The organism is Mycolicibacterium xanthum, assembly GCF_019710635.1.
GTDB lineage: Bacteria > Actinomycetota > Actinomycetes > Mycobacteriales > Mycobacteriaceae > Mycobacterium > Mycobacterium xanthum.
Map to the genome: position 1 here is coordinate 1 of NZ_JAIFZS010000025.1, position 54,140 is coordinate 54,140.

Below are 54,140 nucleotides of genomic sequence, written 5' to 3' on the forward strand. Positions count from 1 at the left end.
GCCCGAGACCATGCCCAGGATGAGTTCGCCGGCATGGCGCAACGGTTCGTAGCGGGCGAAGCGCGGCGCGATCCGATCGATCATCGCCGAGTACTCGGTCTGCCACCGGTCAGGGTCTACGCTATGAACCGCGGTGACCGCGGCCAATTCAATTGTCTTCACAAACATCGAACGATGCCGCGGTCACCGCCCTGACCAGCGCAGACACGCCGAAACTCGTCAGCCCCGATCTACGGCTGCAGTACTAGCGGACCACCGCCGTCATCCCTTTAGCGACTTCCCGCGCAACGTAACAGCCACAGTCCGATCAGCACGGGACTTGCCGACACCCTCGACCAGCTCGACAAGCCTGCATAGGCGAGCGGCCCAACGCAGACGGCCCGCACTACTCTCCGGTGGCGGGCCGATCTCATTTCAGACCTCGGGGGATAGCGTGCTGGGCTACCCCCGTGCCCTACCGCCTCAAGGCGTGATGACCCCGAGCTATCCGTTTCTAGCCGTACAGCGACTGGAGCACTGCCGCTCCGTCCGCGTCTTCGACAAGAGGGGTGGCCTCGATCGCCATAAATTCGTACCACTCCGCCATCCAACGGAATATCGCCTTCGGATCGTCGCTTTCCGCGATAGCGAAGCCCTTGCCATTGGAGCCGTGCCAGCGGCCGATCATTTGAGCTCCAGCAGGAGGGGAGCCGCCGGTCTCGAGAAATCGCGCGACCGCTGCCCGGTAGGCGTCACCGTGGGGCAATGTCCATGACATCAGGAACTTCATAATCGACTCCCTAACTACGTTGTTCTGTTGAGCGACTAGTGGAAACCTCCGTTGACGCGGAACCTGCCCGACACTAGGGGCCACAAGGCCCTGGGAAATAGGGCCGAAGGTCCCAACCTAGACCCATCGTCGACTCCATGCAGTCCGCTGATCCGAAGAGCCGGGCGGTCTCCTTAACCTTGCCGCCGGTATCACCCCCGGGTCACCCTCTCAGTAGCCCGTATCGGTACCGACGCATCGGCTATCAATAATCGCCGCGTTCACGGAAGCACGATGATCCGTTGCCGTTTCGGCGGCCGCCAGGCCGTGCGCAGCTGCGCCCCAATGCGCCAACGACGCGGCCACCAACGGGCTGATCGCCACCGTGGCATCACGGCGGTCCCATGCATGACCGCCAGCGATCAACCGGGCGCTGCCGCGCCGGAACCCGCCGGATGGTCGGCTCCATCAACGTCGACATCATGGGCTGGCAGTACAGCGACCGCACCGTGAGCGGACCGTCCGCATCGAATCGACCGAGGAATTCAACGACGGCGACAGGCCTGGCTTTCCAGGCGCGCCTCGTCGCAGCGTCCGAACTCGCCGCGGTCGGTGACTCGGACGATGTTGGGATGCCGCTTCCCGGAGAACCCATGAATCGAACATTAGTGCGACCCACCGACACATCCGCCCCCGCCCGGAATGTGACCACAGAAACCAAAGTGATGAAAGGGATTTCAGAGGTCAGCAGATCGGTGCGCGAACAGCAAGGGCTAGGGTGAGCCCATGCGAGTCGGAGTGTTGGGCGCCAAAGGCAAGGTCGGCGCGACGATGGTGTCGGCGGTCGAGGCGGCGGAAGATCTGGAGTTCAGTGCCGGAGTGGACGCCGGCGATCCGCTGTCGTCGCTGGTGGACTCCGGTACCGAGGTGGTCATCGACTTCACCCATCCGAGCGTGGTGATGGACAACCTGAAGTTCCTGATCGACAACGGAATCCACGCGGTCGTCGGCACCACCGGGTTCACCGACGAACGCCTCGAACAGGTGCGGGAGTGGTTGGCGGGCAAGCCCGGCGTCGCGGTGCTCATCGCGCCGAACTTCGCGATCGGTGCGGTGCTGTCGATGCACTTTGCGCAGCAGGCGGCGAAGTACTTCGAATCCGTCGAGGTCATCGAGTTGCACCACCCGTTCAAGGTCGACACTCCGTCGGGCACCGCAGCGCGAACGGCCCGGTTGATCGCCGAGGCGCGAAAGGGGTTGCCGCCCAATCCCGATGCCACCAGCACCGGACTGGAGGGCGCCCGTGGTGCCGACGTCGACGGTATTCCGGTGCATTCGGTGCGGCTGGCCGGTCTGGTCGCGCACCAGGAGGTGCTGTTCGGCACCCAGGGGGAGACGCTGACGATCCGCCACGACAGCATCGACCGCACGTCGTTCGTGCCCGGCGTGCTGCTCGCGGTTCGCAAGATCGCCGAATTCCCCGGCCTGACGGTCGGGATCGATCCGCTGCTCGACCTGTCATGACCGACGGCGCGCGCGTACTGCGGATCCAATTGCTGATCGGCTTCATGTGTGTGGCGCTGCTCGTGTACTTCGCCTTGCTGCTCCGCCTGGCGTCGAAGCTGATCGGCTCCGGTGAGCTCGCCGCGATCGGGCTCGGCGCGGCCATCTTGATCCTGCCGGTGATCGGTGTCTGGGTGATGGTCGCCACGCTGCGGGCCGGGCTGGCCCACCAGCGGCTGGCCCGCATCGTGCGCGAGGACGGCCTGGAGCTCAATGTCGCCGACCTGCCGAGGATGCCGTCGGGGCGCATCGAGCGTGACGCCGCCGACGCCCTCTTCCACACGGTGCGCGAGGAACTCGAGGCCGACCCCAATGACTGGCGCCGGTGGTATCGACTGGCACGGGCGTACGACTACGCCGGCGACCGGGGTCGGGCCAGGGAGACGATGAAGAAGGCGGTCCAGATGCAGGAGGGTCGTCTGTGAGCAAGACCCTGCTGATTGTGCACCACACGCCGTCCCCGCACTGTCAGGAGATGTTCGAGGCGGTCGTAGCCGGTGCGACCGACCCGGACATCGAGGGCATCGAAGTCGTTCGGCGACAAGCACTCACGGTCTCACCATTCGAGATGCTGCAGGCTGACGGCTACCTGTTGGGGACTCCGGTCAACCTCGGCTACGTTTCCGGCGCTCTCAAGCACGCCTTTGACGTCAGCTACTACCAACTGCTGGACTCCACCCGAGGCAGACCATTCGGGCTGTGGCTGCACGGCAACGAGGGCACGGAAGGGGCGGAGCGGGCGGTGGACGGGATCACCGCGGGGCTGGGCTGGGTGAAGGCAGCCGAGCACGTTGTGGTGATGGGCAAGCCGACCAAGGCGGACCTCGAGGCGTGCTGGAACCTGGGCGCGACCGTCGCCGCGACGTTGATGGGGTGAAGCAGTCAGAGCGAACACGGAAGTCACGATGTTGACGCGTCGCCGCCTTGTCGCGCGAAGAACATCGACCGCAGCCGACCCCTTCACGGCCCGATGATCCGCGCCGCCGAGGTCGTGCGGGAGGCCATCGCGGCCAGCGGAACCGGCGAACCCTGGTGCGTGTTCGATGACCGCCTGCCCGATGCGGTTCGGGCCGGTAATCGCTTGATCCTGGTCGAGACCGACACCGACGAGCGTGGACGGCCCGCTGGTCTGGGCTGGCTCATCACCGTCTATGCGGTCGATGGTGGAGACGCCACGCCGGTCGCCGTGCACGTTGCGGAAACGAAGAACGCGGCTCGCCGGGGGCTCACCTCGTTGATCCGTCAGACCGGACGGCCGGTCGTGGAACGACCACTGACGTGGACGCGGGAGAAACCTGGACTGTACCGGTCGGGCAAGTACCTGGTCGGGCATCTCGACACCGGGGAGTGGTTCGGCGAAGGTCCCGGCGTCGATCAGGTGTACGACTCCAAGGCCGACGCCCAGGCCGCGTGCGACGCCGCACGGGGCAGGTAGTCATCGCAGGACTCCGGCCTCCAGGGATAGCCGCGATTCCGTGCGCATGGTACGAAGTGGCCATGCTGACAGCACCGATGCAGATCCCCGGGATCACCGGAGCCGTGATGGTCAACGTGAACGCCTGGACCGGCAAGCGTAAGCTGTTCGTCGACGGTGCCGAGGTCCCGACGACGCGGGGGAGCTTCGAGTTCACCGGGGCGTTCGGGCAACCGGTGTCCGGTCAGATCAAACGGCTCATGCCCTGGGAGGTCTATCCCAGGGTCGCGATCGGGGACGTCATCCACCGCACCGGCGAAGAGCCGCCGGTCTGGCTGAAGGTGGTCGCGGGGTTGCCCATCCTGCTGGCAGCCGGTGGGCTGCTCGGCCTGCTGATCGGGTTCCTCGGGGTGATCGCGAACTTCGAGGTGATCCGCACCGGGGCCGCCAGGGGTGCGGTCGTCGCGATCAGCATCGGTACATTGCTGGTGTGCGCCGTCGTTCTGCTGATCGTGGCGGGGTTGATCGGCGCCGCCATCCGAATGTGATCATCGCGTCGAACAGGGAGAAACATGCCGGGCCTTGCTGAAATCGCCGTTGCCAGCGCCCCGCTCGCCGGTGGCGCCCTGCTGGGAATGGCTGCCGGAAACTTCAAAGCCCCGGACATGCGCGCGGCCATCAGTAAGGACATGGATCTGCTGGACCGGATTCCCGCCGACCAGGAACATCGGCGCGCCGACCTGGAGCGGGTGATCGACGCACGGATCGACATGCTGATCAACGGCTTCGACAAGAACCAGCAGATCCGTGCGGTGGCCGCCGGTTACGAAGGCAACTGGCGCGACATCGTGGTGTTCCTCAGCGCGATTCTGTTCACCGTCGTGTGGTGGAACGTGGAACACTCCCGCGCCGACTGGCTGATACTGTTCCTCACTCTGCTCACGTTGACGGCCATCTCAGGGTTCTACGCGGTGCGCGGCATCATGCGCGGCGTCAAGACCTACCGGGAGTCCCGCCAAATCCAGCAGCATCCCCACGTTCAGTAGTGGTAGGTGTCTGACGGCGCCGGGATGTGAGCCGGATCGTCGACGTCGTCGAAGTCCGACGATTCGATGCCGTAGGCCCGCGCCAGATCGAGGATCTTGGTGGCCCGTGGGATGCGGGGAGGTCCGAGCCGTTGCGGATCTCCCCGCCGTCGCGTTCGTACTCGACGAAAAACTCCTTCGCCCAGCCGATCTCCTCAACCGAGGGGGAAAGCCCTTCGTTGATCGTGGGGCATTGGTCGGGCGTCAGGCAGATCTTGCCGGTCATGCCGAACTCGGCCGACACCGCGGTCGCCTCGCTCAACCGTAGAGCGCTGGAGCCCACCATCGGGCCGTCGATGGCGCTGGGCAGGTGCGCCGCCTTGGCGGCGATGGTGAACCGGGACCGCGCGTATGCCAGCGTCAGCGGATCGTCGCCGAAGCCGGTGTCCCTGCGGAAGTCGCCGATACCGAACGCCAGCCGGAAGGTGCCCTTCGCGGAGGCGATCTCGGTGATGCGTTCCAGCCCGCGTGCGGTTTCCACCAACGCGACGATCGGCACGTCGGGCAGCCGCTTGGCGGTCTCGGTGACGTGGTCGACGGACTCCACCATCGCCAGCATCACGCCGCCGACCGAGGTGCCCGCCAGCATCTGCAGGTCACCGGCCCACCATTCGGTGCCGAAGCCGTTGATGCGCACCCAGTCGTCGTGGCCCTCGGCCAGCCACCGGGTGACGTTGTCGCGCGCGGCGGCCTTGTCCTTGGGCGCGACGGCATCCTCGATGTCGAGCACCACGATGTCGGCCCGCGACGCGGCCGCGGCCGCGAAGCGGTCGTACTGTGCGCCGTTGACCAGCAGCCAACTGCGGGCGAGCACCGGGTCGATGCGCCTGCCGTGTTCGCCGAAGGCCGATTCACTGAAGGTGTGGTCATACGCGGCGTTCATGGTCGCTCATCGCCGCCGCGCTGAGCAATACGATCAGTGCAGGTGAGAGCCGAAGAAGGACTCCATGGCCGCCCAGTGCCGCCGCGCGGCCGGTTCGTCGTAGGGCGCGTTGTCGGGCACCGCGAAGCCGTGGGACGCCGAATACCACTCGATGGTGTGCTCGACGCCGGCCGCGGTCAGGGCCTTGTCCAGCGTCTCGCCTGCCTCGGTGGTGAAGGACGGGTCGTTCTGGGCGGCCCCGACGTACACCGGCGCCAGCATGGCGTCGGCCAACCGGTGCGGACTGCCCGGATCGTCGGCGGCCAGGCCGCCGCCGTGGAACGACATCGCCGCCGCGACGCGGTCGGGCACGCGGCCGGCCACGATCAGTGAGGTCCGGCCGCCCATGCAGTAGCCGGTGGTTCCGAACGTCGCGCCGCGCACCTCGGGCCGCGCCGCCAGGTAGTCGAAGAACGCGGAGGCGTCGGCGGCCATGAACTCGGGGGTGACTTTGGAGATCATGCCGAACAGGCGGTTGCGTTCGGCCTGGTCCTCGAACACGGTGGCCATCGTGAACGGTGCCCAGTCCCCGTCGCGGTAGTAGACGTCGGGGACCAGCACCGCGTAGCCGTAACCGGCCAGTTTGTCGGCCATCGCGGCGAAGGTCTCTCGGGCGCCGCCGGCGTCGGGATACATCACGATCCCGGGCCACGGGCCCTCGCCGTCGGGTGTGTGCAGGGTGACGGGACACGAGCCGTCTGCGGTCGTCACGGTGTCGGCGATCCTGGGCATGGCTTCTGTTCTACTCCGTCCGGTTGCCCGTAAGCTGGGCGCGTGCCGATCGCCACCCCTTACGAGGACCTGCTGCGACTCGTGCTCGAGACCGGAATCGCGAAATCCGACCGGACCGGCACCGGTACCCGCAGCCTGTTCGGGCATCAGATGCGCTACGACCTCGCCACCGGGTTCCCGCTGATCACCACCAAGAAGGTGCACACCAAGTCGATCGTCTACGAGCTGCTCTGGTTCCTGCGCGGGGATTCGAACGTGCGCTGGCTGCAGGACCGCGGCGTCACGATCTGGGACGAATGGGCTTCTCCGACTGGAGATCTGGGCCCGGTGTACGGGGTCCAGTGGAGATCGTGGCCGACGCCGTCGGGTGAGCACATCGACCAGATCAGCGCGGCGGTGCAGCTGCTGCGAACCGACCCGGACTCGCGGCGCAACATCGTCTCCGCGTGGAACGTCGGCGAGATCCCGCAGATGGCCCTGCCGCCGTGTCATGCGTTCTTCCAGTTCTACGTCGCCGACGGACGGCTGAGCTGCCAGCTGTACCAGCGCAGCGCCGACCTGTTCCTCGGGGTGCCGTTCAACATCGCCAGCTACGCGTTGCTGACCCACATGATGGCCGCACAGGCCGGCCTCGGGGTCGGGGAGTTCATCTGGACCGGCGGGGACTGTCACATCTACGACAACCACGTCGAGCAGGTCGCCGAGCAGCTCTCGCGCGAGCCGCGACCATACCCTGTTCTCGTTCTGGCCCAGCGGGATTCGATCTTCGACTACGCCTACGACGACGTCGTCATCGAGAACTACGACCCACACCCGGCGATCAAGGCCCCGGTGGCGGTGTAGGTGTCCATGAGGATTGCTTGCAGGTCCGAATCATGACTGCGGGCGTATCGCTGATCTGGGCCCAGTCCAGCTCCGGGGTGATCGGTCGAGACAACGCGATCCCGTGGCGGGTACCCGAGGATCTGGCCCGCTTCAAGGAGCTCACGATGGGCCGGACCGTGATCATGGGCCGGCGCACCTGGGAGTCGCTGCCCGGTTCGGTGCGGCCGTTGCCGGGCCGCAGGAATGTCGTGGTGACGCGGCAGGCCGGCTACCTGGCCGAGGGAGCGGAAGTGGTCACCGACATCGAGGACGCCCCACTCGAGGGCGCCTGGGTGATCGGCGGATCGCAGATTTACGGGTTGGCGTTGCCGCTGGCGAACCGGTGCGAGGTCACCGAGGTGGACATCGACCTGCACCGGCGGGACGACGACGCGCTGGCGCCGGTGCTCGACGACTCGTGGGTGGGTACCGTCGGGAATTGGCACGACAGCACATCGGGGTTGCGCTACCGGTTCTACAGCTACGTCAGGCCGTGAGGCTCACCGCTGCGCAGGCGCGGCGGGTGGCGGTCGCGGCGCAGGGCTTCGGCGAGCCGAAGCCGGCCGGGCCGGTCACGCGTGCCCATCTCAAGCGGCTCGTCGCGCGGCTGCAGGTGTTGCAGCTGGACTCGGTGTCGGTCGCGGTGCGTGCGCACTACGCCCCGGTGTTCAGCCGGCTCGGGCCCTACGACCGCGACATCCTGGATCGTGCGGCCTGGCGCCACTCGGCCCGGTCGCCGAGGCTGCTGGTCGAGTACTGGGCGCACGAAGCGGCGCTGATGTCGGTCGAGGACTGGCCGCTGCTGCGCTGGCGGATGCGCGAGTACTCCCACGGCCGGTGGGGCAGCGAGATCGTCCGGCGCAACGCCAAGCTGGCCGACGACGTGGTGGCCGCGGTGACGGCGCTGGGCCCGTCGACCGCCGGGCAGATCGAGGCCTATCTGGAGTCCGAACCGCGGGGCCGAAAAGGTCCCTGGTGGGATCGCAGCGACACCAAATGGGTGGCCGAGGCGCTGTGGTCGTCGGGGGTGCTGACCACCGCCACCCGGGTCGGGTTCGCACGCCACTACGACCTCACCGAACGGGTGCTGCCCGCCGACGTGGTGAACCGGGAGGTGGACGAGCCCGACGCGGTCCGCGAGCTCGCGCGACGGGCCGCCGCGGCGCTGGGCATCGCCACCGAGGCCGACATCCGCGACTACTTCCGGTTGGGTGCCCGCCAGATCAAGCCCGCGATCGCCGACCTGGTCGCCGCCGGTGAGCTCGAACGCGTCGACGTCGACGGCTGGTCGGCCCCGGCCTACCTGTGCGCCGGGCAGACGGTGCCGCGGCGGGACCGCGGGACGGCTCTGCTGTGCCCGTTCGACCCGCTGATCTTCTTCCGGCCGCGGGTCGAGCGGCTGTTCGGGTTCCACTACCGCATCGAGATCTACACCCCGGCACTCAAACGGAGGTTCGGCTACTACGTGTGGCCGATGCTGCTCGACGGCGAACTGGTGGGCCGGCTCGATCTGAAGGCGGACCGGACCCGGGACGCGCTGCAGGTGCTCGGTGCGTTCGCGGAAGACGGCCGGAACCCGGGCCGGGTGGCCGACGCGATGGCGGGCGAGCTGCGGTCGATGGCCTCGTGGCTGGGGCTGGGCGACGTCGTCGTCGGTGACCGCGGCAACGTGGTGGCACAACTAGGTCGTGCGCTGAGATAACGTGTGGTACGTGTAAGTACCGTAGGGGGGTACAACGGCGAAGGAGCTGCACCCGTGGATGTACTGCGCACCCCCGACGAGCGATTCACCGATCTGCCCGACTTTCCGTTCGAACCGCACTACGTGCAGGTCGGCGAGGTGCGCATGCACTACCTCGACGAAGGTCCGGCCGATGCCCCGGTGGTGTTGCTGCTGCACGGCGAGCCGTCGTGGAGCTACCTGTACCGGTGGATGATCCCGGTCCTCGTCGATGCGGGTTTGCGTGCGGTGGCGATCGATCTGGTCGGCTTCGGCCGCAGCGACAAGCCGACCCGCCGCGAGGACTACACCTACGCCGCGCACGTCGACTGGACCTGGGGCGCGATCGACGCGATCGGGCTGACCGACATCACCCTGGTGTGTCAGGACTGGGGCGGGCTGATCGGGTTACGTCTGGTCGGCGAGCATCCGGATCGCTTCGCGCGGGTGGTGGCGGCCAACACGATGCTGCCGACCGGCGACCACCACCCGGGCGAGGCGTTTCTGGCCTGGCAGAACTTCAGCCAGCAGACGCCGGACTTTCCGGTGGGGCAGATCGTGAACGCAGGCTGCGCCTCGACGTTGGCGCCCGAGGTGATCGCCGCCTACGACGCCCCGTTCCCCGACGATTCGTACAAGGCGGGGGTGCGTCAGTTCCCGCTGCTGGTGCCGATCAGCCCCGAAGACCCGGCCGCCCCGGCCAACCGGGCCGCCTGGGAGCTGCTGCGCCGGTTCGGCAAGCCGTTCCTGTGCGCCTTCTCCGACTCCGACCCGATCACCCGTGGCGGAGATGCCGTGCTGCGCAAGCTCATCCCCGGGGCGCAGGGGCAACCGGAGCTGACGATCGCCGACGGTGGGCACTTCCTCCAAGAGGACAAGGGCGCCGAACTGGCGCGCGTGGTGGTCGATTTCGTCGCCGCGAACTGACCGCTAGCCCAACGGAATATCGTTGTCGCCCTTGGATTCCTGATACTGGTTCGACAGCGCGTCGTAGCGCTCGCGGATCCGGTCGCGCTGTTGGAGCAGTTCGGTGCGCTGTGGCTCGGGCTCGGTGTCGATGAGGTCGGCGATCGCATAGGCGGTCCAGAACTCGTTGGTGCGGCGATAGCCGCCGGGTTCCAGGCCGAACAGCTCCTTGAGGATCTTCAGGTCGTGCGGGATGGCGAAGCTGTCGCGGGAGTCCTCGTGGCTGTAGAAGTAGTAGTAGTTGTCGAACCCGGACCAGGTGATCGCCGACATGCACAGCGTGCAGGGCTCGTGGGTGGTCAGGAAGACCAGATCCTTGGTCGGTGGCCGCGCGGGCATCTCGTAGAACTGGCGCAGTGTGTTGATCTCGCCGTGCCAGAGCGGGTTGTCGGTTTCGTCGTTGGTGCCGGCGATCACCACGGACAGATCCGACTTGCGCAGCAGCGCCGCGCCGAACACCTTGTTGCCGGCGGCCACGCCTCGCTCGGTGAGCGGCAGGATGTCGGTCTCGATGACGTCGAGCAGTCGCGCGGCGATCGTGGTGTCGGCCATGGGCCACCCTAACGTCCGTTGGCGCTGCGCTCACGGCGAGGAAGTTCGAGTGGACCTCGCCCTGAGCGCAGTTTCAACGCGGGGTGGGGCCGCCAGCGCAGCCTCAACGCGGGGGTTCGCCCGTCCCGCGCGCTATCCTCGCCGCGTGGCCGAGATCGCTCCGCTGCGTGTGCAGCTGATCGCCAAGACGGAATTCGCGCCGCCGCCGGACGTGCCGTGGAGCACCGACGCCGACGGCGGTCCCGCACTCGTCGAGTTCGCCGGGCGGGCCTGCTATCAGAGCTGGTCGAAGCCCAATCCGCGCACCGCCACCAACGCCTCGTATCTGCGGCACATCATCGACGTCGGCCATTTCTCCGTGCTCGAACACGCCTCGGTGTCGTTCTACATCACCGGCATCTCGCGGTCCTGCACGCACGAACTGGTCCGGCACCGGCACTTCTCCTACTCCCAGCTGTCGCAGCGGTACGTGCCCGAGGACGACGCGCAGGTGGTGGCGCCGCCGGGCATCGAGGACGACCCGGAGCTGACCGCGATCCTGGCCGCGGCCGCCGACGCCAGCCGGGCCGCCTACCTCGAGCTGCTGACCAGGCTGGAAGCCAAGCTGGTGGGCGACCAGCCCGAGGGACGGGCCGTGCTGCGGCGCAAGCAGGCCCGCCAGGCGGCCCGTGCCGTCCTGCCGAACGCCACCGAGACGCGCATCGTGGTGACCGGCAACTACCGGGCGTGGCGGCATTTCATCGCGATGCGGGCCAGCGAACACGCCGACGTGGAGATCCGCCGGCTGGCCATCGAGTGTTTGCGCCAGCTCGTCGATGTCGCCCCCCAGGTGTTCGCCGACTTCGAGATCACCGTGCTCGCCGACGGCACCGAGGTCGCGACCAGCCCGCTGGCCACCGAGGTCTGAGCCGGAAAGCCATTCGTGGCTGGAGTGGGTGAGCAGGTAATCTTGACGCCCGTGAGTGCCAGCGGATTCGACGCCCCTGCCCGGTTGGGCACCCTGTTGACCGCGATGGTTACCCCGTTCAAGCCGGACGGCGAGCTGGACACCGACACCGCCGCCCGGTTGGCGATCCACCTGGTCGACCAGGGTTGCGACGGCCTGGTGCTGTCCGGAACCACCGGCGAATCCCCGACCACCACCGACGACGAGAAGATCGCGCTGTTGCGGGTGGTGCTCGAGGCGGTGGGCGACCGGGCCCGCATCATCGCCGGGGCGGGCACCTACGACACGGCGCACAGCGTGCACCTGGCCAAGGCGTGCGCGGCCGAGGGCGCGCACGGCCTGCTCGTGGTCACCCCGTACTACTCGCGTCCACCGCAGTCCGGCCTGATCGCGCACTTCACCGCCGTCGCCGATGCCACCGAGCTGCCGGTCATCCTCTACGACATCCCGCCCCGGTCGATGGTGCCGATCGGCTGGGACACCCTCCGCACGCTGTCGGGACATCCCAACATCGTCGCGGTCAAGGACGCCAAGGGCGATCTGCACGGCGGTGCCCAGATCATCGCCGAGACCGGGCTGAGCTACTACTCCGGCGACGATTCGCTGAACCTGCCGTGGCTGGCGATGGGCGCGGTCGGATTCGTCAGCGTGTGGGGCCATCTGGCGGCCGGTCAGCTGCGGGACATGCTGACCGCGTTCGCGTCCGGCGACCTCGCCACGGCCAGGAAGATCGGCGTCTCGCTGGCACCGCTCAACGCCGCGCAGACCAGGCTCGGCGGGGTCACCCTGTCGAAGGAGGGCCTGCGGCTGCAGGGCTTCGACACGGGGGATCCGCGCCTGCCCCAGATGCCGGCCACCGCCGAGCAGATCGAGGGCCTGACCGACGACATGCGCACCGCCGGGGTGTTGCGCTAGTGGGCTGCTAGTGGACTCCGCACTGATCGCGCCGCAGCCGCTGGCAGCGGGTGGCCTCCGGGTCACCGCACTGGGCGGTATCAACGAGATCGGTCGCAACATGACCGTTTTCGAACATCTGGGCCGGCTGCTGATCGTGGACTGCGGGGTGCTCTTCCCGACCCATGACGAGCCCGGCGTCGACCTGATCCTGCCCGACCTGCGCCACATCGAGCACCGGCTCGACGACGTGGAGGCACTCGTCGTCACCCATGGTCACGAGGATCACATCGGCGCGATCCCGTTCCTGCTCAAACTGCGGCCGGACCTCCCCGTGGTCGGGTCGAAGTTCACGCTGGCACTGGTACGGGAGAAGTGCCGCGAACACCGGATCAAGCCGGTGCTGGTCGAGGTGGCGGAGCGGCAGAAGTCCACGCACGGGGTGTTCGAATGCCAGTACTTCGCGGTCAACCACTCGATACCGGGCTGCCTGGCGATCGCGATCCACACCGGCGCGGGAACCGTGCTGCACACCGGGGACATCAAACTCGACCAGCTGCCACCCGACGGCAGGCCGACCGACCTGCCCGGCATGTCGCGGCTCGGCGACGCCGGCGTCGACCTGTTCCTGTGCGACTCGACCAACTCGGAGATCCCCGGTGTGGGCCCTTCGGAGAGCGAGGTCGGTCCCGCGCTGCACCGGTTGATGCGCGGGGCGGAGGGGCGGGTCATCGTCGCGTGCTTCGCGTCCAACGTCGACCGTGTGCAGCAGATCATCGACGCCGCCGTGGCGCTCGGGCGCCGGGTGTCGTTCGTCGGCCGGTCGATGGTGCGCAACATGGGCATCGCCCGCGAACTCGGGTATCTGCGGGTCGCCGACGAGGACGTCCTGGAGATCGCCGCGGCGGAGATGATGCCCGCTGACCGGGTGGTGCTGATCACCACCGGGACCCAGGGCGAGCCGATGGCGGCACTCTCGCGAATGTCGCGCGGCGAGCATCGCAGCATCACGCTGACCGCGGGCGACCTGATCATCCTGTCGTCGTCGCTGATCCCGGGCAACGAGGAGGCCGTGTACGGGGTGATCGACGCGCTGGCCAAGATCGGTGCCCGCGTCGTCACCAATCAGCAGGTGCGCGTGCATGTCTCCGGCCACGCCTACTCCGGCGAGCTGCTGTTCCTCTACAACGGTGTGCGGCCCCGCAACGTGATGCCGGTGCACGGCACCTGGCGGATGCTGCGCGCCAACGCGGCACTGGCCGCGCGCTCCGGTGTTCCCGAGGAGAACATCGTGCTCGCCGAGAACGGTGTCAGCGTCGACCTGGTGGCCGGCCGGGTCAGCATCGCGGGGGCGGTGTCGGTCGGCAAGATGTTCGTCGACGGGCTGATCACCGGCGACGTCGGTGATGCAACGCTCGGCGAAAGGCTCATTCTCTCTTCGGGTTTCGTCGCCGTGACGGTGATCGTGCGGCGGGGGACGGGCAAGCGGGCCGCGCCTGCGCACCTGCATTCGCGCGGCTTCTCCGAGGATCCCAAGGCGCTGGAACCGGCGGCCCGCAACGTCGAGGCCGAGCTGGACCGGCTGGCGTCGCAGAACATCACCGATCCGACGCGCATCGCGCAGGCGGTGCGTCGCACGGTCGGTAAATGGGTGGGCGAGACCTACCGCCGGCAGCCGATGATCGTGCCGACCGTCATCGAGATCTGATTGTGTTCGCGGGCGCCGGTTTTCATCGTTCGGCCAGCGCCGTCCACTCGATGGGGGATGCCGACAGCGTGCGCCCGGTCGGCCGGATGTAGGTGTCCCGGAAGTAGCTCGGACCCGCCTGCTCGACCAGCCTCCAGCCCGATTCGGCGAGCAGATCGCCGACCGCCTCGCGCACCAGGCCCGACTTCCACACCTGTGCGCGCTGCCGGAACCGCCGGTAGAGCGCGTCGCTGCCGTAGCGATTCTCGCCGTCGATGAAGTCCTGTCTGATGTAGGTGAAGACGAGCCGGCTCCCGGGCGCCGCCGAGCTGGTCTGGGCCAGCGTGGCGCGGACCGCTTCCGGGCTCAGGTATTGGGTGACGCCCTCCCAGATGAAGAAGGTGCGGTCACCGCGCCGGTATCCGCGGTTCTCCAGGGCGGCCATCAGGTCGTCGGTTTCGAAGTCGACCGGTATCAGCTGAACCGAGGCGGGCGTGGCACCGAGCACCCGCCGCAGCAACGCCTCCTTGTGCTCGATCATGACCGGCTGGTCTAGCTCGTAGACCGGCAGCTCACTGTGCCTGGCGATGCGGCACGCCCGGGTGTCCAGCCCGGCGCCGAGCACCACGACCGCATCGACCTCGTTGAGGGGATCCGACAGCCGTTCGTCGATGTAGTGCTTACGGCAGGCGATGCCGGCCCACAGCCCCGGGCCGGATCTCTGCGAGGCGGCCGAGACGGCCCGGCGGATAACACCGATGCGGGTCACGGCCACCAGCGCGCGAAGTGTGGCGGGCAGAAAGGATCCGGCGAGGTCGTCGTCGACGAGGCGGCGGTGCGACGGCTCGTGGTGTTCGACGGCCGCGAGCACCATCGGCCCGAAGGCGGTCCGGGCGGCGGCGTTTCGTCGCATGCTCACCGGTTCAGCGCTTGTTCACATAGCCTGCGTCGACGGGCAGCGTGACCCCGGTGACGTACCGGGCGGCATCGGACACCAGCCAGAGCACCGCGTTGGCGATGTCCTCGGGCTCGAGTGTCTGCACCGGTAGCGCGTTGCCCATGTCGGGTCCACCCTCACTCTGCTGCGCCATGCCCTCCAGCCAGGACCGGGTGAAGTCGTTGTCGATCATCGGTGTGTTCACCCCGGCGGGATGGATCGAGTTGACCCGGATATTGAACTGGGCCAACAGGTTTGCATACGTCCGCATCAGGCCGACGACGCCGTGCTTGGCCGCCGCGTAACCGACCGACCCGGCGATCGGCGTGCCCACCCCGACCAGTCCCATCACCGAACTGGTCAGCACGATCGAACCGCCGTTGCCGTACTTGATCATCGGCTTCATCGCGACGTCGATCGTGTGATAGACGCCGGTCAGGTTGACGTCGATGACGTCCCGCCAGGCGTCGGCCGCGGCCATCGGCGCGATGCCCGCATTGGCGACCACGATGTCGAGGCGCTCGCCCAGCGCGTCGGTGCCCCGGCGCACCGCCGCCTTCACCGCGTCTCGGTCGCGTACGTCGGCTTCGACGGCCACGATCCGCGCGCCGGTCTCTTCGACCAGCTTGACCGTGGCGGCCAGGTCGTCCGGGGTCGCCAGCGGGTAGGGCACCGAGGCGATCTGATCGCACAGGTCCAGGGCGATGATGTCGGCGCCCTCGGAGGCGAGTTTGACCGCGTGGGCCCGACCCTGGCCGCGGGCGGCGCCGGTGATGAATGCGGCCTTGCCGCTGAGCTCGCCCATGACGCTACGAACGCAGCTTGCCCTTGGCCGGATCGCCCGCGGCGACCGGCTGCAGCATCTTGATGTCCGGCGCTCCGTCGAGAAGCTCGCCGACGGCGCCGAACAGCGCCGCGATCGCGGGGGCCTTGCTGTGCGCCGTCAGGGCGTCGGCGTCGGCCCACTGCTCGACGAAGACGAACGTGCCGTCGGCCTCGTGCAGCGAGTACAGCTCACACCCGGGCTCACCGTGCACCGCCTCGACGGCCTGCGTGCACGCCTCCCGGACGGTGTCGACCGATTCGGGCTTGGCGGTCATGGTGGCGACGACGACGATCGGATTGCTGCTGGGCACCGGTGGCGCTCCTTGATCTCGGCGATGAGCTGGACAGCTGTCCACCCTACTCATGCGGCCGTGGTGGGTGTCAGGCCGTGTCGACTCACCCCATGTCGACTCACCCGAGGTCCACCCACAGCACCAGCGCGAGCAGTGCCGCGGCCAACGCCGCGAGCCCGACCGCATCGACAACGGTGACCGGACGACGACCGGCCGCGCCGATCCGCAGTTCGCGGGCGATGAGGAACAGTGGGAAGGTCACGCTGATGGCGATCGCGAAGCCCCCGATGATGTACAGCCAGACGAACCGCACGCCGTGCTTGCGGGCCTCGGTGACCATCAGGATCCCCGCCGACAGGAACAGCAGCAGGATGTCCACGGTCATCGACCTGGACCCCGGGTTGGCCTTGGTGTCGTCGAGGAAATCGATCAGAAATCCCGCCGGACTGTCCAGGTAGGCGATGTTCTGGCTCCATGTCGCGACCAGGGCCACGACGGCGATCACCGCATAGACGCTGCACAACAGCCTGCCGGTGAACGAAACGCCGGTCGTCGGTGGTGCTGGGTTGTGGTCGGCCATGCGGGCACGGTAGATCGAATTCGCGCGATCGACACCAATCTGTGACCAGTGTGGCAGATGGTGCATATGAGTCCATTGCGACTAGGCTTGTCTCCATGGCGAGTAAGACCGCGTCCCGATCTGCTGCCCGTCCGACCAGGTCGAAGACCAGTTCGCGGGGTGGATCGCGGCCTGCGCGCCCAGCGGCTCCGCGGCGCAAGCCGTCGCGACAGGGGCCGTCCGTGATCTCGACCGCAGGCACGGCGGTGGGCCGCGGCGTGCGCGCCGGCTGGCTGATGCTGGCCAAGGGTGCGGGCAGCACCGCCCGCTCGGTCGGCCGGGCCCGGGATCTGGAACCCGGGCACCGTCGTGACGGCATCGCGCTGGCGCTGCTCGGCCTGGCGGTGGTGGTGGCGGCAAGCTCCTGGTTCGACGCCGCCCGTCCCGTCGGGGAGTGGATCGACACGCTGGTGCGGGTGATCATCGGGTCCGCGGTGGTGCTGGTCCCGGTGGCGCTGGCAGCCCTCGCCATCGCGCTGATGCGCTCCGAGCCCGACCCGGAGACCCGGCCGCGGCTGATTCTGGGCACCGCGATGATCGTGCTACCTGCGCTCGGGCTGTGGCACCTGTGGGCCGGGTCGCCGCAGGATCCGGTGGCCCGCCAGCATGCGGCGGGATTCGTCGGGTTCGCCATCGGGGGTCCGCTGTCCGACGGGCTCACGGCATGGATCGCCGCACCGCTGCTGTTCATCGGTGTGCTGTTCGGTGTGCTGCTGGTGACCGGCACCACGATTCGCGAGGTGCCCTCGACGGTGCTCACGATGTTCTCCACCCGCTGGCGCGGTGGCTACGACGAGTATGGCGACGACTACGACGACGAGTACGACGACCGCGCCGGCGACGCGGCGCCGGAGGACTTCTCCGACGGCTATTACGACGACGCGGCCTTCGGTGGGGACGAGGCGTCGGCGTGGCCGACCGCAGACCAGCCCACCGAGGAATTGCCGGCGCGCTCCGGTACGCCGATGGACAACTATCCGCTGACCGACGATGCGCCCACCGTGCCCGAAGCCGGGCGAAGCCGAAAGGGCAAGAAGGGCAAGGGACTGTCCCTGGACCGGGTGGTCGAGGGCCCCTACGCGCTGCCGTCGCTGGAGCTGTTGATCGCGGGCGATCCGCCCAAGCGGCGCAGTGCGGCCAACGAGCAGATGGTCGATTCGATCACCTCGGTGCTGCAGCAGTTCAAGGTCGACGCCGCCGTCACCGGGTGTACGCGCGGGCCGACGGTCACCCGCTACGAGGTCGAGCTCGGCCCGGGTGTGAAGGTCGAGAAGATCACCGCGTTGCACCGCAACATCGCCTACGCCGTGGCGACCGAGAGCGTGCGGATGCTCGCCCCGATCCCCGGCAAGTCGGCGGTCGGTATCGAGGTACCCAACACCGACCGCGAGATGGTGCGACTGGCCGACGTGCTGACCGACCCGGCGACCCGCTCCGACCATCACCCGCTGGTCATCGGGCTCGGCAAAGACATTGAGGGCGAGATGATCTCGGCCAACCTGGCGAAGATGCCGCACCTGCTGGTGGCCGGGTCGACCGGGTCGGGCAAGTCCAGCTTCGTCAACTCGATGCTGGTCTCGCTGCTGGCGCGGGCCACCCCCGAGGAGGTCAGGATGATCCTGATCGACCCGAAGATGGTGGAATTGACCCCCTACGAGGGCATTCCGCACCTCGTCACCCCGATCATCACCGAGCCGAAGAAGGCCGCCGCGGCGCTGGCATGGCTGGTCGAGGAGATGGAGCAGCGCTACCAGGACATGCAGGCCTCCCGGGTGCGCCACATCGACGTCTTCAACGAGAAGGTGAGATCCGGGGAGATCACCGCGCCGCTGGGCAGCAACCGGGAGTACAAGCCCTACCCCTACATCGTGGCCATCGTCGACGAGCTGGCCGACCTGATGATGACCGCCCCGCGGGATGTCGAGGACGCCATCGTGCGGATCACCCAGAAGGCCCGCGCGGCAGGCATTCACCTGGTGCTGGCCACCCAGCGGCCGTCGGTGGACGTCGTCACCGGTCTGATCAAGACGAATGTGCCGTCCCGGCTGGCATTCGCCACGTCGTCGCTGACCGACAGTCGTGTCATCCTCGACCAGCAGGGCGCCGAGAAGCTGATCGGCATGGGCGACGGGCTGTTCCTGCCGATGGGTGCCAACAAGCCGATCCGGTTGCAGGGTGCGTTCATCACCGACGAGGAGATCCATGCAGTGGTCTCGGCCACCAAGGAGCAGGCCGAGCCGGAGTTCGTCGAGGGCGTCACCACCGCCAAGGCCGGCGGCGACCGCAAGGACGTCGATCCCGACATCGGCGACGACATGGATGTCTTCCTGCAGGCCGTCGAGCTGGTGGTGTCCAGCCAGTTCGGGTCGACGTCGATGCTGCAGCGCAAGCTGCGGGTCGGCTTCGCCAAGGCCGGCCGGCTGATGGACCTGATGGAGACCCGCGGGATCGTCGGGCCCTCGGAGGGATCCAAGGCGCGTGAGGTTCTGGTCAAACCCGACGAGCTGGCCGGCACGCTGGCCCTGATCCGCGGCGGCAGCGACGCCTCGGGCGGGGACGCGGAGGACACTTACTTCTAGCTTTCCCCCCGCCGAAATGGCATTCCGGCAGTAAAAGGTCGAGTGGCGGCCTGCTGGAATGCCATTTCGGCGAGGCTGCGAGGTCTTCGGCGATGTCAGAGGGTGAGCAGCATCCGGGTGTTGCCCAGGATGTTGGGCTTGACGTAGGACAGGTCGAGGAACTCCGCCACGCCGGTGTCGTAGGACCGGCACATCTCCTCGTAGACCTCGGCGGTGACCGGGGTGCCGTCGATCTCGACGAAACCGTGCCTGCCGAAGAACTCGACCTCGAAGGTGAGCACGAAGATCCGCCGCAGGTGCAGGTCGGCGGCGACGTCCAGGAGGCGCCTGACGAGAGCGTGGCCGACACCGTGCCCGCGGACCTTGGGGTGCACCGCCACGGTGCGGACCTCGCCCAGGTCCGACCACATCACGTGCAGCGCGCCGCACCCGATCAGCTCACCAGCCAGTTCGGCCACCCAGAACTCCTGGACGGCCTCGTAGAGGTTGACGAGGTTCTTCTCCAGCAGGATCTTGCCGGAGTAGATGTCGACGAGCGCCTTGATGGCCGGCACGTCGGAGGTGCGGGCACGCCGCACGACGGGTTGCCCGGCGGACTCACCGGCGTCTGCGCTCACACACCGAAGAGTATCGGTTTGGCCAACAAGTATTCTGTGGCGGTGCCGGGCCAGCCAGATACCGATCCGGTGGTTCCGCGTGCCAGTGTGGCGAACCTGGCCAATGCGCTGACCATCGTGCGGCTGGCGCTGGTCCCCGTCTTCCTGGTGGTGCTCTTCGTCGGTGACGGGCATGAAACGTTCTGGCGGGTAATCGCATTCATCGTGTTCGTGGCGGCGGTCATCACCGACCGTTTCGACGGCGCCCTGGCCCGCAGCTACGGCATGGTCACCGAATTCGGCACCCTGGCCGACCCGATCGCTGACAAGGCGCTGATCGGCGCCGCGCTGATCGGGCTGTCGGTGCTGGGCGACCTGCCCTGGTGGGTGACCGTGGTGATTCTGCTGCGCGAGGTCGGCGTCACCGTGTTGCGCTTCGCGGTGCTACGGCGGGGGGTCATCCCGGCCAGTCGCGGCGGCAAGCTCAAAACCCTGGTCCAGGCGGTGGCGATCGGTCTTTTCATCCTCCCGCTGAGCGGTGGGTGGCTGGTCGGGGCCTGGGTGGTGATGGCGGCGGCGGTGGTGCTGACGGTGCTCACCGGCGTCGACTACTTCGTCTCGGCGGTCAGGGATTGGCGTGGACGACCCACTGGTCACTGACGACGCCCGGGCGCTGGTCGCCGATCTCACGGTGCGCAGGCAGACGGTCGCGACCGCGGAGTCGCTGACGGCCGGCCTGCTGGCCGCGACACTGGCCGGGGTGCCGGGCGCCAGCGTGGTGCTGCGCGGCGGGCTGGTGACCTACACGGTCGAGTCCAAGATCGAGTTGGCCGGCGTGGCGCCGGAGCTGCTGGCCGACGTGGGGCCGGTGGCAGGGCCCACGGCGCGCGCGCTGGCCGTCGGCGCCCAGCAGCGCTGCGGTGCGACCTGGGGTGTGGGGCTGACCGGCGTGGCGGGTCCGGAACCCCACGGCGGACATCGGGTCGGCACGGTGTTCCTCGGGGTGGCCGGGCCGGTGGACACCGAGGTCGACGCACTACTGCTGGACGGCTCACGCTGGGACATCCGTCAGGCGGCGGTCCACGCGGCGCTACTGGTGCTGCGCCACCTCGTCGAGCAGCAGTGAGCGACCGGATTTTGGTGCCCCGATCGGGGAACCATCCGGGTGACACCGCGCGTTGGGGTTGATAACGAATAGATGAGGGTTGATGAGGCTGCCGACGCGACCGGAAAGGAACAGTGCGATGACGCCATTGTTGCGCGAGGTGATCGGCGACGTGTTGCGTCGCGCCCGGGTCGAGCAGGGCCGGACCCTGCGCGAGGTGTCGGACTCGGCGCGCGTGAGCCTGGGCTATCTCTCCGAGGTGGAGCGGGGCCGTAAAGAGGCCTCCAGCGAGCTGCTCGGGGCGATCTGCGGCGCCCTGGAAGTCCCGCTGTCGCGGGTGTTGTCGGAGGCCGGCGACGAGCTGGCGCTCGAGGAGTCCCGGGCCGCTGCGCGCGAGGCGGCCGGCACCGCCAACATCGACGTCAGCACCAAGGTCGTCATTCCCCAGGTGGTGTCGATGGCGGTGGCCTGATCCGTTTCCCCGAGCAGGGGTGTGGTGATCTGCGCAGAACCGATAGGTTGGGGTCTAGGCACAGCCGACACTGTTCGACACACACGAAGGCGGAATGAACTCATGGCCAACCCGTTCGTCAAGGCATGGCGCTACCTGATGGCGCTGTTCAGCTCGAAGGTTGACGAGTACGCCGATCCGAAGGTGCAGATCCAGCAGGCCATCGAGGAGGCGCAGCGCCAGCACCAGGGGCTGACGCAGCAGGCGGCCCAGGTGATCGGCAACCAGCGCCAGCTGGAGATGCGGCTGAACCGTCAGCTCGCCGATATCGAGAAGCTGCAGGTCAACGTCCGTCAGGCGCTCACCCTCGCCGACCAGGCGGTCGCGGCCGGCGACGCCACCAAGGCCACCGAGTACAACAACGCCGCCGAGGCGTTCGCGGCGCAGCTGGTCACCGCCGAGCAGAGTGTCGAGGACCTCAAGGCCCTGCACGATCAGGCCCTGCAGGCCGCCGCGCAGGCGAAGAAGGCCGTCGAGCAGAACGCGATGGTGCTGCAGCAGAAGATCGCCGAACGCACCAAGCTGCTCAGCCAGCTCGAGCAGGCCAAGATGCAGGAACAGGTCAGCGCGTCGCTGCGGTCGATGAGCGAGATCGCCGCTCCGGGCAACACGCCCAGCCTCGATGAGGTGCGCGACAAGATCGAGCGTCGCTACGCCAACGCGATGGGGGCCGCCGAGCTTGCACAGAACTCGGTGCAGGGCCGGATGATGGAGGTCCAGCAGGCCAGCGTGCAGATGGCGGGCCATTCCCGGCTGGAGCAGATCCGGGCGTCGATGCGAGGTGAGCAGTTGCCGGCAGGCGGCGCCACCTCCGCCACGCCCAGCCAGACGCCTGCGAGTCCCGCGGCCACGCCCGAACCGACACCGGAAAATCCGCTGTCGCAGTAACTCTCACGAAAGTCACGCCGTAACGTCATGAGCAACCCGACCAGCAGACCGCAGGCCTGGCGCTCGTTGGCGCAGCGCGGCGTCGACACCGCTGCGGAGTGGTCGGACGTGCTGGCCGAGAGGCTGTATGCCGCCGCCGATCCGCGGGCCAAGCTGCTGCGCAAGCGGCGCTGGGCCCTGCGGCTCGGGGTGTTCTTCACCGTCTCGGCGGTGTTCTGGGTGGGTGTGACGGGTCTGCTCGCGTCCTGGAGCACCCCGGTGTGGGCGCTGTTCATCCCGTCGCCGATCGCCGTCGGTGCCGCGTTCCTGGCCACCCTGTCGTTTCTGCGTTACCGCTGGTTGCGCGGGGAGCCGCTGCCCCCGCAACGGTCCCGCGCCGCACACCGGCTGCCGCCGTGGGGGTCGGCCGCCCGGGCGCCGATGACGGCGCTGGCCACCTCCGAGCGCGGCCTGTTCTCGCTGATCGGCGTCATGGAGCGCGGCCGGATGCTGCCCGCCGACGAACTGCTCGAACTGCGGGTGACCGCCGAGCAGACCGCCGCCACCATGGCCGCGACGGCCACCGAGGTGGTGTCGATGGAGAAGGCGGTCAAGGCGGCGCCGCAGTCGCGTGCCCACCTGGCCCCGACGATCGCGGCGTTCACCACCCAGCTCGACCGCGGCGCGCGCCAGTACAACGAGATGGTCTCCGCGGCAGCTCAATTGGTGTCGGCGGCGAACTCCGGTTCGATGTCGAGCTCGCCGATGACGCAGCGGCGCTACCGCGACGAGCTGGTGCTGGCGACCGACCGGCTGACCGGCTGGGCGCAGGCCTTCGACGAGCTCGGCCGGCTGCGCGGGGCGTAGCCGGGCCCGGTCACGTCACGTCGCGGGCCAGCAGGTCCTGCCGGGTGTCGCGGCGCACCACCAGCCGGGCATGCCCGCCGGCGACGAGCACCACCGGGATGCGGCACGCGGGGCGTTCCCTTCGGCCGGCCCCGGTCACAAGGTCGACCGCAGCGACGGTATGACCAGGCCCGCCAGGGCCCGCAGCGGTGCCTTGACCATGAACTCGAAGTAGTCGAAGTGGTCGCGCCACAGCGTGATCTGGCCGTCGCGTAGCTCGAACGAGCCGCACACCCAGAATTGCAGCCGAAGCGGGCCGAAGATCAGCGCGTCGGTGCGTTCGGTGAGCACCGTGTCGCCGTCCTCGGCGATCCGGTGGAACTTCACGCCGAAGCCGGTGCGGCCCTGCATGCTGCGCAGCATCTTCATGGCGCGGTTGCGCCCGCGAATCGAGGGCAGCCCGACGTTCTGCCACAACAGGTCGGGTGCGGCCAGTGACTCCATGGTGTCGAAGTCCTCGTCGGCCAGCGCGAACAGGAAGCTCTGCACGGTCTGGGCATTGTCGGCCGGTGCGGCGGGCGGGGTCGGCATCGGCGGATTGGTGGCCTCGTCGGTCATATCGCCCGAGCCTAACGGCGGACGCTGTGGCAGGGTAGCCGCATGCGCGTCGCCGTGGTCGCCGGACCCGACCCTGGTCACGCGTTTCCGGCGCTTGCGCTGTGCCTGAAGTTCCTGGCCGCAGGCGACGACCCCACGCTGCTCACCGGCACCAGGTGGCTGGATCTGGCCCGTGAGCACGGCATCGGAGCGGTCGAACTGGCGGGGCTGGATCCGACCGCGGACGACGACGACGGCGACGCCGGGGCCAAGATCCACCGGCGCGCCGCGCGGATGGCGCTGCTCAACCGCGAGACCATCGCCGGCCTGGCACCGGATCTGGTGATCTCGGATTCGATCACCACCTGCGGTGGTCTGGCGGCCGACCTGCTCGGGCTGCCCTGGATCGAGCTGAACACCCACCCGCTGTACCGGCCGTCGAAGGGGTTGCCACCGGTCGGCAGTGGTCTGGCCCCCGGAGTCGGGGTCCGCGGGCGGCTCCGCGACGCGGTGCTGCGGGCGCTGAGCGCGCGCTCGTGGCGCACCGGCCTGCGCCAGCGCTCGGCCGCCCGCGTCGAGATCGGCCTGCCCGCCGAGGATCCGGGGCCGCTGCGGCGCCTGATCGCCACGCTGCCCGCGTTGGAGGTGCCCCGCCCGGACTGGCCCGCGGAGGCGGTGGTGGTGGGCCCGCTGCACTTCGAGCCGACGACCGACGTGCTGGCGATCCCGGCCGGCGACGGTCCCGTCGTCGTGGTGGCGCCGTCGACCGCCACCACCGGTGCGCGCGGCCTGGCCGAACTGGCACTCGAGACCCTGGTGCCCGGCGAGGTGCTGCCCCCGGGTTCCCGGGTGGTGGTGTCGCGGCTGGACGGCCCCGACGGCACGGTGCCGCCGTGGGCCGTCGTCGGCCTCGGGCGTCAGGACGAACTGCTGGCGGGCGCCGATCTGCTGATCTGCGGCGGCGGGCACGGCACGGTGGCCAAGTCGCTGCTCGCCGGGGTGCCGATGGTGGTGGTCCCCGGTGGTGGGGATCAGTGGGAGATCGCGAATCGTGTTGTGCGGCAGGGTAGCGCGCAGCTGATCCGGCCGTTGAGCGCGGATGCCCTGGCTGTCGCGGTCGGTGAGGTGCTGGGCTCGCAGAGCTATCGGCAGGCTGCGCGCCGGGCCGGTGCCGGGGTCGCGGAGGTCGCCGATCCGGTACGGGTGTGCCATGACGCGCTCGGCGCCTGGGCGTAGGTTGGGCCCGTGCGACTGACGGAGTTCCACGGACTGGTCGAGGGCCAGTTCGGCGCGGTGCGGGCGTCGTCGATGCTGGTCGACCATGTGCTGACGACGATGGGCGGGCGGACCGCCGCGCAGGCCATCGAGGACGGGGTCGATCCGCGCGACGTGTGGCGGGCGCTGTGTGCCGATTTCGACGTTCCCCGCGACCAGTGGTGACCGCTGCCCGTTCAGAGTGGGGCTCGGGTGCCGTTCACCAGATCCAGCGTCTGTTGTGTCGCCTGCTGCAGCGCGACGCAGTCGGCTTCTGTCAATGACCCGCACACCCAGTCCCAATGTGCGGCGACGGTGTCGCCGACCGCCGGCGTGCCGGTCAGCGACCTCCCGGATCTGCTCCACCGCACCCTTTCGGTGCACGGATCGCCTGGTGTCAACCGGCCGCCGGAGTCGAGGGTCAGCTGCGGCGATCGCATCAGCACGTGCTCGTCGTCGACGGCCTCGACGGTGCCCCACCGGATCCGGCAGTTCTGCAGAATCCGTAGCGGTGTAACGGGGTCCTTGCGCAGGAAGCGCACCCACGGGTAGACGACGAAGACGTGAAAGCTGTGGTGCGCCAGGGCTGATGCATCCGCATCCACGACGCCGAGTAACCCGGTCACCTGCCGGGCGAACGCCGTGCGCAGATGCCGGATCAGCCCGCCGCCGTCGACCGTGTCGAGGAGCCCGCCACCGATCCAATAGCTCCGCACCACGGCGAGGTCGAGAGGGTCGTCGATGCCCGCGGCCGCCGCGATGACCTCCAGATACGGCCAGGCGCCGTCGAACTTGCGCGCCACCGAAGCCACCCGCTCGCCGGAGAGCAGGCCGGACCCCTCATCTGCCGGTCCGCAGTAGCCGAGCTCGTTCGGCGGGAAGGCATACCGCGCGAACAGCGCTTGGCCTGCAGCCGGCGGCGGTGTGCCGCCGGGCCGCGATGCCAACTCAGGCATCGGTCAGCTCGAGGCGACGGTACCGGTAGTAGGCGGCGCACGCGCCCTCCGATGACACCATGGTGGCGCCGAGCGGATTTCGCGGCGTGCAGGCCGTCCCGAACGCCGCGCATTCGTGCGGCTTGATCAGCCCCTGCAATACCTCGCCCGACCGGCATCGGTCCGATTCCGCGGTGTGGATGTCGGTGACGGCGAAGCGGTACTCGGCGTCGAATGCGCGATAGGCCGGTGACAGTCGCCAGCCGCTGGCGGGGATCGTCCCGATTCCCCGCCACGCCCGATCCGTCACCTCGAAAACGTCGAGCAGCATCGCCCTGGCTGCCGGGTTGCCGGCATCCTGGACGGCGCGTGAATAGGCGTTTTCCAATTCGTGGCGGCCCGCCTCCAGTTGCGCGACGGTGCGCCGGATCCCTTCCAGGATGTCCAGCGGTTCGAAGCCGGTCACCACGATCGGGACGCGGTATCTGTCGCACAGCGGCGGATATTCCGCCGTGCCCATCACGGTGCACACATGCCCGGCGGCCAGGAATGCCTGGACGCGGCAGGTGGGCGACTCCATGATCGCGGCGATCGCGGGCGGCACCAGCACATGCGAGACCAGCAGTGAGAAGTTCTCGACGCCGAGGCGGTGCGCCTGATACACGGTCATCGCGTTGGCCGGCGCGGTGGTCTCGAATCCGATGCCGAAGAACACCACCTGTCTGGCCGGATTCTGCCGGGCGATCGTCAGCGCATCCAACGGCGAGTAGACGACCCGAACGTCAGCACCCTCACTCTTGACCTGGAACAGATCCTTCTCGCTGCCCGGTACCCGCAGCATGTCGCCGAACGAGCAGAAGATGACATCCGGGCGTGCGGCGATCTCGAGGGCCTTGTCGATGATCTCGAGCGGGGTCACGCAGACCGGGCAACCCGGTCCGTGGATCATCTCGATGCTGTCGGGAAGCAACTGGTCGATACCGTGCCGGATGATCGAATGTGTCTGCCCGCCACAGACCTCCATGATGGACCACCTGCGGCTGGTGCTGTCGCGGATCTGATCGATGAGCCTGTGCGCCAGCGCGGGGTCGGCGAATTCCGTCAAGTACTTCATGAGGTCACCTCTGACCGGCCTGCCGGGCGGCCGCTTCGAAGCCGTCGGCGAACTCCTCCTCGAGGACGCCGAGGCGCTCGAACTCCGCCAGCGTGCGCATCGCGGCCTCCTCGTCGAGTCGCTGGATCGCGAATCCGACGTGTACGACCACGTACTGGCCCACTTCGGCATCCGGAATGTAGTGCAGACAAACGTCTTTCTCGACTCCACCGAAGTCGACGACCGACATCAGCGCGCCGTCACGCTCCTCGATGCTGATGATCTTGCCGGGCACCGCCAAACACATCGGCCCACTCCCTTCTGAGGTCGGCGGCCGGCCGGTCGTCGTCGACGTCCTCGATGTCGCGGCCCCGGCCCATCAGTTCCAGTCCGTGCAGCGCAGCCTCGGCGCCGGCCGCGTCGGTCTTCTCGACGACGAATCCCATGTGGATGATCACCCAGTCGCCGGGGCGGAATGTCTCCTCGGGCAGCATCCCGACATTGACCCTGCGGTGCTCGCCGGCCACGTCGACGAGGGCCAACTGGTCCCCATAGCCGTCGATCATGCCGACGACCTGTCCCGGGATACCCAGACACATGGTCAACCCCTCGTCGCGGCGGGCCGGGCCAGCAGCCCGGCCAGTGTGGTCTCGATGGCCTGCACGGCGGGGCCGACAGCGGCCGTGACGGGTTCGGACAGGCCGATACCCTCCTCCACGGTGCTGACCTCGCATCCGATGACCACCGTGTAGGGCGGGGTGCCGCCCAGTGCCTTCAGGCTGGCGAACACCGCGGCCGGGTCCATCGCGTGCGCATCGAGACCAATTGTTCTGGAAAGGCTTTCAGGTTCAGCCTGGAAGACGTGCACGGTGCCGGGTGCCCCTCGGTCGGGGATGGCGTCGACCAGCACCAGCGCTGCGCATCCGTCGAGCAGGTCGTAGGCCAGGTGCATGCCCCTGATGCCGTAGTCGATCAGCTGCACCGGCGGTCGCGCGAGTTTCGGCGGGACGTGACGCAACACCTCGGGGCCGAAGCCGTCGTCTCCGAGGAATATGTTCCCGATCCCGGCTACCAGTATCCGGGACGTGGTGCGGCCGTCCACCGGTTCACATGCGACGCATCTTGAGGTAGCGCTGAACGTCCGGGATGGACCGGACGCCGACCAGCACTCCCGCCAGCAATACGGCTGCCACCACGCCCACGGCAACCCAACCGACTACTTCCATTTCGGACTCCTCTCGGTGAGTGGTTCGACCTCGTCGGGTGCGAAGTACAGGTAGCGGCCGTACCAGTCGTGCAGGTCGGCTGCGGGGTCGTCCTCGAGAACGACCCCGAGGTGCTGACCGCCGTCGACGTCCTCGTGGACCGATGTCACACGGGCGATCTTGTCGGCGTAGAACAGGTCCTGCGCGTCGGCACGGCGACAGGGATGCAACCGAACCCTGGTGCCCCGCGCCACCGTGGTCCCGTTGACCAGGATCGCGTCCACATCCGGGCGGACGGCGTTGTCTGCGGCAGGATCCCACCAGTTCATGTCGAGTGGGATCTCGGGGATGAGGTCTGCTCCGGCCTCGGCGTGCGGATCGCGCAGCACACCGTGCAGATCGAGCAGCGCCTCCGGGGACATCGCGTCGCACCGGTCGATGATCTGGGCGGCCCGCGGATCGGTGGCGCGGGCCTGCGCCTTCTCCTCGTCGGTCATCGTGAGGATCCGCAGCGTCAGGATCTCGTCGATCTCGCATGCGTCGTACAGGTCGCCCTGGCTCTGTTCGGCGATTTCGGGGTGGTCGTACAGGATGATCGGGGACACCAGCATCAGGTCGCGGGCGCCGGGTGGCCCGGCCAGCACCGGGAAGCAGCGGTGCTGGCGGCACCGGCGCGCCGGCCCGTCGGCGGCGTCGACGTGATCGAGAAGGGACACGAACTCGCCGCCGCTGACCTCGATCAGAAGATGGGTCCCGATCAGGGAGGTGGCGATCGCCTCGGCCTTGTCTGCCGCAGGTGGTGCCGTGTTGTGCAGCTCGAACGTCAGGCGGAGCAGGCCGCCGTCCGGTTCGGCGGAGATCGCGAGCCGCCCGTGCAGGTCGCGGCGGCTGCGCACCAGCCTGCCGCCGTCGATCTCTTCGATGTCGGTGCCGGCCGGGACGAAGATGTCGACCATATGCGGCAGCCTCGACACCTCGTGGGCGCCGAACATCACCTCGTGCTCGACCGCCTCATCCCAGCTCAGCCATCGCTGCGCGCCCGCCCGCAGTTCCCCGACCGGCTGATACCGGCCATCGCCGAGGTCGCGCTCGACAGCGCGGTGCTGCAGTTGCAGGAAACGCACCACGCCCGAGACCGCGGGTGCGGCCAGCGGGTTGACGAGCACCTGCGCGGACATCGAGTCGTTCTCGCCGATACCGCAGTCCTCGGCGCCGTGCGGTCCGAGCACACCGAACTGCCAGCGGGACTGGTTCTTTCCGGCGCTGGCCCGGTACGGGTAGAGCAGGTACCCCTCGTAGAGCACCGCGTCGGCAACGCGGCGGCAGTTCTCCCAGCGCGCGCTCATCGCAGCTCCCGTGCGTCGGCCAGCAGGCCGGCGATGGCGTCGTCGAAGTTGAGCAGTCCGCGTGCCGACCGGTAGGCGGCCAGTTCGTCGAGCGTGTCGCGGTCCAGGCGCAACCAGCCCGTGTTCGGGTAGTGCATCCGGATCAGGTCCTGCCACACCGACACCGGCATGTCGTAGTGCACCTCGCGGTCCCACGGGATCTGATGCACCTCGAATCCGCGCGCGCCGGGCACGAAAACCGTTCCGCTGAAAAGGAACTGCAGCGAGATGGCGCCGTCCCGCAGGGCGAGAAGGTACTTTGCGGCCTTCACCTCGAAGTCGTAGGTGCATTCCAGCCGAAGCACCGCCTCGGTGCTCCCGCTGAAGCCCGGCACCATCGCCGCGGCATGTTGCCAGAGGAAGGCGTGCTGGGTGCTCGACCACCGTTCGCGCGTTCCGAACAGGTCCACCAGTCCGTCGGCCTCGTCGTCGGAATAGTTGCGCCGCATCGGCTCGATGCGCACCTGGGTGCGCAGCGCGATCGCGTGGATCGGTTCGTCGCCGTCCGCGGCGATTCCGACGCGGGCCGCCAGCACCGGCGTCACCGCGTAGGGCTCGGCGGCGATGTCCGCCACGGAGAACGTCAGGCCGGTCATGCGCGCTGCACCGTCCCGCCGCGGTCGTCGAGCAGTTCGAAGAACCCGTCGATATAGTCGCGGGCCTGGCCGCCGCCGTCGAACCCGTGCCACAGCATCCGCAGCCGGCCGACGAACTCGTAGCACGCGTCGATCGGGACCAGGTAGCCCCGCGGCGCGGCATCAGGGCGTTCCGGCACCCGGACCAACAGCGCCTCGGTGTCCTCGGCGAGGAGGTCCACTCGTGGTTCCGCGGTGCGGATGTCGGCCCAGGCCTGCAGGTCCAGTTCCGATTCGGTGGCGCCCGCGGGGCCGGGATAGAACGCGACTGTGCGCCCGAGCGAGGAGTTGTGGAAGAAGAACGCGAGCCCGACCGGGATCTGGAGGGCCTCCCACTGGCGCCGGTCCATCGCGAAGCCGTCGAAGGTGAGATATCGATCGGGGACCGCGCGATAACGCAGTTTCGCGCCGGTGTCGGTGAACAGCAGATAGCAACCACGACATACGCACAACAGTTGGCGGCCCTCGGTGTTGACGAGGTGCTGGTGCTCGTCGGCGATGGGTTCCGCGCACATCTCGCACCGTTCACCGGCGGGCTCAGGCGCCGCCCGGTTGGCGCGGATGCGGCTCAGCACGTCCGAGGTGCTGCTCGCCGCGTCCATCAGGCCACCGCCTCGGGCGTGGGCAGGGCCATCGACAGCACACCGTCGCGCTCGAGCACCGGGACGGGCTCCAGATGGCCGTCACCGCCGACGCCGCTGCCCGCGTGGATCACGTCGAACCCGGCCCCGCAGCCCGGACAGTGCAGCACGGCGCCGGTCAGGTGGGCCCCGGCCAGCGACCGGGCGCAGGCCGCGCACCGGTCCCGGTAGGCGAACACATCCGACCCGATTCGGCAGGCCAGGGTCGGGGTCCCCGCGATGCGGAAGCCGCCGACCTCGCCATCGCGCAGCTCGGCGAGCCCGGGCACGGGTTGCCACGTCGTCGGGTGCCGACGCTCGGTGTGCATCCGGCTCAACAGCGAATCGACCGGGATCACACCGCCGTCGTGATCCGGTTCGACCGCCAGCACCTCGATGTCGCCGATCTCCGGTGCCGCCGCGAGAACGGCGTCGCGCACGGCGAGGTCGAGGGTCACCGACGAGGACGGGCAACTCTTGCAGCTGCCCTGGAACTGCAGCCGGACCACGCCGTCCTGCACACCGAGAAGTGTCACGTCCCCGCCGTGTGAACCGAGATAGGGCCGGACGGAGTCCAGCGCCGTGCGCACCCGCCGCTCGGTGTCGTGCGGGTGCAGTCCGTGCACCAACAGCAGGCTGGCCACCAGATCATCGGCCGCGAACCCGTCCGCGAGCCGCGGATCGGCGGCCAGCGCCAGCGCCATCATCCGCTCGATCGCCGCGCCGTACAGGTCAGTGACCTCGCCGACCAGTCGTTCGGCGCGCTGCCGCGCCGCCGCGCCACCGGCGGCCGACGCATCGAGCAGCGTCTGGATCCGATCGCCCGCCGTGCGCCACTGCGTCTCGTCGGCATCCGGCGGCGTCGGCTGGGCCATGGGCTATTCCCCGGTGACGGACTGGGTGGGGGAGTGCAGCAGGTCCAGCGACTTGCCTTCGCCGAGATACATGTGCACCCCGCAGGGCAGGCACGGGTCGAAGCTTCGCACCGTGCGCATGATGTCGATGCCCTTGAACTGCTCCCGGTCGTTCTCCTCGAAGATCGGCTGACCCTGCACGGCGTCCTCATACGGGCCGGGCGTGCCGTAGCTGTCCCGCGGGTTGGCATTCCACGGCGTCGGGGGATACGGGTGATAGTTGGCGATCTTGCCGTCGCGGATCACCATGTGGTGGGACAGCACTCCGCGCACTGCCTCGGTGAAGCCGCAGCCGATGCCTTCGTCGGGCACCTCGAACTTCTCCCACGTCTTGGTGCGGCCGGCGCGGATCTCCGCGAGCGCCTTCTCGGCGAAGTGCAGCGCGCAGGCCGCCGCATACGCCTGGAAGTAGGTCCGTGCGCGGTTGCGTTCGAGCGTGTTGCTGCCGTGCCCGGGTATCTTCCACTCGAACTCGACCGGGCCTTTCAACGCGGTCTTCGGCAGGTTGATCTGCACACTCGATCCGGTGGCCTTCACGTATCCGACGTCGACGAGCCCGGCCAGCGCCGTCGACCACAGACGGGCCAGCGGCCCGCCACCGGTGTCCAGCGCCAGGTGGTCCTTGCCGTCGAACCAGCGCGGGGCCATCACCCAGCTGTAGTTGCCGTCGAAGTCACGTTTCTGCGGCTTGGGATTGGTGTGCTGGTTCCACGGATGCCGCCGATCGACGGGGTTGCCGAGCGGGTCGGTCTTGACGAACATCTCCTGATCCGACCAGTCGTCATAGTACGAGTGCCCCAACAGGATTCGGATGCCGAGGTTGATGTCCACCAACGAGTGGGTGTGCAGCTTGCCGTCGATCACCACCCCGGGGGTGACGAACATGGCGTCGCCCCAGCGCTCCATGTCCTTGTAGGCGAAGTTGCACACCTCCGGATCCTGGAACGAGCCCCAGCAGCCCAGTAGTGTCCGTCGGAGCCCGACCTGCTCGTATCCCGGAAGCGCTTCGTAGAAGAAGTCGAACAGGTCGTCGTGCATCGGTACGACCTTCTTCATGAACTCGACATAGCGCATCAGCCGGGTCATGTAGTCCGTCATCAGCTGCACGGTGGCGGTGGTGCCGATGCCACCGGGGTACAGCGTGGACGGATGGACGTGCCGACCCTCCATCAGGCAGAACATCTCGCGTGTCCAGCGGCTGACCTGTAGCGCCTCCCGGTAGAAGTCGCCGGTGAACGGGTTCAGCGCGCGCATGATGTCGGCGACGGTGCGGTAGCCGTGCATGTCGGAGTGCGGCGCCTCGGTGTTCTCCGCCTTGGCCAGGACGCTGGGGTTGGTCTCGGAAACCATCTTCTCGCAGTAGTCCACACCCACCAGGTTCTCCTGGAAGATGTTGTGGTCGAACATGTATTCGGCGGCCTCGCCGAGGTTGACCAACCACTCGCCGAGGTGGGGTGGCCTGACGCCGTACGCCATGTTCTGGCAGTAACACGAGCAGGTGGCGTGGTTGTCGCCGCAGATGCCGCAGATACGGCTCGTGATGAAGTGCGCGTCGCGTGGATCCTTGCCTTTCATGAAGATCGAGTAGCCGCGGAAGATCGACGACGTGCTGTGACACTCGACGACTTCCCGGTTCTCGAAGTCGATCTTCGTGTAGATGCCGAGGCTGCCGACGATCCGGGTGATCGGGTCCCACGCCATTTCCACCAGTTGGCCGGGGTCACGCTTCACCTGCGACGGCTCGGGGATGATCGTTGTCATCGAAACTTCTTCTCTCTTGTGTATTACGCAGCAGCGGAGTGCTTTTCGTCGAGCCGATGGCCGAGACGCAGGGCGGGCCGCACCTACCAGGTGCGGACCGCTCCGGTCTCGAGTCGGGTGCCGGTGTGCCGCCACTTCGGTTCTTTGTCGACCGTGCGGCCGGTGACCTGGCGCAGGCTGCGAATCACCGAACCGTAGAGACCGGAGGCGGTGGTAGAGATCTTGCCGCCCGGTGGCTCGTCCATGAACGGCATGAACTTGTCGGGAAAGCCCGGCATGGTGCAGCCTATGCAGATACCGCCGACGTTGGGGCAGCCGCCGATGCCGTTGATCCAGCCACGTTTGGGTACGTTGCACTTGACCACCGGACCCCAGCAGCCAAGCTTGACAATGCATTTCGGCGAGCCGTACTCGGTGGCGAAGTCGCCCTGCTCGTAGTAGCCGGCCCGGTCGCATCCTTCGTGCACGGTGTTTCCGAACAGCCATTTGGGGCGTAGTGCGTCATCCAGCGGGATCATCGGCGCCTGGTCGGTGGCCATGTACAGCAGGTACGTCAGCGTCTCCGACAGATTGTCCGGATGGATCGGGCAACCCGGCACGCACACGATCGGGATACCGGCCTTGCTTTTCCAGGACCATCCCAGGTAGTCGGGTACACCCATGGCCCCGGTGGGGTTACCCGCCATCGCATGGATTCCGCCGTAGGTCGCGCACGTGCCCACCGCGACCACCGCGGTCGCCTTGGGCGCGAGTCGATCGAGCCACTCGCTGGTGGTCATCGGCTGGCCGGTGGCCGGGTCGTTGCCGAACCCGCACCAGTACCCCTCGTCCTTGATCTTCTCGTTGGGGATCGATCCCTCGACGACGAGGACGAACGGCTCCAACTCGCCCCGCTGGGCCCTGAAGAACCATTCGAGGAAGTCGTCGGCACCGCCGTTGGGGCCGCATTCGAAATCGATGAGAGGCCAGTGGACGGCGATCTTCGGGAGCCCCGGGAGAGCGCCGAGTGCGATCTCCTCGATGCTGGGTTGGGTGGCGGCAGTCAGCGCCACCGAGTCACCGTCACAACTCAAACCTGCGTTGATCCACAGAACGTGGATCAGGGCCTCTTCTGCTTTGACTGCCGCCTCGGTGGGCATGTGTCACAGCTTTCCGGGGTCTGGCAGCGACCCCTGCGGCGCTGGAGTCGACCCTCGGCCCACTTGCGCGCCGTTGTTTCTCGGTCTACTCCGGCGGCATGGTCTTGTCAACGGATCCGTGCGACACGGCCTCGTTTGCTCGGATGTCGATCCAGTCGTACCACTTCGGGATGCCCTCCCCGGTGGTCGCCGACAGCGTCAGGATGTCCACCCCGGGGTTGATCGACCGTGCATGGGTCGTGAAGGTGTCGACGTCGAAGTCGACGTAGGGCAAGAGGTCGGACTTGTTGACGACGACGAGCGCTGCCGCAGCAAACATGTGTGGATACTTCAGCGGTTTGTCGGCGCCCTCGGTCACGGAGATGACGACGATTTTTCCGCTCTCCCCGAGATCGAACAGCGCAGGGCACACCAGATTGCCCACGTTCTCGATGAACAGCAGCGAGTCGCGGGGTGGGGCCAGCGTTTCCAGTGCCCGCCGCACCATCGCCGCATCGAGGTGACATCCGGCGCCGGTGTTGACCTGGATCGCCCGCGCCCCGGTCGCCCGGATGCGCTCGGCGTCGAGCAACGTTTCCTGATCGCCTTCGATGACGGCCACCGAGCGAGATCTGCCCAACTCGCGGATGGTGCGTTCGAGCAGTGTCGTCTTTCCCGACCCCGGTGAGCTGGTCAGGTTGAGCGCCAGGATGTGGCGTTCGGTCAGCCATTGGCGGTTCTGCGCCGCGAGCTGGTCGTTCTTCGCCAGCACCTTCTGGTCCAGCGAAACGGTATCGGTATGCGCGTGCCGGTGCGGGTGGCCGTCATCCGGATGAGGGTGGTGGTGCTGGTGGTGTCCGTCGGTCAGGGTGATTGTCGCGCCGTCGTCACCGCATCCACACGTTGCACACATGCTCAGCTCACTTCCATGGAAAGGATCCGCAGTTCCCGGCCGGTCAGCACCTCGACGTCGGCACTTCCACACGTGCACAGCAGGATCAGATCGTTCAGGTCGAAGGTTTGCGCGCAGCTGCGGCATCGGGCCGACCCGGGTTGGATGTCGACGTCGAGGCGGGCGCCGTCGGCAACGGTCCCCTCGGTGGCCAGCTCGAAGCAGAACTGCATCGCGCCGGGGACCACCGCGCACAGCGCGCCGACCTCCAGCCTGACGCTGTTCACCCGGCGGCCCGCGGCGTGCTCGCACACGGCGTCGACAACACTCTGGGTCAGCGCCATCTCGTGCATGTCAGTTCCATCCGGCTGGATGACCTTCACGATATGACCGCTGTGTCGCGGCGTCCAGCCTCGGTCAGGCGGCGGTCCGGTCCATGACCCGCCGCAGGAAGGCGACCTGATCGGCCTTGACCTGCTGATCGTGGTAGATGTTGAAGTGCCCGTAGGGGTAGCGGCGCAGTTCGCCGCGCGGAGCGCGGTGCGCGGCGGCGACCGACGAACCCGGCGGGGTGACGGCGTCGTCGTCGCAGACGCACACCAACAGCGGCATCTGCAGGTGCGCGGTCCCGGCGCCCGGCCGGTAGAACGCCAACCGCAGCATCAGGCGCGCAGCGACCTCATTGCGCCACAACGAATTCGGGGCCAGGATCGCTTCGAAGCCGGGTTTGGCGTCCGGTGAGGTCATCGCGGCGACGGTGCCGGGTTCGCCGACTGCGGGCATCAGCACGGGCGGGCGTCTGCGCCACGCACTCAGCTGGTCCCGCACCCCGGCGAGGCTCAGCGCCGCGACGGTGCGTGGCGGAACCTCCCGCAGAACAGGCAGGGAGTCGGTGAACGGCGCCTGGGAGATCACCGCCGCGACGCGAGGGTCGTCGGCGGCGACGGCGAGCACGTGACCGCCGGAGAACGAGGTTCCCCACAGCACGATCCGGTCCGGGTCGACCCCCTCGAGATGACGGGCCCACCCGATCACCGTGCGGTAATCGGCTTGCTGCATGGCGATGTCCAGCAACTGTCGGGGTTGTCCGGTCGAGGCGCCGAAGTGGCGGTAGTCGAATACCACCACGGCATAGCCGGCGTCGCAGAACGCCTCGGCGTAGGCGGGCAGACCGTCGTCGCGGGTGGCGCTGAACCCGTGGGCCATGACGACGCACGGGACCGGGCCGCCGGTGTCGTCCGGCCGGTACAGATAGGCGGCCAGCCGATCGCCGTCCGCCGGGATCTGGACGTCTTCCCGTGTCGCCATCGCTCAAACGTAGCCCTCCGGCGTGTCCGCTTGAATCGAACACGTGTTCGTCTACTGTGGGGGATGTTCGACGCTGACTTGTCGGTGCCCTGGCCTAGCGTCACGGCCAACCGACCGAGAACCGGTCAACAACGACTACCGGAGAGGTACCCACCATGGCGCAGCAGGCCCCCGATCGCGAGAAAGCCCTGGAACTGGCGCTCGCCCAGATCGACAAGAACTTCGGAAAAGGTTCGGTGATGCGGCTGGGCGAAGAGGTGCGGCAGCCGATCTCGGTCATCCCCACCGGTTCGATCGCGCTGGATGTCGCGCTCGGCATCGGCGGTCTGCCCCGCGGGCGCGTCATCGAGATCTACGGCCCGGAGTCCTCCGGCAAGACCACCGTGGCCCTGCACGCAATCGCCAATGCCCAGGCCGCCGGCGGTATCGCCGCGTTCATCGACGCCGAGCACGCCCTGGACCCGGAGTATGCCAAGAAGCTCGGGGTGGACACCGACGCGCTGCTGGTCTCCCAGCCCGACACCGGTGAGCAGGCGCTCGAGATCGCCGACATGCTGATCCGCTCCGGTGCGCTGGACATCCTGGTCATCGACTCGGTGGCCGCTCTGGTGCCGCGTGCCGAGATCGAGGGGGAGATGGGCGACAGTCACGTCGGTCTGCAGGCCCGGCTGATGAGCCAGGCGCTGCGGAAGATGACCGGTGCGCTGAACAACTCGGGCACCACCGCGATCTTCATCAACCAGTTGCGGGAAAAAATCGGTGTGATGTTCGGCTGTGGATCTTGGTACACCAACGTCACACTTGCCGACGGTTCCACTGAGAAGCTTGGCAAAATTGTGAACCAGAAGATGGATGTCGAAGTTCTGTCCTATGACTTCGAGTCCGGGCGGATCGTGCCCCGCAAGGTGACGAATTGGTTCAACAACGGTACGACCGAAGAGTTCCTGCACTTCAAGGTCGACAGGGCTGGCGGAGGAACGGGACGTGGTCATGCCAGCCTCGCGATGACCCGCAATCATCTGATCAGAACTCCTGGTGGGTGGCGAGAGGCCGAAGACATTCTCGTTGGCGACCGCGTGATGCTTGCGCAACCGACTTTCTTAAGTGATCAGCAATGGGAAGTTGTCCTGGGCTCTCTGATGGGAGACGGTTGCCTTTCCCCCGCCGTCCGGCAGGATTCCGAGAGCGCATGCCTACGAATGGGGCATGGGGCCAAGCAAGCGGACTACCTCGACTGGAAGATCGCGCTTCTCGATAACATCCCCCATTGCCGTACCACCAATAGCAAGGGCTCGGCTTTCGCCGACTTCACCACTCTTGCCGAGCTCCATGAATTACGTCGTGCTGTGTATCTCGGTGATGGCAAGAAGTTTCTATCCGAGGACTATCTCAAGGCCTTGACTCCGCTGGCGCTGGCCATCTGGTACATGGACGATGGCAGTTTCAGCCTGCGGTCCAAAGGACTTCAGCGGCGGACCCAGGGTGGCAGTGGTCGTATCGAGATCTGTGTCGAGGCGATGACAGAGGGTTCACGTATTCGGTTGCGCGACTATCTGCGTGACACCCACGGTCTCGATGTACGTCTACGTACTTCCGGCAAGGCAGGTAAAGCCGTTCTGGTCTTCTCGACGCCAGCCACCGCGATGTTCCAAGAGTTGATCGCCCCGTACGTCCATCCGTCCATGGCGTATAAGTTGCTGCCACGCTTCAGGGGCCAGTTTGCCGTGGAACCGCGATTCATCGAGCCAATAATGCAATTGATGCCGGCGCGCGTCGTGGAAATTGAATCGAAGACCGACTATCAGAAGATGGATCGTTTCGACATCGAGGTGGAGGGTTCGCACAACTACTTTGCCGACGGCGTCATGGTGCACAACTCGCCCGAAACGACCACGGGTGGAAAGGCATTGAAGTTCTACGCCTCGGTGCGCATAGATGTCAGGCGAATTGAAACGCTCAAGGATGGCACCGACGCGGTGGGTAACCGCACCCGGGCGAAGGTTGTCAAGAACAAGGTAGCGGCCCCCTTCAAACAAGCCGAGTTCGACATCCTCTACGGCAAGGGCATCAGCAAGGAGGGTTCGCTGATCGACATGGGTGTCGAGCAGGGCTTCATCCGCAAGTCCGGATCGTGGTTCACCTACGACGGGGAGCAGCTCGGGCAGGGCAAGGAGAACGCCCGCAACTTCCTGCTGGAGAACGTCGACGTGGCCAACGAAATCGAGAAGAAGATCAAGGAGAAGCTCGGTATCGGCGCCGTGGTGACCGACGGGGACGATGATGTCCTTCCCGCTCCGGTCGACTTCTAGCCCGGCGGAGGGCGACCCCGAACGTCGCGAGGAGCAGGCGCGGGCATTGTGCCTGCGTCTGCTCACCGTGCGGGCGCGTACCCGCGCGGAGCTGGCGGCCCAGCTCGCCAAGCGGGGCTATCCCGAGGACGTCAGTACGGCGGTGCTCGACCGGCTGGGGCAGGTCGGTCTGGTCGACGACGACGACTTCGCCGAGCAGTGGGTGCGGTCGCGACGGGCCAACGCGGGCAAGAGCAAGCGCGCGCTGGCCGCCGAGCTGCGGGACAAGGGCGTGGACGCCGAGGTGATCTCCGCGACGCTGGATGGTATCGATGCCGGCGATGAACGTATGCAGGCCGAGAAGCTGGTCCGCGATCGCCTGCGCCGCGAGAAGCTCGGTGACCCGGGCGACAGGGACGCCGAGATCAAGGTCACCCGACGGCTGGTCGGGATGCTGGCCCGCCGCGGCTACGGCCAGACGATGGCCGTCGACGTGGTCACCGCCGAGCTCGCGGTTGAGCGGGAGCGCCGCCGGGTGTAGCCGGGTGACGCCGACGCTCAGGTGCTCCTCTGGTGCGCCGGAATGGCGTGGAAGTCCGCGGTCAGGCTGCGGGTGAGGACTTGGCGAAGCGAGATGACCACGACCGCGGCCGCGATCGCGGCCCACGAGCTGTCGGCGCTGAGCCGGAGCAGGCCCGCGGCGATGAACAGCTCCATCATCGTGCGCAGCGCAGGAAGCGGCCGGCGGAAGATCGCCAGCGCGGCCACCCCCAGCAGAATCCCCGAGATGCCGAAGCACCACGACGCGGCGAGAACGAAGTCGGTCACGTCGGCGTCGGTCCCGACGCGCGCGGACGGGACTTCCCCTTCTCGATCTCCTGCTGTTCCTGGGCGATCTCCCGGTTCAGGAAGTAGTTCAGCAGCGTCCGGATCGTTGCGATGGCGGCCAGCTTGCCGATCTCCTCGAACGACGGGGAGATCGCGGTCCGCAGCACATCGGCGGCAAGCTGGAACTCCAACCCGAGGACCAGGAATCGGGCCAGGGTGAGCCGCACCGACGAGAACTGGTTGATGTCACGTTGGCCCAGCGCGATGGCGAACTTCACGATCGCAATGACGGCGCCGATCATGATGACGACGGCGCCGCCGGCCTCGATGAGCCGCACCATCAGGTCCACCATGCTGCGCAGCGCCTCCTCGGGGAGCACCTCGAATGCCAGCTGCGAAGTGGCCATGTCAGCGCTTCGGTGTCATGGAGATCAGGTGCCCCGGCTCTGGTCGCCGGCGGCCTCCATCGCGGCCACCTCTTCTGGTTCGGTGCCCTTGCGCGACTGCCGCAGCCGACGCTCCAGCCAGGTCGCGAACCACGACAGGGTGAAGTTCAGGCTGATCATCAGCAACGCGATCACCATCAGGGCGGGGATGTAGTTGCTGTACGCCGAGCCCACCTGGGTGCCCTGGCGCACCATCTCGACGAAGGTGATCTGATAACCGATCGCGGTGTCCTTGAGCACCACCACCAGCTGGGAGATGAGCACGGGCAGCATCGACGTGATGGCCTGCGGCAGCAGGATCGAGCGCATCGTCTGGCCCCAGGACAGACCGAGCGCGGAGGCGGCCTCACTCTGGCCGCGCGGCAGGGCGTGCACACCGGCACGCACGATCTCGGCGATGACCGCGCCGTTGTAGAGAGTCAGCGCGGTGATGACCGCTGCCAATGCCAGCTGCCTGGACGGAAAGAGGTTGTAGACCGCGAAGAACGAGAACGCGAAGATCATCATGATCAGCACGGGAACGGCGCGGAAGAACTCGACGAACACCGAGCTCGTCCAGCGGATGGCGGTGTGCGTCGACAACCGGCCCACCCCGAGCACGAAACCCAGGATCAGCGCCAGCACGATCGACACCGCCGCAGCGGTCAGGGTGCCCTGGATACCGGGCAGCACGTAGGTGGTCCACAGGTTGCTGGTCAGAAACGGTGTCCACTTGTCGGCATCGAGCTGGCCCTTGGCCGCCAACCCCCGGTAGACGAACCACACGACGACCAGAACCGCGACCACGGTGGTCACCGAGATGATCCGGTTGCGGACCCGAGCGCGGGGGCCCGGTGCGTCGAAGAGAACCGATGCTCCGGTCATCGGGACTGTCCGTTCTTCGCGCGAGCGCTCATCACCGCACCACCGCCATCCGTTTACCCAGCCAGCCGAAGAACAGCCCCATCGGAAGTGTCAGCACCAGGAACCCGAGCGCGAAGATCCCGCCCACCACCAGCGTCGCCGCGGTGTTCTCGATCATCTCCTTCATCAGCAGCGCCGCCTCGGCCACTCCGATCGCCGAGGCGATCGTGGTGTTCTTGGTCAACGCGATCAGCACCGAGCCCAGCGGGATGATCACCGCCCGAAACGCCTGCGGCAGCAAGACGATCCGCAGATTCTGGCCGAAGGTGAGGCCCAACGAGCGGGCGGCTTCGGCCTGCCCCAGCGGCACCGTGTTCACACCGGAGCGCACGGTTTCGCAGACGAACGCCGCCGTGTAGACCGTCAGGCCGAGCAGTGCCAGCCGGAAGCCGCTGTCCTCGATGAAGGTCGTCGACTGCCGGCTGGCCAGCGTGATCCCCAGGGTCTGGGACAGGCCGAACGAGCAGAACAGGATGATCAGCGTCAACGGGGTGTTGCGCACGACGTTGACGTAGGCGGTGCCCAGCCAATTCATCATCGGCACCGGCGCCAGCCGCATCGCAGCCAGCACGGTGCCGAGCACCAGCGCACCGATCGCCGAGAACACCGTCAGCTGGATCGTCGTCCAGAACGCTTCGAAGATCCGCTGGGAGTACTCGCTGAAGATCTCCACGGGCGGCGGTCCTTATCTGCTGTCGTCGACTGCTCGGTCCCGGAGGCGTTGCTGCTACCGCTCGGTTCTCAGCACGCGTCCGGGGTCGGCGGAGTCGGGGCGGGCAGTCCCGCCGGGCCGAGGTTCTTGTCCCAGGCCGCCTTCCAGTCCCCGTCGGCTTCCATCTTCTTGATCGCGTCGGTGATCTTGTTGCACAGCTCGGTGTCGTCCTTCTTCAGGCCGATCCCGTAGTTCTCCACCGAGAACGGCTCGCCGACGATCTTGAATGCGCCGGGGGACTGGGCGGCGTAGCCGGCCAGGATGGTCTCGTCGGTGGTCACGGCGTCGACAGCGCCGTTCTTGAGTGCCTCGACGCAGGCCGAGTAGGTGTCGTACTGCTGCAGCTGTACGCCTTGGTACTCGTCTTTGATCTTCTGCGCCGGCGTCGAGCCCGACACCGAGCACAGGATCTTGTTGTTCTCCAGGTCCGCCGGGCCGTTGATGTCGTTGCTGTCCGAGCGCACCAGCAGGCTCTGGCCGGTGACCAGGTACGGGCCGGCGAAGGACACCTTCTCCTTGCGGGCATCGGTGATCGAGTACGTCGCCGCGATGAACGTGACCTGGCCGTTCTGGATCAGGGTCTCGCGCTGCGCCGACGGGGACTCCTTCCATTCGATCTGCTCCGGGGTATAGCCGAGCTGACCGGCGACGTAGGTCGACACATCGACGTCGAAGCCGCTCATCGTGCCGTCAGGGTTCTTCATGCCGAGGCCGGGCTGGTCGAACTTGCTGCCGATGACGATCGTGTCGCCGCCACCGCCGCCACCGCCGCTGTCACCGCCGCACGCGGTCGCGGCGAAGGGCAGCGCGATGGCCAGAGCGACGGCACCGATGACGCGCTTGGACAATGATGTCGGGGACATGAGGATGATTTCCTTTCGTCGGGCATCCGGTCGTGGTCGGGTCAGTGGTGCAGGATCTTGCCCAGAAAGTCCTTGGCCCGGTCAGACTTCGGGTTCTCGAAGAATTCGATGGGTTCGGCGTCCTCGACGATCGCACCGTCGGCCATGAACACGACGCGGTTGGCGGCCCGGCGGGCGAACCCCATCTCGTGGGTCACCACGACCATCGTCATGCCCTCACCTGCCAGGGAGGCCATCACGGCCAGCACCTCGTTGATCATCTCCGGGTCCAGCGCGCTGGTCGGCTCGTCGAACAGCATCACCTTGGGGTTCATCGCCAGTGAGCGGGCGATCGCCACCCGCTGCTGCTGGCCGCCGGAGAGCTGCGCGGGGTACTTGTCGGCCTGGTTGGCGACCCCGACGCGCTCGAGCAGGCTCATCGCCTTCTCGCGGGCGGCCGCCTTGGCGGTCTTGCGCACCTTCATCGGCGCCAGCGTGACGTTGTCCAGAATTGTCTTGTGCGCGAACAGGTTGAAGGACTGGAACACCATTCCGACGTCGGACCGCAGTTGCGCGAGCTTGCGGCCCTCGGCGGGCAACACCTCGCCGTCGATCTCGATGGTCCCCGAGTCGATGGTCTCGAGGCGGTTGATCGTGCGGCACAACGTCGATTTGCCGGAGCCCGACGGTCCCAGCACGACGACGACCTGCCCCTTGCCGACGTCGAGATTGATGTCCCTGAGGACATGGAGAGCGCCGAAATGCTTGTCGACGGCCGTCATCGAGATCATCGGCACTTCGCGGGTGTCCGAGGGGCTCTCCATGCGTGTTGACCTTACCCAGGTAGTGCCCAGCCTGCCGGGAAGTCGGCAATCCGGTCGGATCGCCGCCGCGCGGCGCCCGTCGGATCCGGTGTCCGCGGGTCCGTAGAATGGCGCCGTGACTTCCTCGGTGACGGAGCAGACCGCCGGGCCGCTGCCCGGTGGCCGCGGCGACCGCACCTACCAGGTCAGAACATACGGCTGCCAGATGAACGTGCACGATTCCGAACGGCTCGCCGGCCTGCTCGAGGCGGCGGGGTACCGCCGCGCCGACGACGGGGCCGAGGCCGACGTGGTCGTGTTCAACACCTGCGCGGTGCGGGAGAACGCGGACAACAAGCTCTACGGCAACCTGAGCCATCTGGCTCCCCGCAAGCAGGCCGATCCGGACATGCAGATCGCCGTGGGCGGGTGCCTGGCCCAGAAGGATCGCGACACCGTGTTGCGCAAGGCGCCGTGGGTCGACGTCGTGTTCGGCACCCACAACATCGGTTCACTGCCCGCGCTGCTGGACCGTGCCCGGCACAACCGGGTCGCCCAGGTCGAAATCGCCGAGGCGCTGCGGGAATTCCCGTCGACATTGCCTGCGAGCCGCGAATCGTCCTACGCCGCATGGGTTTCGATCTCGGTCGGGTGCAACAACACCTGCACGTTCTGCATCGTCCCATCGCTGCGGGGCAAGGAGGTCGACCGCAGGCAGGGCGACGTCCTCGCAGAGGTTCGTTCGCTGGTCGAGCAGGGCGTTGTGGAGATCACCCTGCTCGGGCAGAACGTCAACGCCTACGGGGTGTCGTTCGCTTCGGACGAGCGCTTGCGCGAGGACACGACGACTTGGGCCGACGAACCCCGCGACCGCGGCGCCTTCGCCAAGCTGCTGCGGGCCTGCGGCGCCATCGACGGTCTGGAGCGGGTGCGATTCACCTCGCCGCACCCCGCCGAGTTCACCGACGACGTGATCGAGGCGATGGCCGAGACCCCCAACGTGTGCCCGACACTGCACATGCCTCTGCAATCCGGTTCGGACCGGATCCTGCGCGCGATGCGGAGGTCCTACCGGGCCGACCGCTACCTCGACATCATCGAACGGGTGCGCGCGGCCATCCCGCACGCGGCGATCACCACCGATCTGATCGTCGGATTCCCCGGCGAGACCGAGGCGGATTTCCAGGCCACGCTGGACGTCGTGTCGGCCGCCCGGTTCGCCGGCGCGTTCACCTTCCAGTACTCCAAGCGACCCGGCACCCCCGCCGCCGATCTGGCCGACCAGGTCCCCAAGGCCGTTGTCACCGAGCGATACCAGCGCTTGATCGAACTGCAGGAGCGAATCTCGCTGGAGGAGAACTCGGCCCAGATCGGTCGCACGGTCGAGCTTCTGGTGGCCACCGGTGAGGGACGCAAGGACGCCAGCACCGCCCGGATGTCCGGGCGTGCCCGCGACGGCCGGCTGGTGCACTTCGCGCCGGGGGAGTCGGCCGCACAGATCCGCCCCGGCGACGTCGTCGTCACCACCGTGACCGGTGCCGCGCCGCATCACCTGATCGCCGACGCCGGCCTGCTCGGGCATCGGCGCACCCGCGCCGGTGATGCCCACGCCGAGGGCCGCAAACCGCGCACCGGCGTCGGGCTGGGTATGCCCGGGATCGGTCGACCCTCGGCCTCCGTCGTCACAGGGGGTTGCGCCCGATGAGCGACCCGGTAGCCGGCGGCGGCGAATCCCGGGACTTCACGGACTTCAAGGGCGATATCGACGCCGCCGAGCGCCGCATCGCCCGCGAGATCGATCCCGGCGCCCGCGCACTGGTCATCGCGATTCTGGTGTTCGTGCTGTTGGCGACCCTGCTGTTGCCGCACGCCGGTCCGGCGCGGGGACTGGACGTACTCGTCGGTTCGGACGTGGCCTCCGAGGTGGCGATCTCGTTGCCGTCGCGGGTCTTCGCCTGGATCGCGCTGGTGTTCGGCGTCGGGTTCTCGATCACGGCCCTGGTGACGCGCCGGTGGGCGCTGGCCTGGATCGCGCTGGCCGGCTCCACCGTCGGATCGTTCCTGGGCGTGCTGGCGATCTGGTCGCGTCAGACCGCGCCCGGTGACCATCCCGGTCCGGGTATCGGGCTGATCGTCGCGTGGATCGCGATCATGGCGCTGACCTACCACTGGGCGCGGGTGGTCGCGGCGCGCACCATGCTTCAGCTGGCCACCGAGGAGCATCGCCGGAGGCTGGCCGCGGAGGGGCAGAGCAAGACGCTGCTGGACACGCTCGGCGAGGAGACCGACGGCGGGCCGTCGCAACGGTGACCGACGGCGGGCCGTCGCAACGGTGACCGACGGCGGGCCGTCGCAACGGTGACCGACGGCGGGCCGTCGCAACGGTGACCGACGGCGGGCCGTCGCAACGGTGACCGACGGCGGGCCGTCGCAACGGTGACCGACGGCGGGCCGTCGCAACGGTGACCGACGGCGGGCCGTCGCAACGGTGACCGACGGCGGGCCGTCGCAACGGTGACCGACGGCGGGCCGTCGCAACGGTGACCGACGGCGGGCCGTCGCAACGGTGACCGACGGCGGGCCGTCGCAACGGTGACCGACGGCGGGCCGTCGCAACGGTGACCGACGGCGGGCCGTCGCAACGGTGACCGACGGCGGGCCGTCGCAACGGTGACCGACGGCGGGCCGTCGCAACGGTGACCGACGGCGGGCCGTCGCAACGGTGACCGACGGCGGGCCGTCGCAACGGTGACCGACGGCGGGCCGTCGCAACGGTGACCGACGGCGGGCCGTCGCAACGGTGACCGACGGCGGGCCGTCGCAACGGTGACCGACGGCGGGCCGTCGCAACGGTGACCGACGGCGGGCCGTCGCAACGGTGACCGACGGCGGGCCGTCGCAACGGTGACCGACGGCGGGCCGTCGCAACGGTGACCGACGGCGGGCCGTCGCAACGGTGACCGACGGCGGGCCGTCGCAACGGTGACCGACGGCGGGCCGTCGCAACGGTGACCGACGGCGGGCCGTCGCAACGGTGACCGACGGCGGGCCGTCGCAACGGTGACCGACGGCGGGCCGTCGCAACGGTGACCGACGGCGGGCCGTCGCAACGGTGACCGACGGCGGGCCGTCGCAACGGTGACCGACGGCGGGCCGTCGCAACGGTGACCGTCCGCTAGCGGCGCTTACCCAGCGCGTCGGCCGCCGCGTCGGCCCACTGGCGCCACTGCTCGGCGTTGGCCCGGGCCTGCTCCGCGTCCTTGGTCCGGCCCGCGGCGGCCGCCTTCTCCGCCTGGCGTTCGTACTGCTCCGCGCGGACGCGGAACTGGTCGGCGCGCGCCTGCGCCTCGGGGTCGACACCACCGGTGGGCGCGTCGCGGATCTTCTTCTCCACCACGCGCAGGCGGCGTTCCAGGTCGGCGCCGCGCTCACGGGGCACCTTGCCGATGGCGTCCCATCGGTCACCGATGGCGCGCAGCGCCGCCCGCGCGCCGTCCAGATCGGAGGTGTCGAGCCGCTCGGCCTCGGCCAGCAGCGCCTCCTTGGCCTCGGCGTTGGCCCGGAACTCGGCGTCGCGTTCGGCGGTCACCGAATTGCGCGCGGCGAAGAACTTGTCCTGGGCGCCCTTGAACCGGTGCCACAACGCGTCGTCGACGTCCTTGGCGGCGCGTCCCGCGGCCTTCCACTCGGTGAGCAGGTCGCGGAACGTCGCGGCGGTGGAGCCCCAGTCGGTTGAATCGGACAGCGCCTCGGCGCGCTCGCACAGCTCTTCCTTGGCCCGCCTGGCTCCGGCGCGCTCCCGGTCGAGTTCGGCGAAGTGCGAGCCGCGGCGGCGGTTGAACATCTCGCGGGCCGCCGAATACCGCTTCCACAGGGCGTCGTCGGTTTTGCGGTCCAGGCCGGTGATCGTCTTCCACTCGTCGAGGATGGCGCGCATCCGGTCGCCGGCGGACTTCCACTGCTGGGAGTTGGCCGCCAGCTCCTCGGCCTCGGCCGCGAGCGCTTCCTTGCGGGCAGTCTGTTCGGCACGGGCCTCTTCGCGCCGGGCCTTCTCCTCCTGGGTGGCGCTGGCGGCGTGTTCGACGATCTCGCTCAGACGCGCCGCCAGGGAGTCCACGTCGCCCAGCACGTGCGCCGTCGGCAGCGTCTCGGCCAGCGCGGCGGCTGCCGAGCGGATCTTGCGGGCATCTCCGGAACCGGAGGCCAGCCGCTGCTCCAGCAGCAGCACCTCGGTGTGCAGGTCGTCGAACCGGCGCCCGAAGTGGGCGTAGGCAGCCTCGGCGTCGCCGGCCTGCCACGAGCCGATGGTGCGTTCGCCGGACGCGGTGACGAGCCAGACGGTGCCGTCGGGGTCGACCCGGCCGAACCGGTGTGGGTCGCTGCTCGGTATGACGCTGACGGCCGGGGCCGCGGAGGGTGCAGCCGGGCGTGGGCCGGGCCGGGCCGGGCCGGGTTTGGGTCTCGGGCCGGCCGACGGCGCCGGTTTCGGGGCCGGCGGGGGTGACGGCGCGGCGGCGGCAGTGCCGGTCACGTGCTGCTCGGCGTCCTGGGATCCGCCCGGTTCGGTGATGGTCATGTTTCGGTTACCTCGTGCCCTCCGCGCGCAGAACCGCGCACCTGCCGCGCACCGCGGCGCCTACCAGCTGATCGGGAACACCGGTGAGCGCTCCCGAAGGCTATTGAAACAGGTCAGCGGCCGCTGTGCCCATGCCTTGCCGATGGCCGCTCTCTATCCTCGGTGCCAAACCCCGGGGAGGTCGCCGATGGCGAAAGCGGATATCGCCGCTCTGCTCGCCCTGGCCGCCGCCTTCTTCATCGCGGTCGGCAATGTCATCCACCAGCGCTCGGCCCGCGATGTCACCGGGGATCAGGCCGGTGGTCTCGAGCTGTTTCTGCGGTTGCTGGGGAATGGCCGGTGGTGGCTGGGCAGTGGGGTGGCCGCCGCCGGTTTCGCGCTGCAGGCCACGGCGCTGGGACTGGGATCGGTGCTGTTGGTGCAGTCGCTACTGGTCACGTCGCTGTTGTTCGCGCTGCCGGTCAGCGCCCGGCTGGCGCACCGCCGGGTGACCCGGTGGGAGTGGCTGTGGGCCGCCCTGCTGGCGGGCTCGGTGGTGGTCATCGTGACCGTCGGCAACCCGACGGCAGGACAGTCGCGCGCCTCGCTGGCGACCTGGCTCGGTGTCGTCGCCGTACTGGGCCCGGTGCTCGTCCTGTGCGTGCTGGGTGCCCGCATGTGGTCGGGCCCGATCAGCGCCGTGCTGCTGGCGGTGGTGTCCGGCGCGTTGTGGGGGGTGTTCGCGGTGCTGACCAAGGCCGTGGTCAACCGGCTCGACGTCACCAGCTGGGCGGGACTGACGGAGCTGGTGCGCACCCCCGAGCTGTACGCGTGGGCGCTGGTCGCGATCGGGGGCACCGCGATGCAGCAGGCGTCCTTCGGTGCCGGTGCGCTGACCGCGTCGCTGCCGACGATGACGGTCGCCGAGCCGATCGTCGCGTGCGTGCTGGGCGTGGTGGTGCTCGGCGAGACCATGCGGCCGGGCGACACGGGAGGGTTGATCCTGGTCCTGGCGGTTGGCGCGGTGGTCGCCGCCACCGCGGCGCTGGCCCGCGGTCAAGCCGTCACCAGGGCGCCCGCCTGAGCCGGTGCGGCTAGTTTGGGTGGCGTGCTGAACGCCATCGCGATCGTTTCGTCGGCACCGGTCATGGTTCCCGAACTGGCCTCCTCGGCCGCTACCGAGACCGCCGACCTGCGGGAGGCCGCGCTGTCCGCGGTGGCCGGCCTTCCGTCGAGGTGGGTGGGCATCGGCGCGGCGGCCACCGACAGCGTGGCCGGCCCCGAGGCGGTCGGGACGTTCGCCGGTTACGGGGTCGACGTGCGCGTGGGGCTGTCGGCCGAGGCCGTCGAGTCGGGGCGGCCGCCCATGCCGCTGCCGCTGTGCGCGTTGATCGCGGGCTGGCTGCGGGGCCGGGCGCAGCCGCAGGCGCGGGTCGAGATGCGGGCGGTGCCCGAAGACCTGGCGGTCGCCGAGGCCCTGGGGCTGGGATCGCGGCTGCGGGCCGAACTCGACGACGCCGCCGAACCGGTCGGGGTGCTGGTCGTCGCCGACGGGGCCAACACCCTGACGCCGCCCGCGCCGGGCGGCTACGACCCCGATTCGGTGCCGGTGCAGGCGGGCCTGGACGACGCGCTCGCCGGCGGTGACTGTGACGCGCTGACCCGGCTGCCGGCGGGCGTCGTCGGTCGGGCCGCCTACCAGGTGCTGGCCGGGCTGGCCGGTCCCGCGCCGCGGTCGGCCAAGGAGCTCTACCGCGGCGCGCCCTACGGCGTCGGCTATTTCGTCGGCGTCTGGGGACCATGACGCCGGTGCGCCCGCTGGCCGTGGTCGGCCCCACCGGTACCGGCAAGTCAGCGCTGGCGCTGGCGATCGCCGATCTGCTGGCCCATGAGCGGCCCGTGGAGGTGGTCAACGCCGACGCCATGCAGCTCTACCGGGGCATGGACATCGGCACTGCGAAGCTGTCGCTGCACGACCGTCGGGGCATCCCGCATCATCAACTCGACGTCCTCGACGTGACCGAGACCGCCACCGTCGCCCGCTATCAGCAGGCCGCCTCGGCCGACATCGAGGCGATCGCCGCGCGCGGCGCGCTGCCGCTGGTGGTCGGCGGGTCGATGCTCTACATCCAGTCCCTGCTCGACGAGTGGACATTCCCCGCCACCGACGCGACCGTGCGGGCCCGCTGGGAAGACCGGCTGGCCGAGATCGGCGTCGCCGCGCTGCACCGCGAGCTGGCCCGCGTCGACGCCGCCGCCGCCGAATCGATCCTGCCCTCCGACGGCCGCCGTATCGTGCGCGCGCTGGAGGTGGTGGAGTTGACCGGACGCCCGTTCGCCGCGTCGGCCCCCCGCATCGGGGAGCCCCGCTGGGGCGCGGTGATCATCGGGTTGGATTGGGAGACCGCGGTTCTCGACGAGCGGTTGGCACAGCGCACCGACATGATGTTCGCCGACGGTCTGGTCGACGAGGTCGTCGGACTGCTCGACCGGGGACTGCGCGACGGGGTCACCGCGGCCCGCGCGCTCGGCTACGCCCAGGTGATCGCCGACCTCGACGAAGGTGGCGACGGGTCGGGGGCGCGGGAACCGACATTCGTCGGCACGCGCCGCTACGTACGCCGCCAACGCTCCTGGTTCCGCCGCGACCACCGGATCAGCTGGCTCGACGGCGCCGCGGCGGGAAACGCCGACCGGGCCCTGCGGATCTGGCGAGACGTATCCTGAGCAGGTGAAGTTCGCCAAGGGGCACGGCACGGAGAACGACTTCGTGCTGCTGCCCGACCTGCCCGGCGCGCTGGATCTGACCGCCGGCGCGGTGGCCGCGCTGTGCGACCGCAGGCGGGGCCTGGGCGCCGACGGGCTGCTGCGGGTGACCGTCGCCGGCGCCGCGCGCGAGGCGGGTGTGGTGGACCGACTGCCCGAGGGTGTCGACGCCGACGACTGGTTCATGGACTACCGCAACGCCGACGGCTCGGTGGCACAGATGTGCGGCAACGGCGTGCGGGTGTTCGCCCACTACCTGTGGGCGGCCGGGCTGGAGGGTCGCCGGGAGTTCGTGGTGGGATCGCTGGCCGGCCCGCGGCCGGTCCAACTGCACTCGGTCGGCGACACGTTCGCCGATATCAGCGTCGAGATGGGCAAGGTCAACCAACTCGGCACCGGACACGCCGTGGTCGGTGGCAGGCGGTTCGCCGGGATCGCCATCGATGTCGGCAACCCGCACCTGGCCTGCGTCGACCCGGCACTGACCGTTGCCGAGCTGTCCGCGCTCGATGTCGCCGCGGCCGTGGAGTTCGACCGCGGCCAGTTCCCGGACGGGGTGAACGTCGAGGTGGCCACCGCCCCGGTGGACGGTGCGGTGCACATGCGGGTGCACGAGCGCGGCGTCGGCGAGACCCGCTCCTGCGGAACCGGGACGGTCGCGACCGCGGTTGCCGCGCTGGCCCAGACGGGCGAGGCCACCGGGACACTGGCCGTGCGTATCCCCGGCGGGCAGGTCAGCGTCCGGGTCACCGAGGCCACCAGCTACCTGCGCGGACCGTCGGTGCTGGTGGCGCACGGAGACCTCGCCGGGGAATGGTGGGCGGCACAACGCCGTTAAACGAGGTGCATGAAAAGTGATCTCCGTGCGAATCTTGATTCGCCTATGACCCATCCCGAATTTCCCGACCAGAACCCCAGCGCGGGCGAACTCGCCCTGGAGGACCGCTCGGCGCTGCGCCGGGTGGCCGGGCTGTCCACCGAACTGGCCGACATTTCCGAGGTCGAATACCGCCAGCTGCGGCTGGAGCGTGTCGTGCTGGTCGGGGTGTGGACCGAGGGCACCGCGGCCGACGCCGACGCCAGCCTGGCCGAGCTCGCCGCGCTGGCCGAGACGGCCGGCTCGGAGGTGCTCGAGGGTGTGATCCAACGGCGCGACAAACCCGACCCGGCGACCTACATCGGTTCCGGCAAGGCCGCCGAACTGCGCGACATCGTGCTCGCCACCGGTGCCGACACCGTCATCTGCGACGGCGAGCTGAGCCCGGCTCAGCTCACCGCGCTGGAGAAGGTGGTCAAGGTCAAGGTCGTCGACCGCACCGCGTTGATCCTCGACATCTTCGCCCAGCACGCGACCAGCCGGGAAGGCAAGGCGCAGGTGGCGCTGGCCCAGATGGAGTACATGCTGCCCAGGCTGCGCGGCTGGGGTGAGTCGATGTCCCGGCAGGCGGGTGGCCGGGCGGGCGGCGCCGGCGGTGGTGTGGGTCTGCGTGGCCCCGGCGAGACCAAGATCGAGACCGACCGGCGCCGGATCCGGGAGCGGATGGCGAAATTGCGCCGCGACATCCGGGCGATGAAGCAGGTGCGCGACACCCAGCGCAGCCGGCGGGTGTCCGGGGACACACCGTCGGTGGCGATCGTCGGCTACACCAACGCCGGCAAGTCCAGCCTGCTCAACGCGCTGACCGGCGCCGGCGTGCTGGTCGAGAACGCACTGTTCGCGACGCTGGAACCGACCACCCGCCGCGGCGAGTTCAGCGACGGCCGGCAGTTCGTGCTCACCGACACGGTCGGGTTCGTCCGACACCTGCCCACCCAGCTGGTCGAGGCGTTCCGTTCGACGCTCGAAGAGGTCGTCGACGCCGACCTGCTGCTGCACGTCGTCGACGGCTCCGACGCCAACCCGCTGGCGCAGATCAACGCGGTGCGACAGGTGATCCGCGACGTCGTCGCCGACCATGACGGCCGGGCGGCGCCGGAACTGTTGGTGGTCAACAAGATCGACGCGGCCGGCGGCCTCGCGCTGGCGCAGCTGCGCCAGGCGCTGCCCGGCGCGGTGTTCGTCTCCGCGCGCACCGGTGAGGGACTGGACCGGTTGCAGACGCGGATGGCCGAGCTGATCGTGCCGCGCGACATCATCGTCGACGTCACGATCCCGTACGACCGGGGGGATCTGGTGAACCGGGTGCACGCCGAGGGGCGGGTCGACGCCACCGAGCACACCGCGTCCGGCACCAGGATGAAGGCGCGCGTGCCGGTCCCGCTGGCCGCGGTGCTGAGTGAGTTCGCGACCTACTGACCTCGGCGTCTGCGGTCTGCGGGTCCACATCGGGTAGCATTGCCCGCGACGTCGGCCGCAGGCGATCGGTAAGGAACGAGCCGCCCAGGACAGCGCCGACAACCAACCACCACGGCGACATCGCCACTGTGTGCACACGTCCGCTCTGACGATCCCGTCGCGGCTGGGGGCACACGCCGCCCGACTCTTGCCGCAACGACAGGAAGACCCGACATGTCCACCCCCTCCTTCGCCGACCTCGGCGTGCCCGCAGCACTGGTGCAGGCGCTGACCGCGGGCGGTATCACCGATCCGTTCCCGATTCAGGTGGCCACCCTGCCCGATGCGCTGGCCGGCCGCGACGTACTCGGCCGCGGCAAGACCGGCAGCGGAAAGACGCTGGCCTTCTCCCTCCCGTTGGCCGCGGCGCTGGCCGGCCGGCGCAGGCAGCCGGGGCGTCCCTCGGGCCTGGTGCTGGCTCCCACCCGCGAGCTGGCCACCCAGATCACCGCCACGCTGGAGCCGTTGGCGACGGCGTGCGGGCTGCGGGTCACGACGATCTACGGCGGCGTCTCGCAGCACCGCCAGGTCACTGCGCTGCGTGCCGGCGTCGACATCGTGGTCGCCTGCCCCGGACGGCTCGAGGACCTGATGCGCCAGAAGCTGATCAGCCTCGACGGGGTCGCCGTAACGGTGCTCGACGAGGCCGACCACATGGCCGACCTCGGCTTCCT

The 54,140-nt window shown here is 68.5% G+C and carries 64 protein-coding genes and 1 pseudogene (1 of these 65 running past the window's edge); 32 read left to right on the top strand and 33 right to left on the bottom strand.

What is annotated here, in order from left to right:
- Positions 1-493: 493 nt before the first annotated feature.
- Positions 494-769: a DUF3303 domain-containing protein gene (locus JDV09_RS11300; protein ID WP_221369223.1), complete on the bottom strand. Its 276-nt coding sequence runs from the start codon at positions 767-769 to the stop codon at positions 494-496.
- Positions 770-1,152: 383 nt separating this feature from the next.
- Here JDV09_RS11300 and JDV09_RS11305 point away from each other — a divergent pair, with 383 nt between their 5' ends.
- The 7 genes from JDV09_RS11305 to JDV09_RS11335 all read left to right on the top strand — a co-directional run bounded on the left by JDV09_RS11305 (position 1,153) and on the right by JDV09_RS11335 (position 4,771).
- On the top strand, positions 1,153-1,530 hold the full coding sequence (locus tag JDV09_RS11305) for a hypothetical protein (protein ID WP_221369224.1): 378 nt from the start codon (positions 1,153-1,155) through the stop codon (positions 1,528-1,530).
- 4 nt (positions 1,531-1,534) lie between these two features.
- Positions 1,535-2,272, top strand: a complete 738-nt coding sequence (dapB, locus tag JDV09_RS11310; RefSeq protein ID WP_221369225.1) for a 4-hydroxy-tetrahydrodipicolinate reductase — start codon at positions 1,535-1,537, stop codon at positions 2,270-2,272.
- Positions 2,269-2,736 (top strand): tetratricopeptide repeat protein, encoded by a 468-nt coding sequence (locus JDV09_RS11315; RefSeq protein ID WP_221369226.1) that lies wholly within the window; start codon positions 2,269-2,271, stop codon positions 2,734-2,736. The genes dapB and JDV09_RS11315 overlap by 4 nt, the downstream gene beginning before the upstream one ends.
- Positions 2,733-3,188, top strand: a complete 456-nt coding sequence (locus tag JDV09_RS11320; RefSeq protein ID WP_308124092.1) for a flavodoxin family protein — start codon at positions 2,733-2,735, stop codon at positions 3,186-3,188. The genes JDV09_RS11315 and JDV09_RS11320 overlap by 4 nt, the downstream gene beginning before the upstream one ends.
- A 93-nt stretch (positions 3,189-3,281) precedes the next feature.
- Positions 3,282-3,746: a hypothetical protein gene (locus tag JDV09_RS11325; protein WP_221369227.1), complete on the top strand. Its 465-nt coding sequence runs from the start codon at positions 3,282-3,284 to the stop codon at positions 3,744-3,746.
- Positions 3,747-3,808: 62 nt separating this feature from the next.
- Complete coding sequence (locus JDV09_RS11330; RefSeq protein WP_221369228.1) at positions 3,809-4,273, top strand: hypothetical protein; 465 nt, start codon at positions 3,809-3,811, stop codon at positions 4,271-4,273.
- A 24-nt stretch (positions 4,274-4,297) separates the two neighbouring features.
- On the top strand, positions 4,298-4,771 hold the full coding sequence (locus JDV09_RS11335) for a hypothetical protein (RefSeq protein ID WP_221369229.1): 474 nt from the start codon (positions 4,298-4,300) through the stop codon (positions 4,769-4,771).
- On the opposite strand, the pseudogene JDV09_RS11340 reads toward JDV09_RS11335, so the two are convergent.
- Together JDV09_RS11340 and JDV09_RS11345 are read right to left on the bottom strand one after the other, a co-directional pair.
- Positions 4,765-5,693: pseudogene (locus JDV09_RS11340) on the bottom strand (HpcH/HpaI aldolase/citrate lyase family protein). The gene JDV09_RS11335 and the pseudogene JDV09_RS11340 overlap by 7 nt on opposite strands.
- Positions 5,694-5,726: 33 nt before the next feature.
- Positions 5,727-6,464 carry a dienelactone hydrolase family protein gene (locus tag JDV09_RS11345; protein WP_221369230.1) on the bottom strand — a complete coding sequence of 246 codons (738 nt, stop codon included), beginning with the start codon at positions 6,462-6,464 and terminating at the stop codon, positions 5,727-5,729.
- 42 nt (positions 6,465-6,506) lie between these two features.
- Between JDV09_RS11345 and JDV09_RS11350 the strand changes: the two genes are divergently transcribed.
- From JDV09_RS11350 to JDV09_RS11365, 4 genes are read left to right on the top strand one after another with little or no spacing between them, the layout of a single operon-like run.
- The gene (locus JDV09_RS11350) at positions 6,507-7,307 is read left to right on the top strand and encodes a thymidylate synthase (protein ID WP_221369231.1); all 801 of its coding nucleotides are present in this window, start codon (positions 6,507-6,509) and stop codon (positions 7,305-7,307) included.
- Between the two features lie 32 nt (positions 7,308-7,339).
- Positions 7,340-7,825 carry a dihydrofolate reductase gene (locus JDV09_RS11355; RefSeq protein WP_221369232.1) on the top strand — a complete coding sequence of 162 codons (486 nt, stop codon included), beginning with the start codon at positions 7,340-7,342 and terminating at the stop codon, positions 7,823-7,825.
- Entirely contained in the window at positions 7,822-9,030 is a 1,209-nt protein-coding gene (locus JDV09_RS11360; protein WP_221369233.1) for a winged helix-turn-helix domain-containing protein, read from the top strand. Before JDV09_RS11355 ends, JDV09_RS11360 begins: the two co-directional genes overlap by 4 nt.
- Positions 9,031-9,084: 54 nt before the next feature.
- Positions 9,085-9,975 carry a haloalkane dehalogenase gene (locus JDV09_RS11365; protein WP_221369234.1) on the top strand — a complete coding sequence of 297 codons (891 nt, stop codon included), beginning with the start codon at positions 9,085-9,087 and terminating at the stop codon, positions 9,973-9,975.
- A gap of 3 nt (positions 9,976-9,978) precedes the next feature.
- Here JDV09_RS11365 and JDV09_RS11370 read toward each other — a convergent pair whose 3' ends face one another.
- Positions 9,979-10,566 carry a tRNA-specific adenosine deaminase gene (locus JDV09_RS11370; protein WP_221369235.1) on the bottom strand — a complete coding sequence of 196 codons (588 nt, stop codon included), beginning with the start codon at positions 10,564-10,566 and terminating at the stop codon, positions 9,979-9,981.
- A gap of 145 nt (positions 10,567-10,711) precedes the next feature.
- On the opposite strand from JDV09_RS11370, the gene thyX reads away from it, so the two are divergent.
- Genes thyX through JDV09_RS11385 form a run of 3 tightly spaced genes read left to right on the top strand, consistent with a single transcriptional unit; the run spans position 10,712 to position 14,114 of the window.
- Positions 10,712-11,473 carry an FAD-dependent thymidylate synthase gene (thyX, locus tag JDV09_RS11375; protein WP_221369236.1) on the top strand — a complete coding sequence of 254 codons (762 nt, stop codon included), beginning with the start codon at positions 10,712-10,714 and terminating at the stop codon, positions 11,471-11,473.
- A 51-nt stretch (positions 11,474-11,524) separates the two neighbouring features.
- Positions 11,525-12,427, top strand: a complete 903-nt coding sequence (gene dapA / locus JDV09_RS11380; protein WP_221369237.1) for a 4-hydroxy-tetrahydrodipicolinate synthase — start codon at positions 11,525-11,527, stop codon at positions 12,425-12,427.
- A 10-nt stretch (positions 12,428-12,437) separates the two neighbouring features.
- Positions 12,438-14,114 carry a ribonuclease J gene (locus JDV09_RS11385; protein ID WP_221369238.1) on the top strand — a complete coding sequence of 559 codons (1,677 nt, stop codon included), beginning with the start codon at positions 12,438-12,440 and terminating at the stop codon, positions 14,112-14,114.
- A gap of 22 nt (positions 14,115-14,136) precedes the next feature.
- Here JDV09_RS11385 and JDV09_RS11390 read toward each other — a convergent pair whose 3' ends face one another.
- From JDV09_RS11390 to JDV09_RS11405, 4 genes are all read right to left on the bottom strand, one after another.
- Complete coding sequence (locus JDV09_RS11390; RefSeq protein WP_221369369.1) at positions 14,137-15,006, bottom strand: SAM-dependent methyltransferase; 870 nt, start codon at positions 15,004-15,006, stop codon at positions 14,137-14,139.
- A 10-nt stretch (positions 15,007-15,016) separates the two neighbouring features.
- Complete coding sequence (locus JDV09_RS11395; protein ID WP_221369239.1) at positions 15,017-15,835, bottom strand: mycofactocin-coupled SDR family oxidoreductase; 819 nt, start codon at positions 15,833-15,835, stop codon at positions 15,017-15,019.
- Between the two features lie 4 nt (positions 15,836-15,839).
- The gene (locus JDV09_RS11400) at positions 15,840-16,130 is read right to left on the bottom strand and encodes a putative quinol monooxygenase (protein ID WP_372452901.1); all 291 of its coding nucleotides are present in this window, start codon (positions 16,128-16,130) and stop codon (positions 15,840-15,842) included.
- Between the two features lie 136 nt (positions 16,131-16,266).
- On the bottom strand, positions 16,267-16,728 hold the full coding sequence (locus JDV09_RS11405) for a DUF2834 domain-containing protein (protein WP_221369241.1): 462 nt from the start codon (positions 16,726-16,728) through the stop codon (positions 16,267-16,269).
- Between the two features lie 275 nt (positions 16,729-17,003).
- Between JDV09_RS11405 and JDV09_RS11410 the strand changes: the two genes are divergently transcribed.
- Positions 17,004-19,346, top strand: coding sequence for an FtsK/SpoIIIE family DNA translocase (locus JDV09_RS11410; RefSeq protein ID WP_372452902.1), 2,343 nt, complete (start codon positions 17,004-17,006; stop codon positions 19,344-19,346).
- A gap of 95 nt (positions 19,347-19,441) precedes the next feature.
- Here the strand turns inward: JDV09_RS11410 and JDV09_RS11415 are convergent, their stop codons facing one another.
- Positions 19,442-19,924, bottom strand: coding sequence for an amino-acid N-acetyltransferase (locus tag JDV09_RS11415; protein ID WP_308124098.1), 483 nt, complete (start codon positions 19,922-19,924; stop codon positions 19,442-19,444).
- An 81-nt stretch (positions 19,925-20,005) separates the two neighbouring features.
- On the opposite strand from JDV09_RS11415, the gene pgsA reads away from it, so the two are divergent.
- From pgsA to pspM, 5 genes are all read left to right on the top strand, one after another.
- Positions 20,006-20,602, top strand: coding sequence for a CDP-diacylglycerol--glycerol-3-phosphate 3-phosphatidyltransferase (gene pgsA, locus JDV09_RS11420; RefSeq protein ID WP_221369244.1), 597 nt, complete (start codon positions 20,006-20,008; stop codon positions 20,600-20,602).
- Entirely contained in the window at positions 20,580-21,068 is a 489-nt protein-coding gene (locus JDV09_RS11425; RefSeq protein WP_221369245.1) for a CinA family protein, read from the top strand. Before pgsA ends, JDV09_RS11425 begins: the two co-directional genes overlap by 23 nt.
- 118 nt (positions 21,069-21,186) lie before the next feature.
- Positions 21,187-21,519, top strand: coding sequence for a transcriptional regulator ClgR (gene clgR / locus JDV09_RS11430; protein WP_221369246.1), 333 nt, complete (start codon positions 21,187-21,189; stop codon positions 21,517-21,519).
- A gap of 102 nt (positions 21,520-21,621) precedes the next feature.
- Positions 21,622-22,446, top strand: coding sequence for a phage shock protein PspA (pspA, locus tag JDV09_RS11435; RefSeq protein ID WP_221369247.1), 825 nt, complete (start codon positions 21,622-21,624; stop codon positions 22,444-22,446).
- A gap of 27 nt (positions 22,447-22,473) precedes the next feature.
- The gene (gene pspM / locus JDV09_RS11440; RefSeq protein WP_221369248.1) at positions 22,474-23,292 is read left to right on the top strand and encodes a phage shock envelope stress response protein PspM; all 819 of its coding nucleotides are present in this window, start codon (positions 22,474-22,476) and stop codon (positions 23,290-23,292) included.
- A gap of 10 nt (positions 23,293-23,302) precedes the next feature.
- Here the strand turns inward: pspM and JDV09_RS26770 are convergent, their stop codons facing one another.
- The gene (locus JDV09_RS26770; protein ID WP_255605206.1) at positions 23,303-23,431 is read right to left on the bottom strand and encodes a hypothetical protein; all 129 of its coding nucleotides are present in this window, start codon (positions 23,429-23,431) and stop codon (positions 23,303-23,305) included.
- Positions 23,428-23,889, bottom strand: coding sequence for a limonene-1,2-epoxide hydrolase family protein (locus JDV09_RS11445; protein WP_221369249.1), 462 nt, complete (start codon positions 23,887-23,889; stop codon positions 23,428-23,430). The genes JDV09_RS26770 and JDV09_RS11445 overlap by 4 nt, the downstream gene beginning before the upstream one ends.
- A 42-nt stretch (positions 23,890-23,931) precedes the next feature.
- On the opposite strand from JDV09_RS11445, the gene JDV09_RS11450 reads away from it, so the two are divergent.
- Complete coding sequence (locus tag JDV09_RS11450; RefSeq protein ID WP_221369250.1) at positions 23,932-25,104, top strand: glycosyltransferase; 1,173 nt, start codon at positions 23,932-23,934, stop codon at positions 25,102-25,104.
- Positions 25,105-25,113: 9 nt separating this feature from the next.
- Positions 25,114-25,308: a DUF3046 domain-containing protein gene (locus JDV09_RS11455; RefSeq protein ID WP_221369251.1), complete on the top strand. Its 195-nt coding sequence runs from the start codon at positions 25,114-25,116 to the stop codon at positions 25,306-25,308.
- A gap of 11 nt (positions 25,309-25,319) precedes the next feature.
- Here the strand turns inward: JDV09_RS11455 and JDV09_RS11460 are convergent, their stop codons facing one another.
- The 15 genes from JDV09_RS11460 to JDV09_RS11525 form a co-directional block, all read right to left on the bottom strand.
- Positions 25,320-26,078, bottom strand: a complete 759-nt coding sequence (locus tag JDV09_RS11460) for a DUF6390 family protein (RefSeq protein WP_221369252.1) — start codon at positions 26,076-26,078, stop codon at positions 25,320-25,322.
- The gene (hypD, locus tag JDV09_RS11465; RefSeq protein WP_221369253.1) at positions 26,071-27,171 is read right to left on the bottom strand and encodes a hydrogenase formation protein HypD; all 1,101 of its coding nucleotides are present in this window, start codon (positions 27,169-27,171) and stop codon (positions 26,071-26,073) included. Before hypD ends, JDV09_RS11460 begins: the two co-directional genes overlap by 8 nt.
- Positions 27,172-27,175: 4 nt before the next feature.
- Positions 27,176-27,457 carry a HypC/HybG/HupF family hydrogenase formation chaperone gene (locus tag JDV09_RS11470; protein WP_221369254.1) on the bottom strand — a complete coding sequence of 94 codons (282 nt, stop codon included), beginning with the start codon at positions 27,455-27,457 and terminating at the stop codon, positions 27,176-27,178.
- On the bottom strand, positions 27,411-27,749 hold the full coding sequence (locus JDV09_RS11475; protein ID WP_255605207.1) for a HypC/HybG/HupF family hydrogenase formation chaperone: 339 nt from the start codon (positions 27,747-27,749) through the stop codon (positions 27,411-27,413). The genes JDV09_RS11470 and JDV09_RS11475 overlap by 47 nt, the downstream gene beginning before the upstream one ends.
- Positions 27,750-27,751: 2 nt before the next feature.
- Complete coding sequence (locus JDV09_RS11480) at positions 27,752-28,252, bottom strand: hydrogenase maturation protease (protein WP_308124094.1); 501 nt, start codon at positions 28,250-28,252, stop codon at positions 27,752-27,754.
- Positions 28,253-28,256: 4 nt separating this feature from the next.
- A complete protein-coding gene (locus tag JDV09_RS27480; protein WP_372452900.1) occupies positions 28,257-28,376 on the bottom strand; it encodes a DUF6893 family small protein in 120 nt (39 codons plus the stop codon).
- Positions 28,367-29,701 carry a hypothetical protein gene (locus JDV09_RS11485; protein WP_221369255.1) on the bottom strand — a complete coding sequence of 445 codons (1,335 nt, stop codon included), beginning with the start codon at positions 29,699-29,701 and terminating at the stop codon, positions 28,367-28,369. Before JDV09_RS11485 ends, JDV09_RS27480 begins: the two co-directional genes overlap by 10 nt.
- Positions 29,698-30,336 (bottom strand): DUF6084 family protein, encoded by a 639-nt coding sequence (locus tag JDV09_RS11490; protein WP_221369256.1) that lies wholly within the window; start codon positions 30,334-30,336, stop codon positions 29,698-29,700. Before JDV09_RS11490 ends, JDV09_RS11485 begins: the two co-directional genes overlap by 4 nt.
- On the bottom strand, positions 30,333-30,977 hold the full coding sequence (locus tag JDV09_RS11495; RefSeq protein ID WP_221369257.1) for a DUF5947 family protein: 645 nt from the start codon (positions 30,975-30,977) through the stop codon (positions 30,333-30,335). Before JDV09_RS11495 ends, JDV09_RS11490 begins: the two co-directional genes overlap by 4 nt.
- Complete coding sequence (locus JDV09_RS11500; RefSeq protein ID WP_221369258.1) at positions 30,977-31,870, bottom strand: NifU family protein; 894 nt, start codon at positions 31,868-31,870, stop codon at positions 30,977-30,979. The genes JDV09_RS11495 and JDV09_RS11500 overlap by 1 nt, the downstream gene beginning before the upstream one ends.
- Positions 31,871-31,873: 3 nt before the next feature.
- Positions 31,874-33,670 carry a nickel-dependent hydrogenase large subunit gene (locus tag JDV09_RS11505; RefSeq protein WP_221369259.1) on the bottom strand — a complete coding sequence of 599 codons (1,797 nt, stop codon included), beginning with the start codon at positions 33,668-33,670 and terminating at the stop codon, positions 31,874-31,876.
- A gap of 83 nt (positions 33,671-33,753) precedes the next feature.
- Complete coding sequence (locus tag JDV09_RS11510; RefSeq protein ID WP_221369260.1) at positions 33,754-34,809, bottom strand: NADH-quinone oxidoreductase subunit B family protein; 1,056 nt, start codon at positions 34,807-34,809, stop codon at positions 33,754-33,756.
- Between the two features lie 85 nt (positions 34,810-34,894).
- Positions 34,895-35,701: a hydrogenase nickel incorporation protein HypB gene (hypB, locus tag JDV09_RS11515; RefSeq protein WP_221369261.1), complete on the bottom strand. Its 807-nt coding sequence runs from the start codon at positions 35,699-35,701 to the stop codon at positions 34,895-34,897.
- A gap of 2 nt (positions 35,702-35,703) precedes the next feature.
- Complete coding sequence (locus tag JDV09_RS11520; RefSeq protein ID WP_221369371.1) at positions 35,704-36,033, bottom strand: hydrogenase maturation nickel metallochaperone HypA/HybF; 330 nt, start codon at positions 36,031-36,033, stop codon at positions 35,704-35,706.
- 64 nt (positions 36,034-36,097) lie between these two features.
- Complete coding sequence (locus JDV09_RS11525; RefSeq protein WP_221369262.1) at positions 36,098-36,988, bottom strand: alpha/beta hydrolase; 891 nt, start codon at positions 36,986-36,988, stop codon at positions 36,098-36,100.
- Between the two features lie 155 nt (positions 36,989-37,143).
- On the opposite strand from JDV09_RS11525, the gene recA reads away from it, so the two are divergent.
- Together recA and recX are read left to right on the top strand one after the other, a co-directional pair.
- Positions 37,144-39,297, top strand: coding sequence for an intein-containing recombinase RecA (gene recA / locus JDV09_RS11530; protein WP_221369263.1), 2,154 nt, complete (start codon positions 37,144-37,146; stop codon positions 39,295-39,297).
- Entirely contained in the window at positions 39,266-39,817 is a 552-nt protein-coding gene (gene recX / locus JDV09_RS11535) for a recombination regulator RecX (RefSeq protein ID WP_221369264.1), read from the top strand. The genes recA and recX overlap by 32 nt, the downstream gene beginning before the upstream one ends.
- A gap of 17 nt (positions 39,818-39,834) precedes the next feature.
- Here the strand turns inward: recX and JDV09_RS11540 are convergent, their stop codons facing one another.
- The 6 genes from JDV09_RS11540 to gluA all read right to left on the bottom strand — a co-directional run bounded on the left by JDV09_RS11540 (position 39,835) and on the right by gluA (position 43,798).
- Entirely contained in the window at positions 39,835-40,104 is a 270-nt protein-coding gene (locus JDV09_RS11540; protein ID WP_221369265.1) for a hypothetical protein, read from the bottom strand.
- Complete coding sequence (locus JDV09_RS11545) at positions 40,101-40,511, bottom strand: DUF1622 domain-containing protein (protein ID WP_221369266.1); 411 nt, start codon at positions 40,509-40,511, stop codon at positions 40,101-40,103. Before JDV09_RS11545 ends, JDV09_RS11540 begins: the two co-directional genes overlap by 4 nt.
- A gap of 24 nt (positions 40,512-40,535) precedes the next feature.
- Complete coding sequence (locus JDV09_RS11550) at positions 40,536-41,414, bottom strand: amino acid ABC transporter permease (protein ID WP_221369267.1); 879 nt, start codon at positions 41,412-41,414, stop codon at positions 40,536-40,538.
- A 31-nt stretch (positions 41,415-41,445) separates the two neighbouring features.
- Positions 41,446-42,126 carry an amino acid ABC transporter permease gene (locus JDV09_RS11555; RefSeq protein ID WP_221369268.1) on the bottom strand — a complete coding sequence of 227 codons (681 nt, stop codon included), beginning with the start codon at positions 42,124-42,126 and terminating at the stop codon, positions 41,446-41,448.
- Positions 42,127-42,194: 68 nt separating this feature from the next.
- A complete protein-coding gene (locus JDV09_RS11560) occupies positions 42,195-43,028 on the bottom strand; it encodes a glutamate ABC transporter substrate-binding protein (protein WP_221369269.1) in 834 nt (277 codons plus the stop codon).
- Positions 43,029-43,069: 41 nt separating this feature from the next.
- Positions 43,070-43,798: a glutamate ABC transporter ATP-binding protein GluA gene (gene gluA / locus JDV09_RS11565; RefSeq protein ID WP_221369372.1), complete on the bottom strand. Its 729-nt coding sequence runs from the start codon at positions 43,796-43,798 to the stop codon at positions 43,070-43,072.
- Positions 43,799-43,946: 148 nt separating this feature from the next.
- Here gluA and miaB point away from each other — a divergent pair, with 148 nt between their 5' ends.
- Both miaB and JDV09_RS11575 read left to right on the top strand, forming a co-directional pair.
- The gene (gene miaB, locus JDV09_RS11570) at positions 43,947-45,515 is read left to right on the top strand and encodes a tRNA (N6-isopentenyl adenosine(37)-C2)-methylthiotransferase MiaB (RefSeq protein WP_221369270.1); all 1,569 of its coding nucleotides are present in this window, start codon (positions 43,947-43,949) and stop codon (positions 45,513-45,515) included.
- Positions 45,512-46,120, top strand: coding sequence for an Rv2732c family membrane protein (locus tag JDV09_RS11575; RefSeq protein WP_221369271.1), 609 nt, complete (start codon positions 45,512-45,514; stop codon positions 46,118-46,120). The genes miaB and JDV09_RS11575 overlap by 4 nt, the downstream gene beginning before the upstream one ends.
- Before the next feature lie 865 nt (positions 46,121-46,985).
- On the opposite strand, the gene JDV09_RS11580 is transcribed toward JDV09_RS11575, so the two are convergent.
- Positions 46,986-48,386, bottom strand: a complete 1,401-nt coding sequence (locus JDV09_RS11580) for a DUF349 domain-containing protein (RefSeq protein ID WP_221369272.1) — start codon at positions 48,384-48,386, stop codon at positions 46,986-46,988.
- A 187-nt stretch (positions 48,387-48,573) separates the two neighbouring features.
- Here JDV09_RS11580 and JDV09_RS11585 point away from each other — a divergent pair, with 187 nt between their 5' ends.
- The 6 genes from JDV09_RS11585 to JDV09_RS11610 form a co-directional block, all read left to right on the top strand.
- On the top strand, positions 48,574-49,449 hold the full coding sequence (locus JDV09_RS11585) for a DMT family transporter (protein ID WP_221369273.1): 876 nt from the start codon (positions 48,574-48,576) through the stop codon (positions 49,447-49,449).
- 24 nt (positions 49,450-49,473) lie between these two features.
- Positions 49,474-50,169 (top strand): class III extradiol ring-cleavage dioxygenase family protein, encoded by a 696-nt coding sequence (locus JDV09_RS11590; RefSeq protein WP_221369274.1) that lies wholly within the window; start codon positions 49,474-49,476, stop codon positions 50,167-50,169.
- Positions 50,166-51,092, top strand: coding sequence for a tRNA (adenosine(37)-N6)-dimethylallyltransferase MiaA (gene miaA / locus JDV09_RS11595; RefSeq protein ID WP_221369275.1), 927 nt, complete (start codon positions 50,166-50,168; stop codon positions 51,090-51,092). Before JDV09_RS11590 ends, miaA begins: the two co-directional genes overlap by 4 nt.
- 4 nt (positions 51,093-51,096) lie before the next feature.
- Positions 51,097-51,969, top strand: coding sequence for a diaminopimelate epimerase (dapF, locus tag JDV09_RS11600; protein ID WP_221369276.1), 873 nt, complete (start codon positions 51,097-51,099; stop codon positions 51,967-51,969).
- Positions 51,970-52,014: 45 nt separating this feature from the next.
- The gene (gene hflX, locus JDV09_RS11605; protein WP_221369277.1) at positions 52,015-53,427 is read left to right on the top strand and encodes a GTPase HflX; all 1,413 of its coding nucleotides are present in this window, start codon (positions 52,015-52,017) and stop codon (positions 53,425-53,427) included.
- A 213-nt stretch (positions 53,428-53,640) separates the two neighbouring features.
- A protein-coding gene (locus JDV09_RS11610) for a DEAD/DEAH box helicase (RefSeq protein WP_221369278.1) crosses the window boundary here: on the top strand, positions 53,641-54,140 show its beginning. It continues 832 nt past the right edge of the window; the window shows 500 of its 1,332 coding nt (coding positions 1-500); it begins with the start codon at positions 53,641-53,643; the stop codon falls past the right edge of the window.

What these genes read in the sequence shown, in the direction of transcription:
- JDV09_RS11300 (WP_221369223.1), bottom strand. Translation starts at nt 769, where the DNA reads ATGAAGTTCCTGATGTCATGGACATTGCCCCACGGTGACGCCTACCGG.
- JDV09_RS11305 (WP_221369224.1), top strand. Translation starts at nt 1,153, where the DNA reads ATGCATGACCGCCAGCGATCAACCGGGCGCTGCCGCGCCGGAACCCGC.
- dapB (WP_221369225.1), top strand. Translation starts at nt 1,535, where the DNA reads ATGCGAGTCGGAGTGTTGGGCGCCAAAGGCAAGGTCGGCGCGACGATG.
- JDV09_RS11315 (WP_221369226.1), top strand. Translation starts at nt 2,269, where the DNA reads ATGACCGACGGCGCGCGCGTACTGCGGATCCAATTGCTGATCGGCTTC.
- JDV09_RS11325 (WP_221369227.1), top strand. Translation starts at nt 3,282, where the DNA reads ATGATCCGCGCCGCCGAGGTCGTGCGGGAGGCCATCGCGGCCAGCGGA.
- JDV09_RS11330 (WP_221369228.1), top strand. Translation starts at nt 3,809, where the DNA reads ATGCTGACAGCACCGATGCAGATCCCCGGGATCACCGGAGCCGTGATG.
- JDV09_RS11335 (WP_221369229.1), top strand. Translation starts at nt 4,298, where the DNA reads ATGCCGGGCCTTGCTGAAATCGCCGTTGCCAGCGCCCCGCTCGCCGGT.
- JDV09_RS11345 (WP_221369230.1), bottom strand. Translation starts at nt 6,464, where the DNA reads ATGCCCAGGATCGCCGACACCGTGACGACCGCAGACGGCTCGTGTCCC.
- JDV09_RS11355 (WP_221369232.1), top strand. Translation starts at nt 7,340, where the DNA reads ATGACTGCGGGCGTATCGCTGATCTGGGCCCAGTCCAGCTCCGGGGTG.
- JDV09_RS11370 (WP_221369235.1), bottom strand. Translation starts at nt 10,566, where the DNA reads ATGGCCGACACCACGATCGCCGCGCGACTGCTCGACGTCATCGAGACC.
- JDV09_RS11390 (WP_221369369.1), bottom strand. Translation starts at nt 15,006, where the DNA reads ATGCGACGAAACGCCGCCGCCCGGACCGCCTTCGGGCCGATGGTGCTC.
- JDV09_RS11395 (WP_221369239.1), bottom strand. Translation starts at nt 15,835, where the DNA reads ATGGGCGAGCTCAGCGGCAAGGCCGCATTCATCACCGGCGCCGCCCGC.
- JDV09_RS11400 (WP_372452901.1), bottom strand. Translation starts at nt 16,130, where the DNA reads ATGACCGCCAAGCCCGAATCGGTCGACACCGTCCGGGAGGCGTGCACG.
- JDV09_RS11405 (WP_221369241.1), bottom strand. Translation starts at nt 16,728, where the DNA reads ATGGCCGACCACAACCCAGCACCACCGACGACCGGCGTTTCGTTCACC.
- JDV09_RS11410 (WP_372452902.1), top strand. Translation starts at nt 17,004, where the DNA reads ATGCTGGCCAAGGGTGCGGGCAGCACCGCCCGCTCGGTCGGCCGGGCC.
- clgR (WP_221369246.1), top strand. Translation starts at nt 21,187, where the DNA reads ATGACGCCATTGTTGCGCGAGGTGATCGGCGACGTGTTGCGTCGCGCC.
- pspA (WP_221369247.1), top strand. Translation starts at nt 21,622, where the DNA reads ATGGCCAACCCGTTCGTCAAGGCATGGCGCTACCTGATGGCGCTGTTC.
- pspM (WP_221369248.1), top strand. Translation starts at nt 22,474, where the DNA reads ATGAGCAACCCGACCAGCAGACCGCAGGCCTGGCGCTCGTTGGCGCAG.
- JDV09_RS11445 (WP_221369249.1), bottom strand. Translation starts at nt 23,889, where the DNA reads ATGACCGACGAGGCCACCAATCCGCCGATGCCGACCCCGCCCGCCGCA.
- JDV09_RS11450 (WP_221369250.1), top strand. Translation starts at nt 23,932, where the DNA reads ATGCGCGTCGCCGTGGTCGCCGGACCCGACCCTGGTCACGCGTTTCCG.
- JDV09_RS11460 (WP_221369252.1), bottom strand. Translation starts at nt 26,078, where the DNA reads ATGCCTGAGTTGGCATCGCGGCCCGGCGGCACACCGCCGCCGGCTGCA.
- hypD (WP_221369253.1), bottom strand. Translation starts at nt 27,171, where the DNA reads ATGAAGTACTTGACGGAATTCGCCGACCCCGCGCTGGCGCACAGGCTC.
- JDV09_RS11470 (WP_221369254.1), bottom strand. Translation starts at nt 27,457, where the DNA reads ATGTGTTTGGCGGTGCCCGGCAAGATCATCAGCATCGAGGAGCGTGAC.
- JDV09_RS11475 (WP_255605207.1), bottom strand. Translation starts at nt 27,749, where the DNA reads ATGTGTCTGGGTATCCCGGGACAGGTCGTCGGCATGATCGACGGCTAT.
- JDV09_RS27480 (WP_372452900.1), bottom strand. Translation starts at nt 28,376, where the DNA reads ATGGAAGTAGTCGGTTGGGTTGCCGTGGGCGTGGTGGCAGCCGTATTG.
- JDV09_RS11485 (WP_221369255.1), bottom strand. Translation starts at nt 29,701, where the DNA reads ATGAGCGCGCGCTGGGAGAACTGCCGCCGCGTTGCCGACGCGGTGCTC.
- JDV09_RS11490 (WP_221369256.1), bottom strand. Translation starts at nt 30,336, where the DNA reads ATGACCGGCCTGACGTTCTCCGTGGCGGACATCGCCGCCGAGCCCTAC.
- JDV09_RS11495 (WP_221369257.1), bottom strand. Translation starts at nt 30,977, where the DNA reads ATGGACGCGGCGAGCAGCACCTCGGACGTGCTGAGCCGCATCCGCGCC.
- JDV09_RS11500 (WP_221369258.1), bottom strand. Translation starts at nt 31,870, where the DNA reads ATGGCCCAGCCGACGCCGCCGGATGCCGACGAGACGCAGTGGCGCACG.
- JDV09_RS11505 (WP_221369259.1), bottom strand. Translation starts at nt 33,670, where the DNA reads ATGACAACGATCATCCCCGAGCCGTCGCAGGTGAAGCGTGACCCCGGC.
- JDV09_RS11510 (WP_221369260.1), bottom strand. Translation starts at nt 34,809, where the DNA reads ATGCCCACCGAGGCGGCAGTCAAAGCAGAAGAGGCCCTGATCCACGTT.
- hypB (WP_221369261.1), bottom strand. Translation starts at nt 35,701, where the DNA reads ATGTGTGCAACGTGTGGATGCGGTGACGACGGCGCGACAATCACCCTG.
- JDV09_RS11520 (WP_221369371.1), bottom strand. Translation starts at nt 36,033, where the DNA reads ATGCACGAGATGGCGCTGACCCAGAGTGTTGTCGACGCCGTGTGCGAG.
- JDV09_RS11525 (WP_221369262.1), bottom strand. Translation starts at nt 36,988, where the DNA reads ATGGCGACACGGGAAGACGTCCAGATCCCGGCGGACGGCGATCGGCTG.
- recA (WP_221369263.1), top strand. Translation starts at nt 37,144, where the DNA reads ATGGCGCAGCAGGCCCCCGATCGCGAGAAAGCCCTGGAACTGGCGCTC.
- recX (WP_221369264.1), top strand. Translation starts at nt 39,266, where the DNA reads ATGATGTCCTTCCCGCTCCGGTCGACTTCTAGCCCGGCGGAGGGCGAC.
- JDV09_RS11545 (WP_221369266.1), bottom strand. Translation starts at nt 40,511, where the DNA reads ATGGCCACTTCGCAGCTGGCATTCGAGGTGCTCCCCGAGGAGGCGCTG.
- JDV09_RS11550 (WP_221369267.1), bottom strand. Translation starts at nt 41,414, where the DNA reads ATGACCGGAGCATCGGTTCTCTTCGACGCACCGGGCCCCCGCGCTCGG.
- JDV09_RS11560 (WP_221369269.1), bottom strand. Translation starts at nt 43,028, where the DNA reads ATGTCCCCGACATCATTGTCCAAGCGCGTCATCGGTGCCGTCGCTCTG.
- gluA (WP_221369372.1), bottom strand. Translation starts at nt 43,798, where the DNA reads ATGATCTCGATGACGGCCGTCGACAAGCATTTCGGCGCTCTCCATGTC.
- JDV09_RS11575 (WP_221369271.1), top strand. Translation starts at nt 45,512, where the DNA reads ATGAGCGACCCGGTAGCCGGCGGCGGCGAATCCCGGGACTTCACGGAC.
- JDV09_RS11580 (WP_221369272.1), bottom strand. Translation starts at nt 48,386, where the DNA reads ATGACCATCACCGAACCGGGCGGATCCCAGGACGCCGAGCAGCACGTG.
- JDV09_RS11585 (WP_221369273.1), top strand. Translation starts at nt 48,574, where the DNA reads ATGGCGAAAGCGGATATCGCCGCTCTGCTCGCCCTGGCCGCCGCCTTC.
- miaA (WP_221369275.1), top strand. Translation starts at nt 50,166, where the DNA reads ATGACGCCGGTGCGCCCGCTGGCCGTGGTCGGCCCCACCGGTACCGGC.
- hflX (WP_221369277.1), top strand. Translation starts at nt 52,015, where the DNA reads ATGACCCATCCCGAATTTCCCGACCAGAACCCCAGCGCGGGCGAACTC.